Origin of the sequence: Pseudomonas sp. Irchel s3a12, assembly GCF_900187485.1 — a bacterium.
Lineage (GTDB): Bacteria > Pseudomonadota > Gammaproteobacteria > Pseudomonadales > Pseudomonadaceae > Aquipseudomonas > Aquipseudomonas neuropathica.
The window spans coordinates 345,397-403,067 of sequence record NZ_FYDN01000002.1 but is presented as its reverse complement, the minus strand read 5'-3'; the positions used below and the strand labels follow the sequence as shown (position 1 = coordinate 403,067).

At 60.1% G+C, this 57,671-nt stretch carries 44 protein-coding genes and 1 other RNA gene (2 of these 45 only partly in view); 18 read left to right on the top strand and 27 right to left on the bottom strand.

Annotated elements, in window-relative coordinates; all coding sequences use genetic code 11:
- From CKW14_RS05265 to CKW14_RS05230, 7 genes are all read right to left on the bottom strand, one after another.
- Positions 1–2,201 carry the 5' portion of a nitrate reductase gene (locus CKW14_RS05265; protein ID WP_095124899.1) on the bottom strand. Its footprint begins 514 nt before the window's first position, so the window shows 2,201 of its 2,715 coding nt (coding positions 1–2,201); its start codon is at positions 2,199–2,201; its stop codon lies off the left edge, out of view.
- On the bottom strand, positions 2,201–2,518 hold the full coding sequence (gene nirD, locus CKW14_RS05260) for a nitrite reductase small subunit NirD (RefSeq protein ID WP_016985592.1): 318 nt from the start codon (positions 2,516–2,518) through the stop codon (positions 2,201–2,203). The genes CKW14_RS05265 and nirD overlap by 1 nt, the downstream gene beginning before the upstream one ends.
- Entirely contained in the window at positions 2,515–4,968 is a 2,454-nt protein-coding gene (gene nirB / locus CKW14_RS05255; protein WP_095124897.1) for a nitrite reductase large subunit NirB, read from the bottom strand. The genes nirD and nirB overlap by 4 nt, the downstream gene beginning before the upstream one ends.
- A 412-nt stretch (positions 4,969–5,380) precedes the next feature.
- The gene (locus tag CKW14_RS05250; RefSeq protein ID WP_095124895.1) at positions 5,381–7,051 is read right to left on the bottom strand and encodes a bifunctional protein-serine/threonine kinase/phosphatase; all 1,671 of its coding nucleotides are present in this window, start codon (positions 7,049–7,051) and stop codon (positions 5,381–5,383) included.
- Positions 7,052–7,058: 7 nt separating this feature from the next.
- Entirely contained in the window at positions 7,059–8,270 is a 1,212-nt protein-coding gene (locus CKW14_RS05245; RefSeq protein ID WP_095047741.1) for a NarK/NasA family nitrate transporter, read from the bottom strand.
- A 448-nt stretch (positions 8,271–8,718) separates the two neighbouring features.
- Positions 8,719–9,294 carry an ANTAR domain-containing response regulator gene (locus CKW14_RS05235; RefSeq protein WP_095124894.1) on the bottom strand — a complete coding sequence of 192 codons (576 nt, stop codon included), beginning with the start codon at positions 9,292–9,294 and terminating at the stop codon, positions 8,719–8,721.
- A gap of 15 nt (positions 9,295–9,309) precedes the next feature.
- Complete coding sequence (locus tag CKW14_RS05230) at positions 9,310–10,521, bottom strand: CmpA/NrtA family ABC transporter substrate-binding protein (RefSeq protein ID WP_095124892.1); 1,212 nt, start codon at positions 10,519–10,521, stop codon at positions 9,310–9,312.
- Between the two features lie 223 nt (positions 10,522–10,744).
- Between CKW14_RS05230 and CKW14_RS05225 the strand changes: the two genes are divergently transcribed.
- Entirely contained in the window at positions 10,745–11,767 is a 1,023-nt protein-coding gene (locus CKW14_RS05225) for a quinone-dependent dihydroorotate dehydrogenase (protein ID WP_095124891.1), read from the top strand.
- 254 nt (positions 11,768–12,021) lie between these two features.
- Here CKW14_RS05225 and rmf read toward each other — a convergent pair whose 3' ends face one another.
- Positions 12,022–12,237 carry a ribosome modulation factor gene (rmf, locus tag CKW14_RS05220; RefSeq protein ID WP_003223300.1) on the bottom strand — a complete coding sequence of 72 codons (216 nt, stop codon included), beginning with the start codon at positions 12,235–12,237 and terminating at the stop codon, positions 12,022–12,024.
- 532 nt (positions 12,238–12,769) lie between these two features.
- On the opposite strand from rmf, the gene rlmKL reads away from it, so the two are divergent.
- Both rlmKL and CKW14_RS05210 read left to right on the top strand, forming a co-directional pair.
- Entirely contained in the window at positions 12,770–15,040 is a 2,271-nt protein-coding gene (gene rlmKL, locus CKW14_RS05215) for a bifunctional 23S rRNA (guanine(2069)-N(7))-methyltransferase RlmK/23S rRNA (guanine(2445)-N(2))-methyltransferase RlmL (RefSeq protein WP_095047738.1), read from the top strand.
- Between the two features lie 147 nt (positions 15,041–15,187).
- Complete coding sequence (locus tag CKW14_RS05210) at positions 15,188–17,569, top strand: diguanylate cyclase (RefSeq protein WP_095047737.1); 2,382 nt, start codon at positions 15,188–15,190, stop codon at positions 17,567–17,569.
- Positions 17,570–17,706: 137 nt separating this feature from the next.
- Here the strand turns inward: CKW14_RS05210 and dacB are convergent, their stop codons facing one another.
- On the bottom strand, positions 17,707–19,167 hold the full coding sequence (gene dacB, locus CKW14_RS05205) for a D-alanyl-D-alanine carboxypeptidase/D-alanyl-D-alanine-endopeptidase (protein WP_095124889.1): 1,461 nt from the start codon (positions 19,165–19,167) through the stop codon (positions 17,707–17,709).
- A gap of 233 nt (positions 19,168–19,400) precedes the next feature.
- Here dacB and CKW14_RS05200 point away from each other — a divergent pair, with 233 nt between their 5' ends.
- A complete protein-coding gene (locus CKW14_RS05200) occupies positions 19,401–19,745 on the top strand; it encodes a YggL family protein (RefSeq protein ID WP_095047735.1) in 345 nt (114 codons plus the stop codon).
- Between the two features lie 242 nt (positions 19,746–19,987).
- Here the strand turns inward: CKW14_RS05200 and CKW14_RS05195 are convergent, their stop codons facing one another.
- Positions 19,988–21,178: a benzoate/H(+) symporter BenE family transporter gene (locus CKW14_RS05195; protein ID WP_095047734.1), complete on the bottom strand. Its 1,191-nt coding sequence runs from the start codon at positions 21,176–21,178 to the stop codon at positions 19,988–19,990.
- 354 nt (positions 21,179–21,532) lie between these two features.
- On the opposite strand from CKW14_RS05195, the gene CKW14_RS05190 reads away from it, so the two are divergent.
- Positions 21,533–22,297, top strand: a complete 765-nt coding sequence (locus CKW14_RS05190) for a GntR family transcriptional regulator (RefSeq protein ID WP_007918375.1) — start codon at positions 21,533–21,535, stop codon at positions 22,295–22,297.
- Positions 22,298–22,474: 177 nt separating this feature from the next.
- Here CKW14_RS05190 and guaD read toward each other — a convergent pair whose 3' ends face one another.
- The 4 genes from guaD to xdhA form a co-directional block, all read right to left on the bottom strand.
- Positions 22,475–23,779: a guanine deaminase gene (guaD, locus tag CKW14_RS05185; protein WP_095124888.1), complete on the bottom strand. Its 1,305-nt coding sequence runs from the start codon at positions 23,777–23,779 to the stop codon at positions 22,475–22,477.
- A gap of 13 nt (positions 23,780–23,792) precedes the next feature.
- Positions 23,793–24,650, bottom strand: coding sequence for a xanthine dehydrogenase accessory protein XdhC (gene xdhC, locus CKW14_RS05180; protein WP_095124887.1), 858 nt, complete (start codon positions 24,648–24,650; stop codon positions 23,793–23,795).
- A 126-nt stretch (positions 24,651–24,776) separates the two neighbouring features.
- The gene (gene xdhB, locus CKW14_RS05170) at positions 24,777–27,170 is read right to left on the bottom strand and encodes a xanthine dehydrogenase molybdopterin binding subunit (RefSeq protein ID WP_095124885.1); all 2,394 of its coding nucleotides are present in this window, start codon (positions 27,168–27,170) and stop codon (positions 24,777–24,779) included.
- Positions 27,163–28,617 (bottom strand): xanthine dehydrogenase small subunit, encoded by a 1,455-nt coding sequence (xdhA, locus tag CKW14_RS05165; protein WP_095124883.1) that lies wholly within the window; start codon positions 28,615–28,617, stop codon positions 27,163–27,165. The genes xdhB and xdhA overlap by 8 nt, the downstream gene beginning before the upstream one ends.
- A 268-nt stretch (positions 28,618–28,885) precedes the next feature.
- On the opposite strand from xdhA, the gene CKW14_RS05160 reads away from it, so the two are divergent.
- The 6 genes from CKW14_RS05160 (at position 28,886) to ffs (ending at position 38,245) form a co-directional block, all read left to right on the top strand.
- Positions 28,886–29,545 carry a GntR family transcriptional regulator gene (locus CKW14_RS05160; protein ID WP_034152853.1) on the top strand — a complete coding sequence of 220 codons (660 nt, stop codon included), beginning with the start codon at positions 28,886–28,888 and terminating at the stop codon, positions 29,543–29,545.
- 2 nt (positions 29,546–29,547) lie between these two features.
- Positions 29,548–33,036 (top strand): chromosome segregation protein SMC, encoded by a 3,489-nt coding sequence (gene smc / locus CKW14_RS05155; protein ID WP_095047729.1) that lies wholly within the window; start codon positions 29,548–29,550, stop codon positions 33,034–33,036.
- A 261-nt stretch (positions 33,037–33,297) separates the two neighbouring features.
- Positions 33,298–34,161: a cell division protein ZipA gene (gene zipA, locus CKW14_RS05150; RefSeq protein WP_095124881.1), complete on the top strand. Its 864-nt coding sequence runs from the start codon at positions 33,298–33,300 to the stop codon at positions 34,159–34,161.
- 160 nt (positions 34,162–34,321) lie between these two features.
- Entirely contained in the window at positions 34,322–36,679 is a 2,358-nt protein-coding gene (gene ligA, locus CKW14_RS05145) for an NAD-dependent DNA ligase LigA (protein WP_095124879.1), read from the top strand.
- A gap of 171 nt (positions 36,680–36,850) precedes the next feature.
- Entirely contained in the window at positions 36,851–38,014 is a 1,164-nt protein-coding gene (locus CKW14_RS05140) for a putative zinc-binding metallopeptidase (RefSeq protein ID WP_095124877.1), read from the top strand.
- Positions 38,015–38,148: 134 nt separating this feature from the next.
- Positions 38,149–38,245, top strand: an RNA gene (ffs, locus tag CKW14_RS05135) — signal recognition particle sRNA small type.
- A 211-nt stretch (positions 38,246–38,456) separates the two neighbouring features.
- Here the strand turns inward: ffs and CKW14_RS05130 are convergent.
- Positions 38,457–39,206, bottom strand: coding sequence for an ABC transporter substrate-binding protein (locus CKW14_RS05130; protein ID WP_095047726.1), 750 nt, complete (start codon positions 39,204–39,206; stop codon positions 38,457–38,459).
- 145 nt (positions 39,207–39,351) lie between these two features.
- Between CKW14_RS05130 and dnaX the strand changes: the two genes are divergently transcribed.
- The 5 genes from dnaX (at position 39,352) to CKW14_RS05100 (ending at position 45,152) form a co-directional block, all read left to right on the top strand.
- Positions 39,352–41,460, top strand: a complete 2,109-nt coding sequence (gene dnaX / locus CKW14_RS05125; RefSeq protein ID WP_095124876.1) for a DNA polymerase III subunit gamma/tau — start codon at positions 39,352–39,354, stop codon at positions 41,458–41,460.
- A 67-nt stretch (positions 41,461–41,527) separates the two neighbouring features.
- A complete protein-coding gene (locus CKW14_RS05120; protein WP_016984747.1) occupies positions 41,528–41,866 on the top strand; it encodes a YbaB/EbfC family nucleoid-associated protein in 339 nt (112 codons plus the stop codon).
- Between the two features lie 276 nt (positions 41,867–42,142).
- A complete protein-coding gene (locus CKW14_RS05110; protein ID WP_095047723.1) occupies positions 42,143–43,177 on the top strand; it encodes an NADP-dependent oxidoreductase in 1,035 nt (344 codons plus the stop codon).
- 66 nt (positions 43,178–43,243) lie between these two features.
- The gene (gene recR, locus CKW14_RS05105) at positions 43,244–43,846 is read left to right on the top strand and encodes a recombination mediator RecR (RefSeq protein WP_007918335.1); all 603 of its coding nucleotides are present in this window, start codon (positions 43,244–43,246) and stop codon (positions 43,844–43,846) included.
- A 157-nt stretch (positions 43,847–44,003) separates the two neighbouring features.
- The gene (locus CKW14_RS05100) at positions 44,004–45,152 is read left to right on the top strand and encodes an acyl-CoA dehydrogenase family protein (RefSeq protein WP_095124874.1); all 1,149 of its coding nucleotides are present in this window, start codon (positions 44,004–44,006) and stop codon (positions 45,150–45,152) included.
- 90 nt (positions 45,153–45,242) lie between these two features.
- Here the strand turns inward: CKW14_RS05100 and CKW14_RS05095 are convergent, their stop codons facing one another.
- Together CKW14_RS05095 and fnr are read right to left on the bottom strand one after the other, a co-directional pair.
- Positions 45,243–45,791 (bottom strand): adenine phosphoribosyltransferase, encoded by a 549-nt coding sequence (locus CKW14_RS05095; RefSeq protein WP_007918333.1) that lies wholly within the window; start codon positions 45,789–45,791, stop codon positions 45,243–45,245.
- Between the two features lie 78 nt (positions 45,792–45,869).
- Positions 45,870–46,604, bottom strand: a complete 735-nt coding sequence (gene fnr / locus CKW14_RS05090) for a fumarate/nitrate reduction transcriptional regulator Fnr (RefSeq protein ID WP_007918332.1) — start codon at positions 46,602–46,604, stop codon at positions 45,870–45,872.
- A gap of 154 nt (positions 46,605–46,758) precedes the next feature.
- Between fnr and CKW14_RS05085 the strand changes: the two genes are divergently transcribed.
- A complete protein-coding gene (locus CKW14_RS05085) occupies positions 46,759–47,241 on the top strand; it encodes a hypothetical protein (protein WP_095047721.1) in 483 nt (160 codons plus the stop codon).
- On the opposite strand, the gene hemN is transcribed toward CKW14_RS05085, so the two are convergent.
- The 7 genes from hemN to CKW14_RS29300 all read right to left on the bottom strand — a co-directional run bounded on the left by hemN (position 47,238) and on the right by CKW14_RS29300 (position 54,793).
- Complete coding sequence (hemN, locus tag CKW14_RS05080; RefSeq protein ID WP_095047720.1) at positions 47,238–48,620, bottom strand: oxygen-independent coproporphyrinogen III oxidase; 1,383 nt, start codon at positions 48,618–48,620, stop codon at positions 47,238–47,240. The two genes, CKW14_RS05085 and hemN, sit on opposite strands and share 4 nt — an antisense overlap.
- A gap of 200 nt (positions 48,621–48,820) precedes the next feature.
- Positions 48,821–49,504 carry a sulfite exporter TauE/SafE family protein gene (locus CKW14_RS05075; RefSeq protein WP_016984739.1) on the bottom strand — a complete coding sequence of 228 codons (684 nt, stop codon included), beginning with the start codon at positions 49,502–49,504 and terminating at the stop codon, positions 48,821–48,823.
- Complete coding sequence (gene ccoS, locus CKW14_RS05070) at positions 49,497–49,709, bottom strand: cbb3-type cytochrome oxidase assembly protein CcoS (RefSeq protein WP_093431851.1); 213 nt, start codon at positions 49,707–49,709, stop codon at positions 49,497–49,499. Before ccoS ends, CKW14_RS05075 begins: the two co-directional genes overlap by 8 nt.
- Positions 49,710–49,733: 24 nt before the next feature.
- Positions 49,734–52,184: a heavy metal translocating P-type ATPase gene (locus CKW14_RS05065; protein WP_095047719.1), complete on the bottom strand. Its 2,451-nt coding sequence runs from the start codon at positions 52,182–52,184 to the stop codon at positions 49,734–49,736.
- A gap of 325 nt (positions 52,185–52,509) precedes the next feature.
- The gene (locus CKW14_RS05060; RefSeq protein WP_095124872.1) at positions 52,510–53,049 is read right to left on the bottom strand and encodes a FixH family protein; all 540 of its coding nucleotides are present in this window, start codon (positions 53,047–53,049) and stop codon (positions 52,510–52,512) included.
- An 11-nt stretch (positions 53,050–53,060) separates the two neighbouring features.
- Positions 53,061–54,476, bottom strand: coding sequence for a cytochrome c oxidase accessory protein CcoG (gene ccoG, locus CKW14_RS05055; protein WP_095047717.1), 1,416 nt, complete (start codon positions 54,474–54,476; stop codon positions 53,061–53,063).
- Positions 54,476–54,793: a hypothetical protein gene (locus CKW14_RS29300; RefSeq protein ID WP_141231782.1), complete on the bottom strand. Its 318-nt coding sequence runs from the start codon at positions 54,791–54,793 to the stop codon at positions 54,476–54,478. Before CKW14_RS29300 ends, ccoG begins: the two co-directional genes overlap by 1 nt.
- A gap of 270 nt (positions 54,794–55,063) precedes the next feature.
- On the opposite strand from CKW14_RS29300, the gene CKW14_RS05050 reads away from it, so the two are divergent.
- Positions 55,064–56,068, top strand: a complete 1,005-nt coding sequence (locus CKW14_RS05050; RefSeq protein ID WP_095047716.1) for a metallophosphoesterase — start codon at positions 55,064–55,066, stop codon at positions 56,066–56,068.
- A gap of 38 nt (positions 56,069–56,106) precedes the next feature.
- Here the strand turns inward: CKW14_RS05050 and CKW14_RS05045 are convergent, their stop codons facing one another.
- From CKW14_RS05045 to ccoP, 3 genes are all read right to left on the bottom strand, one after another.
- Positions 56,107–56,526 (bottom strand): type II toxin-antitoxin system VapC family toxin, encoded by a 420-nt coding sequence (locus CKW14_RS05045; protein ID WP_095124870.1) that lies wholly within the window; start codon positions 56,524–56,526, stop codon positions 56,107–56,109.
- The gene (locus CKW14_RS05040; protein WP_095124867.1) at positions 56,526–56,780 is read right to left on the bottom strand and encodes a type II toxin-antitoxin system Phd/YefM family antitoxin; all 255 of its coding nucleotides are present in this window, start codon (positions 56,778–56,780) and stop codon (positions 56,526–56,528) included. The genes CKW14_RS05045 and CKW14_RS05040 overlap by 1 nt, the downstream gene beginning before the upstream one ends.
- Positions 56,781–57,310: 530 nt before the next feature.
- Positions 57,311–57,671, bottom strand: partial view of a cytochrome-c oxidase, cbb3-type subunit III gene (gene ccoP, locus CKW14_RS05035; RefSeq protein ID WP_093431872.1) — the 3' end only. It continues 623 nt past the right edge of the window; only the last 361 of its 984 coding nucleotides appear in the window; its start codon lies off the right edge, out of view — the gene reads right to left on this strand; the stop codon is at positions 57,311–57,313.

Sequence of the window (57,671 nt, the reverse complement as noted above, 5' to 3'; positions counted from 1 at the left end):
ACGTAGGAAAATGCCTCACAGAGCGGTCGTAGCGTCTCGAAATGCCGTTGAACATCACCCTCGATCAGTGCGAAAAGTTGCCACGGCAGATTGACCGGCTCGAGGCGCACACCGCTGTGTTTGAGTTCCGGTTGCTTCGACAGCGGATCAAAGTCCGGCAGGGTCAGGCTGTTCACACCGCCCTTGAGAAAACGGTCGCCCCAGTGCATCGGCAGAAACGCTTGCCCCGGACGTACGCTGTCATCGCTGCCAACCGCGACGATTACCGCGCCGCGACGACTTTTAAGGTTGACCAGATCGCCCGGCTGCAAACGATGCCGGCGCATTTCGTCCGGGTGCAGGCTCAACACCGCTTCGCTGACATGCCCGAACAATTGCGCTGCCGTGCCAGTGCGGCTCATACCGTGCCATTGATCGCGCAAGCGGCCAGTGATCAACGTCAGTGGAAAGCGAGCATCGCGCTGCTCTTTGGCGGCGCGATACGGATCGGAAATAAACTGAGCCCGACCGTTGGCCGTAGGAAAAATACCGTCCTCGTACAGTCGTGGCGTTCCTTGCCGCGCTCCGACAGGGAAGGGCCATTGCTGCGGTCCGATCTCGTCGATCAGCGTGTGGCTGATCCCGGACATATCCAGATCCCGTCCACGCGTCAGCCCTTTGAATTCATCGAACAACTGCGCAGGTTGGTTAAACGTAAACAGGCTCGACTCAGCGGGACGCAGACGTTTCTCCAGACGTTGTGCGAAATCTACCGTGATCTCCCAGTCCGGCCGCGCCTCACCCGGTGGGAGGATGGCGTTACGCACGTGGGAAATGCGTCGCTCGGAATTGGTCACCGAGCCTTCTTTCTCGCCCCAACTGGCGGCGGGTAGCAGGAGATCGGCGAATGCAGCGGTTTCGGTGGTGCGAAAGGCTTCTTGCAGAACCACAAACGGGCAGGTCTCAAGCGCTGTTCGCACAGCATGTTGGTCCGGCATCGATTGGGCAGGGTTGGTGCAGGCAATCCACAACGCCTTGATCTTGCCGTTGCGCACTTGCTCGAACAGTTCGATGGCACTGAGACCGGTACTTTCCGGCAACCGATCAACGCCCCAATATGCCGCTACTTCGGCGCGATGTTCAGGGTTGGCCGCGTCTCGATGGCCCGGCAACAGATTCGACAAACTGCCCGTTTCGCGCCCGCCCATGGCATTCGGCTGACCGGTGAGGGAGAAAGGTCCTGCACCCGGACGGCCGATTTGCCCGGTGGCTAAATGCAGATTGATCAGCGCGCTGTTCTTCGCGCTGCCAGCGGTGGACTGGTTCAGGCCCATGCACCATAGCGACAGAAAACTCGGCGAGGTGCCCACCCATTCCGCGCATTGCTGCAATTGCTCGACACTGATCCCGCACAGTTGCGAAACCATCTGCGGGGTGTAATCACGGACTAGATTTTTCAAGTCGGCGAGGCCATCGGTGTGCGCCTTGATGAAGTCACGGTCGATCCAGTCTTCCCACAGCAACAGATGCAGAATTCCATGAAACAACGCGACGTCGGTGCCCGGCAGAATCGCCAAGTGCAGATCCGCGAGGTCGCAGGTGTCGGTGCGTCGTGGGTCAATGACGATGACTTTCATCTGTGGGCGGCGGGATTTTGCCTCTTCCAGCCGACGGAAAAGTACCGGATGGGCGTAGGCCATATTACTGCCGACGATCATCACGCAATCGCTGAGTTCCAGATCCTTATAGCTGCACGGCGGGGCGTCGGCGCCGAGGCTGCGCTTGTAGCCGACCACCGCTGAAGACATGCACAGGCGCGAATTGCTGTCGATGTTGTTGGTCCCGACCAACGCCCGCGCCAGTTTGTTGAAGGCGTAATAGTCCTCGGTCAGCAACTGCCCGGAGATATAGAACGCCACGCTGTCCGGGCCGTGCTCGGCAATGGTCTCGGCGAACACGTTGGCAGCGTGTTCCAGTGCCGTATCCCAATCCGTTCGGCTGCGCGCCAGGCCTTTGCCCAGACGCAGTTCCGGGTACAGCGCGCGGGCTGCCAGGTCGCCGGTCAGGTGCAGGGTCGAGCCTTTGCTGCACAGTTTGCCGAAGTTGGCCGGGTGCGCCGGATCGCCGCTGACGCCGAGGATGCGCTCGCCGTCATGCTCGATCAGCACGCCGCAGCCGACCCCGCAATAACAGCAGGTCGAGGCGGTCGTCTGGCGGCTCATCAGATGGCGTCCCGCAGGGCCAGTTGCACACGACCGTTTTCGACCCGTGCCGGGTGATGGTGCGCGCAACCGATATCCGGCGCCTGAGCTTCGCCAGATTCGAGGTCGATTTGCCAGTTGTGCAGCGGGCAGGCCACACGTTTGCCGTAGATCAAACCTTGCGACAATGGCCCGCCCTTGTGCGGGCAGCGGTCGTCGAGGGCGAAAACCTCATCGTCGCTTGTACGAAAAATCGCGATGTCACCTTTCGGCCCGGCAATGATTCGCGAACCGAGGGCATTGATCTCGTCGAGAGCGCAGATATCTAGCCAGTTCATGCCGGCACCTCCAGGTTTTTCACAGGGATCACATCGAATTCTTTCTTCAGTTGCGGCTGCGCCAGACGCTCTTTCCAAGGGTCTTGCTCGAACGACAGAGAGAATTGCAGGCGCTCGTTCAGGGCCTTGCGACGCTCGGGGTCTTCGAGCACGGCTTTCTTGATGTGCTCCATGCCGACCCGTTGCAGGTAGTGCACGGTGCGTTCGAGGTAGAAGGCTTCTTCGCGGTAGAGCTGCAGGAACGCGCCGTTGTATTCGCGGACTTCCTCGGCGGTTTTCAGCTTGACGAAAAACTCAGCGACCTCGGTTTTGATTCCGCCGTTACCGCCGATGTACATCTCCCAACCGGAGTCGACACCGATAATTCCTACGTCTTTGATCCCCGCTTCCGAGCAGTTGCGTGGGCAACCGGAGACGGCGAGTTTCACTTTGTGCGGCGACCACATGTTGAACAGATCGTGCTCGAGCTCAATGCCCAGTTGTGTCGAGTTTTGCGTGCCGAAGCGGCAGAACTCGCTGCCGACGCAGGTCTTCACGGTACGGATGGATTTGCCGTAGGCATGCCCGGACGGCATGTCGAGGTCTTTCCAGACGCCGGGCAAGTCCTGCTTCTTGATGCCGAGCAAATCGATGCGCTGACCGCCGGTGACCTTGACCATCGGCACGTTGTACTTGTCGGCCACGTCGGCAATCCGCCGCAGTTCCGAAGGATTGGTCACGCCGCCCCACATCCGTGGTACCACCGAATACGTGCCGTCCTTCTGGATGTTGGCGTGTGCACGCTCGTTGATCAGGCGCGATTGCGGATCGTCCTTGGCTTCGCCGGGCCAAGTGGAAATCAGGTAATAGTTGAGGGCCGGGCGGCAGGTTGCGCAGCCGTTCGGCGTGCGCCAATTGAGGTAGCTCATGGTCCCGGCGATGGTCAGCAGATGCTGTTCGCGAATAGCCTGGCGGATCTGGCCGTGGTTGAGATCGCTGCAACCGCAGATGGCTTTTTCGCTTTTCGGTTTGACGTCCGCCGCGCCGCCGACGGTGTTGATCAGGATCTGTTCGACTAGCCCGGCGCACGAGCCGCAGGAGCTGGCCGCTTTGGTATGTTTCTTCACCTCGTCGACGCTGAACAGGCCGTGTTCCTGAATGGCTTTGACGATGGTGCCTTTGCACACGCCGTTGCAACCGCAGACTTCGGCGCTGTCGGCCATGACCATGGCTTTGTCCTGGCCCTGATGTCCTACGTCGCCCAAAGCGTTTTCGCCAAACATCAGGTGATCACGGATCTCGCCGATGGCGTGATTCTCACGAATCTGCCGGAAATACCAACCGCCATCTGCCGTATCGCCGTACAGACAGGCGCCGACCAGCACGTCATCCTTGATCACCAGTTTTTTGTACACGCCGCCAATCGGGTCGGAGAGGGTGATGGTTTCCGTGCCTTCGCCGCCCATGAAATCGCCGGCAGAAAACAGATCGATGCCGGTGACTTTCAATTTGGTCGAGGTCACCGAACCCTGATAACGGGCGAAACCCAGTTGTGCGAGGTGGTTGGCGCAGACCTTGGCCTGTTCGAACAACGGCGCGACCAGACCGTAGGCAATGCCGCGGTGGCTGGCGCACTCGCCGATGGCGTAAATGCGCGGGTCGTAGGTTTGCAGCGTGTCGTTGACCAGAATCCCGCGATTGCACGGGATGCCGGCCTTTTCCGCCAATTCTGTGTTGGGACGAATACCGGCAGCCATTACCACCAGATCGGCGGGGATGATGTCGCCGTTCTTGAACTGCACCGAGCCGACCCGGCCATTGCCTGCGTCGTGCAGCGCCTGAGTCTGTTCGCACAGACGGAAGTGCAGGCCACGGGATTCAAGGGCGTTTTGCAGCAGTTGGCCGCTGGTTTTGTCGAGTTGACGTTCCAGTAACCACTCACCGATGTGCACCACGGTGACGTGCATGCCGCGCAGCATCAGGCCATTGGCGGCTTCGAGACCGAGCAGACCGCCACCGATGACCACCGCGTGTTTGTGGGTTTTGGCGGTGTCGATCATGGCTTGGGTGTCGGCGATGTCGCGGTAACCGATCACCCCGTGCAAGGTGTTGCCGGGGATCGGCAGGATGAACGGCGTCGAGCCGGTGGCGATCAGCAGGCGATCGTATTCGGCTTCGGTGCCGTCCTCGGCGATCACCCGGCGTTTGACCCGGTCGATCTCCACCACTTTGCGGTTGAGCAGCAACTTGATGTTGTTTTCCAGGTACCAGTCGAGGTCGTTGAGGACGATCTCTTCGAAGGTCTGCTCACCGGCCAGCACCGGCGACAACAGGATGCGGTTGTAGTTGGTGTGCGGTTCGGCGCCGAAGACCGTGATGTCGTACAGCTCGTTGCTCAGCTTGAGCAGTTCTTCCAGGGTGCGGACCCCGGCCATGCCATTGCCGATCATCACTAGTTTGAGTTTTTTCATCAGGTTCTCCGGGAGCTGCGGCTGGCCTCTTGTGGGCAGTCAGGCCTTGCTCGACAAATTTTGCGCAAACAAAAAAAGGCGTCCCGCTAGTTGCCTAGCGAGGACGCCTTTGTCCTGGTCCCGTTCTCTCGGGAAGCGCAGCCTTCGTCGTTGAAGGTTGGGCTTTATGTGTGTGTTGGTTGGGTTAATGCAGTGGTTGTGCCAAGTGGGGGAATGGCGTGTTTATTGGGCGGGAGCGGTAATTGACGGGGATTTTTTGCACCGAATCGACGCGGGTTGCTCGTTCGTGGGGCATTCAGGCAGACAGAATTGTTGTGATTGGGCTGACGTCATCGCGAGCAGGCTCACTCCTACAGGGGAACGCATTTCAAATTGTAGGAGTGAGCCTGCTCGCGATGGACGCGATGCGGTGTCAGCCGTGAAACAACAAAACCAGCAGCACCAGATTCCCCAGCAGAGCCACGATCGCCATCGTCCGCCACACCTTCAACGGCTCACGCTCCAATAATGGTCTGGGCCGCACACTCAAACTGCGCCGCTCGCCCTGCTCCAGCACCAGCAACCACTCTTCAGCCGTTTCAAACCGTTGTTGCGGATCAGCCGCCACCCCGCGCTCCAGACTCTGCGCCAGCCATTCCGGCAGATCCGGCCGAAATCGACTGGCACTCACTGCCACACCAAATCGCGGCCGCTGAAACGCTTCGATCTCGCCATAGGGAAAATGCCCGGTGAGCAAGAAATACAGGGTCACACCGACCGCATACAAATCCTGCTGCACATTCGGCGGAGCCCTACGAAACGCTTCCGGGGCGATATAGCTGGGCGTTCCCGGCAACGTTGACGGCGCGTCTTCGGACAAGCCTGGGCAGTACGCTAGGCCAAAATCCAGCAGACGCAATTCGCCGTCGTCGCCCACGTGCAGATTTTCCGGTTTGATGTCCCGGTGCAGGATCTGCCGCCGATGCAGCAGCCCGACCGCACGCAACAGGCGCTCGGCGATGTCCTGCCACTGTGCCAACGACAACGGGCCTGACTGTTGAAACAGCTGCGCCAGCGTCGCCCCGGAATATTCCCGCATCACGTAGTACAAATGCTGACGCTGCTGGCAGGCATGGACTTCAGGAAAGTGGCGACCGGCTACGCGTTTCAGAAACCATTCCTCGGACAACAGTGCTTGCCCGGCGTAGGAATCATCGGCGGAACGCGTGGGTAGGGTTTTCAGAAGCCACGTCTGACCTTGTCCATCAATCACCCGATACAGCAGCGATTGCTGGCTCTGAGCGACAACGTCCAGCACTTGCCAGCCTTCGAACGACTGACCGGGTTTCAACGGTGGCGGCAGGGGCCATTGCTGCAGATGAATCAGCGCATCGCCGATACTGGCCTCACCCAAAGCATCCACCCGCACCAGCAAAGCACTGGCATTGTCCTGGCTCCCCGCAAGATGCGCGGCGTTGACCAGCGTCTGCGCGGCACTGTGCAGATCCGGTTGATCACGCAGAATCGCCGCAATAGCGGTATCGCCGAGTGTCGACCAGACACCGTCACTGAGCAAAACAAAGCACTCGCCGTCGCGCAGTTCGCCATCAAGGAAGTCCAGCACCAGATGCTGATCCAGCCCTAGCGCACGCTTGAGCACATGCTGCATGCCCGGCTGATCCCAGACGTGGTCTTCGCTGATTCGCTGCAAGCTGTCGGCGTGCCAGCGATACACCCGGCAATCGCCGACGTGGGCGAGGGTGAAACGCCGACCACGCATGACCAAGGCGCTGACCGTGGTGAGCAACGGTTGCCCACCTCCGTTGGCCTGCAACCAGCGGTTTTGCGCGAGCAGCAGGCGATCCAGTGCCTGGGCCACGCTCCAGGTTTCCGGTGTGGCGTAGTAGTCCAGCGCCAAGGCTTGCAAGGTTGAACGCGCGGCCAGTCCGCCATCGGCACACTGGCTGACGCCATCGGCGATAGCGAACAGATAACCCTTGCTCGCCGCCAGCGCCGGCGCGGGCGTGACCAGACGCAAAGCGTCCTGATTCTCCGCGCGCGGGCCGGTGGCGCTGGCTTCGGCAAAGCTCAGTTGCAGGGCCATCGAAGGTTCAGACCCGCGCCGCCGTCACTGCCGCCGAACCCCAGGTGGTTCTCCAGCGACGCTTGACGCCGTGCAGGCCAAACCACGCCAGCACGCCAAGGCTGGCGAACAACCACAACGCCAACTGATAGCTGCCGGTGCTCTGCTTGATCGCGCCCATACCGGCGGCCAAGGCAAAACCGCCGATGCCGCCGGCCATGCCGATCAGCCCGGTCATCACGCCGATCTCCAGACGAAAACGCTGCGGTACCAGTTGGAAAACGGCGCCGTTGCCGGCGCCCAGACCGAGCATGGTGCAGACGAAAAGTGCCAGCGCGGCGTAGGAACTTGGCAGGTTGAAACCGACGGCCGCGATGCAGACGGCAGCGACGGTGTACATCGCCAGCAAGGTGCGGATGCCACCGAAACGGTCAGCCAGGGCGCCACCCAATGGCCGCATCAAACTGCCGCCGAACACGCAGGCTGCGGTGTAGTAGCCAGCGGTCACCGGGCTCAAACCGTACTGATCGTTGAAGTAGCCGGGCAGGGCGCTGGCCAGGCCGATAAAGCCGCCGAAGGTCACGCTGTAAAAAAACATGAACCACCAACTGTCACGGTCGCCCAGGGCTTTGAAGTAGTCAGCCATGGCTTTGGCTTTCGGCCGCTCAGGGGCGTTTTTTGCCAGCCAGGCGAACAGCACCAGGGTCAGAATCAGCGGGATCAGAGCGAAACCGAAGACATTGCTCCAGCCGAACGCGGCGGCGAGCACCGGCGCGAGCAGCGCGGCGAACACCGTGCCGGAGTTGCCCGCACCGGCAATGCCCATGGCTTTGCCCTGATGCTGCGGCGGGTACCACTGCGACGCCAGCGGCAGTGCAACAGCAAACGACGCGCCGGCCATGCCGAGAAACAGGCCGAGTATCAGCGCCTGTTCATAACTGTGGATGCCGAGTTTCCAGGCGCCGAACAGCGCACAGATGACGATGACCTGGCCAATCAGGCCGGCGGTTTTCGGCGACAGCCGATCGGCGAGCATGCCCATCACAAAACGCAGCACCGCGCCGGCGAGGATCGGCGTGGCGACGACGAGACCGCGTTGTTGCGTGGTTAGCTGCAGGTCGGCGGCAATCTGCACCGCCAGCGGGCCGAGCAGGTACCAGACCATGAAGCTCAGGTCGAAATACAGGAAGGCTGCGAACAATGTCGGGGTGTGGCCGGATTTCCAGAAGCTTGAATTCATCGCGCACCTCAGCTGAAAAGAGTCTCGAAAGGAGTCATGCAACAGCAGGTGGGGCGCCGCCACGGCCGCACCACCGGCCCCGGGCTGTGGGGCCAAAACGCAAAAACGCCGCTACCTGATGCGCCGGTTGGGCGAACGGGTGAGCGACGTCTTTGTCGTGGGTGGGGCAACCGCCGTTGGTTACCTGTGCGTTTTACTTAGCGAGATTTGTGCCAACAGCCGGAAAATCAAAAGCCCCTTACCCTAGCCCTCCCGAAACGTCGGACCGCCCAGAGGGAGAGGGGACTGACCGAGGTGTCGGACCTCAAACATTGACCTGAAACACCGAGTCGATTATGGATTCACAGAAGGAATTGCAGGTCGGCGTATTTCCCGAGCATCCCCCAATCGGTTCCCTCTCCCTCTGGGAGAGGGCTAGGGTGAGGGGCTCTTAAGCGGTCAGAACACCTCAGCCCAGCAACTCACTCATGGCAATAATCTGCTCCGCCACCTGAATCAGCTTCTGCTGCCGGCTCATCGCCTGGCGCCGCATCAGGGTGTACGCCTCTTCCTCATTGCACTCCTTCATCCTCATCAACAACCCCTTGGCCAGCTCAATACGCTTACGTTCAGCCAGTTGCTGATCACGCGCCTGCAGCTGCGCACGCAACGCCTGATCACTCTCGAATCGTGCCATCGCCACATCGAGAATCGGCTGCAAGCGCTGGGCGTGAATGCCTTCGACGATGTACGCACTGACCCCTGACTTGATCGCCTGGCGCATCACCCCCGGATCATGCTCGTCGGTAAACATCACGATCGGCCGTGGTTGGTCGCGGCTGACCAGCACCACTTGCTCCATGACATCGCGGCTCGGTGACTCGGTATCGATCAGGATCACGTCAGGGCGCACCGTTTCGACGCGCGCGGGCAGGTCGATGGTCAGGCCGGACTCGTCGATCACCTCGAAACCGGCCTCGGTCAACGCAGCTTTCAGGCGACCGACTTTTTTCGCTGTGTCGTTGATCAACAGAATGCGCAACATGTTCGCGGTCTCCTGTCAGCGGCGGGCGAGAAGGGGGGCGTCGTCGTTCAACGCGTGCAACTTGAAACTGCGCGCGTAAGCGGCCGGGTCACTGCCGTCCCAGACCTTGCCGTCGAGCAACTGACTGCTGCGCATGTCGGTGCCCCATGCGGTGACGCTGACAGCGGTGGCGGCGTCGCGGTAGACGTCCAGCCGCTGAACCTGGCGGGCGACGGCGAGGTAATCCGGATCCTCACGCAGCAAGCCCCAGCGGCGGAACTGGGTCATGAACCACATGCCGTCCGACAGATACGGCAGATTCACTTCGCCGTTACCGTGAAAGCGCAGCGCGTGCGGATCCTGCCAGCGATTGCCGAGGCCATCGGCATAGTCACCGAGAAAACGCGGTTCGATGCACGCCACTGGCGCATCGAGATATTCCGGCGCGCTAAGCAACTGCGCGGTGCTGCGGCGGTTTTCCGGGCTTTCTTCGATGAAGCGGCTGGCTTCAAGGATCGCCATCACCAGCGCTCGTGCGGTGTTCGGGTATTGCTCGACAAATTCGCGAGTGCAGCCAAGGACTTTTTCCGGGTGATCGGGCCAGATGGTCTGGCTGGTGGCCAGGGTGAAACCAAGATCCTGCTGCACCGCGCTGGCCGCCCAAGGCTCGCCGACACAAAAACCGTCGATACGCCCGGCTTGCAGGTGCGCGACCATTTGTGGCGGCGGCACCACCACGCTGTCGACATCCTGAAGTGGATGAATGCCCTGACTCGCCAGCCAGTAATACAGCCACATCGCGTGCGTGCCCGTGGGGAAGGTCTGCGCGAAAGTCAGTTTTGCGCGGCTTTGGTGCACGTGGCGGTCCAGCGCTTCAGGACTGCTCACGCCAAGGTTTTGCAGACCGTGGGAGAGGTTGAGGCTCTGGCCGTTCTGATTCAGGCCCATCAACACGGCCATATCGGTCGGGGCGATACCGCCGATGCCCAGGTGCACTGCGTAGATCAGCCCATACAGACTGTGCGCGGCGTCCAGTTCACCGCTGACCAGTTTGTCGCGCAAATTGGCCCAGGATGTCTGGCGCTTGAGGTTCAGCGTCAATCCGTAAGGCTGGGCGAAGCCCTGTGTGGCTGCGACCACCACCGACGCGCAATCGCTCAGGGCCATGAAGCCGAGGTTGATCGCGCTTTTTTCCGGGGCATCGCTGCCATTGACCCAGGCCAGTGGCCCTACCGAAGGTTCATTCATCCAACGTACCTCGAAAAAAAAGCGCCGCCGCGGACTTTGCGCAGGCAAACCCCGAAGACGACGCCATTGTCCGTGCCCGCCTGCCGTCATTGACCGGCGCGCTGATAGCCAGGAGGGTGCAAGGCATATGCCAGTGCCAGTGATTTGCGCGTGCGCCTCGCGCCGCAGGTCGATGCCCGGCTATAATCGCCGCCTCTTTTCGCCGCCCGAGTCATCGCCGCCCATGTACACCCTGGCCCGTCAGCTGTTGTTCAAACTTTCCCCGGAAACCTCCCACGATCTGTCGCTGGATCTGATCGGCGCGGGTGGGCGTTTGGGCTTAAACGGCTTGCTGTGCAAGGCGCCGGCGAAGAAGCCGGTGACGGTCATGGGCCTCGAATTCCCAAACCCGGTGGGGCTGGCGGCCGGTCTGGACAAGAACGGCGCGGCCATCGATGGCTTCGCGCAACTGGGTTTCGGTTTTGTTGAAATCGGCACGGTGACCCCGCGTCCGCAGCCGGGCAACCCGAAACCACGGATCTTCCGATTGCCGGAAGCCGAGGCGATCATCAACCGCATGGGTTTCAACAACCTCGGTGTCGATAACCTGTTGGCGCGTGTGGCGGCGGCTAAGTACAAAGGCGTGCTGGGCATCAATATCGGCAAGAACTTCGATACCCCGGTCGAGCGTGCGGTCGATGATTATCTGATCTGCCTGGACAAGGTTTACGCCCACGCCAGCTACGTGACGGTCAACGTCAGTTCGCCAAACACCCCTGGCCTGCGCAGCTTGCAGTTCGGCGATTCGCTCAAGCAATTGCTCGCCGATCTGGCCACGCGTCGCGCTGAACTGGCCCTGCGTCATGGCAAGCATGTGCCGCTGGCGATCAAGATCGCGCCGGACATGACCGATGAAGAAACCGCGCAGGTTGCTCAAGCGCTGATCGAAACCGGCATGGACGCAGTGATCGCGACCAACACCACCCTGAGCCGTGTTGGCGTTGAAGGCATGGAGCATGGCGACGAGGCGGGCGGTCTATCGGGCGCACCGGTGCGGGAGAAGAGCACGAATACTGTGAAGGTGCTGGCCGGTGAGCTGGCTGGGCGTTTGCCGATCATTGCGGCGGGCGGGATTACTGAAGGCAAGCATGCGGCGGAGAAGATTCTGGCCGGTGCGAGCCTGGTGCAGATCTACTCCGGCTTCATCTATAAAGGCCCGGCGCTGATTCGCGAATCGGTAGACGCGATCGCCGCCCTGCGCACATAACCCAGGCTGACCCGGTCAATGTAGGAGCTGCCGCAGGCTGCGATCTCTTGATCCTGTTTTTAAGATCAAGATCAAAAGATCGTCCGAACGCGGCCCGAGCCTTCGGCAGCTCCTACACGAGATGTGTGTCAGCCAGACAGGCATAAAAAAGGGCTCCTCGAAGGAGCCCCTGGGCCGCAGCCCGCCGTCCGGGAAGGACGTGCATGGTAAGTCGTTACAAATTCAGATTGTCGTGTCGGAATAAATGCCCTGTGTCAGCCGACGGCGTGAAGTTCGTTGAGTCTGTGGATTCCCGCAGTGCCGGTCATACCGTCCCAGTTGTCGCCGCGTCCTTCTCGCCAGCCGTTAATCCAGGCTTGGCGTACCGACGGTAGAGTAAATGGGCAAAGCTCACGGGATTTGCCACCAACGCCATATTGATATCCGCGCAAAAATGCTCTTTCCAACGGATCACGCTTAAGTCTTCTCATAGGGTGTTTCCCTCACTTGTTGACTGTTTTGTATCGCGTTGACCTCAACCGAGGTCTGGCAGAAAAAACCTGCCATGGTGCGGCTCGCTGCCGGCGTGGCGAGCCAAGGTGTTGACGCCGTTGCGACGTCAACCTGTGTTCAGTTCTAACCAATGAGTCACACCGAGGGAATGATCGTTTTGTCATAAGGACGTAACGAAATTGGTGCTACAGCCATAAGTAACGACGGGTTTCATGCACGGTTTTTCAGCAAACCCCGGTATGATCGGCCCCGCGCTGCATGATGGGGTTAATTCTTTAGTGAGAATGACCCACGTTTGCGCTGGGGTATAAAGCGACGAAGGGTCGCTTTAAGACTTTTTGTTTCATCAACTTTTTTATCTGTCCCGGCATCTAAGCTCTTTTAACCCGAGCAGCGGGGATGGAACGGCACACCTTCGTGCCACGCGGGCGTTCTTTTAGAAAAGCGCCTGATTGAAAACCGGATCGGCAATGCGTTGCCGATTCACTAGCCAAAGGCTCTGGAAATACCATGTCCGACCGTTTCGAACTCTTCCTCACTTGCCCTAAAGGTCTTGAAGGCCTGCTCATCGAGGAAGCCGTCGGGCTTGGCCTTGAAGAAGCGCGCGAGCACACTTCCGCCGTGCGTGGCATGGCGACCATGGAAACCGCTTATCGCCTGTGCCTCTGGTCGCGTCTGGCCAACCGCGTGTTGCTGGTACTCAAGCGTTTCCCGATGAAAGACGCTGAAGACCTCTACCACGGTGTGCTCGACATCGAGTGGCAGGATCACATGCTCAGCGACGGCACCCTGGCCGTTGAATTCAGCGGCCACGGCTCAGGCATCGACAACACCCACTTCGGTGCCCTGAAAGTCAAAGACGCCATCGTCGACAAACTGCGCACGCCGCAGGGCGACCGTCCGTCGATCGACAAGCTCAACCCGGACCTGCGCATTCACCTGCGTCTGGATCGCGGCGAAGCGATTCTCTCCCTCGACCTGTCCGGCCACAGCCTGCACCAGCGCGGCTATCGCTTGCAGCAGGGCGCTGCACCGCTGAAGGAAAACCTCGCGGCGGCGATCCTGATCCGTTCCGGCTGGCCGCGCATTGCCGCTGAAGGCGGCGCGCTGGCTGACCCGATGTGCGGTGTCGGTACGTTCCTCGTCGAAGCCGGCATGATCGCCGCTGATATGGCGCCGAACCTGCGCCGTGAGCAGTGGGGCTTCACCGCATGGCTCGGTCATGTGCCGGCGCTGTGGAAAAAACTCCATGAAGAAGCCGTTGAGCGTGCCGCTGCCGGTCTGGCCAAGCCACCGCTGTGGATTCGTGGTTATGAAGCTGACCCACGTCTGATTCAGCCAGGCCGCAACAACGTTGAGCGTGCTGGCCTGAGCGAGTGGATCAAGATCTACCAGGGCGAAGTCGCGACCTTCGAGCCGCGTCCGGATCAGAACCAGAAAGGTCTGGTCATCTGCAACCCACCGTACGGCGAGCGTCTCGGCGACGAAGCCAGCCTGCTGTATCTCTACCAGAACCTCGGCGAGCGCCTGCGTCAGGCTTGCCTGAACTGGGAAGCGGCGGTGTTCACCGGCGCGCCGGATCTGGGCAAGCGCATGGGTATTCGCAGCCACAAACAGTATTCGTTCTGGAACGGCGCGCTGCCGTGCAAACTGCTGTTGATCAAAGTGCTGCCGGATCAGTTCGTCACCGGCGAGCGTCGTACCCCGGAACAGCGTCAGGCCGAGCGTGAGCAAGCGGCTTACGATCAGACCCCGGACGAGCCGCAAGAACGCAAGTTCAACAAGAACGGTAACCCGATCAAGCCAACGCCAGCTCCGGCACCGGTGATCGAGCAACCGCGCTTGAGCGAAGGCGGGCAGATGTTTGCGAACCGCCTGCAAAAGAACCTCAAGGCCATGGGCAAGTGGGTCAAGCGCGAAGGCATCGATTGCTACCGCGTCTACGATGCCGACATGCCTGAGTACGCGATGGCCATCGACCTGTACCACGATTGGGTGCACGTCCAGGAATACGCCGCACCGAAGTCCATCGATCCGGAAAAAGCCTCGGCGCGCATGTTCGACGCCTTGGCCGCCATTCCGCAGGCGCTGAACGTCGACAAGAGCCGCGTGGTGGTCAAACGCCGCGAACGCCAGAGCGGCACCAAGCAGTACGAGCGTCAGGCTGCACAGGGCAAGTTCAATGAAGTCAGCGAGGGCGGCGTGAAGTTGCTGGTCAACCTCACCGACTACCTCGACACGGGTCTGTTCCTCGACCACCGCCCGATGCGCATGCGCATTCAGAAAGAGGCCGCCGGCAAGCGCTTCCTCAATCTGTTCTGCTACACCGCGACCGCCAGCGTGCACGCGGCCAAGGGCGGCGCGCGCAGCACCACCAGCGTCGACCTGTCGAAAACCTACCTCGACTGGGCACGCCGTAACCTGTCGCTGAACGGTTACTCCGACAAGAACCGTCTGGAGCAGGGCGATGTGATGGCGTGGCTGGAAAGCAGCCGTGACGAGTACGACCTGATCTTCATCGATCCGCCGACCTTCTCCAACTCCAAGCGCATGGAAGGCATCTTCGATGTGCAGCGTGACCAGGTACAGTTGATCGACCTGGCCATGGCCCGTCTGGCAACCGGTGGCGTGCTGTATTTCTCCAACAACTTCCGCAAGTTCCAGTTGGAAGAAAACCTCGCCGAGCGTTACGCGGTCGAGGAAATCAGCGCGCAGACCATTGATCCGGATTTCGCCCGTAACACCAAGATCCACCGCGCCTGGAAAATCACGGCTCGTTGACGCTTTGCGCAATTGGATCCACAGAGCCTTGATTTTTAAAGGCTCCGTGGATCTGCCCGCGCTAGCTAAATTAGTGGCTAATAGCTATAACTCACACACGGTCAATGGGGTTTTCCCGTAAATGCTGGCGTAGTGTGAGTTGTCTTTATGTCGTTGCACCCCGTGCGCCCAAAGATTCTGGGTTTCATCAGTGAAGACGTCTCGGCCTGGCTGGTCGCGCTGCTGGTATTGCTCGCCGGCGGGATTCTCACGGGGCTGCTCGCCTGGGCCACTCTCAATCAGTTCCAGCAACAAACCCGTCAGCGTTTCCAATTGCTGGCCAACGAACGTTACACCCGCATCGAAGAACGCTTTCAGGATCAGGAACAACGCCTAGACGGCCTGCGCCGCTTCTTCGCCAACTCTGAATCGGTGTCTCGCGCCGAATTCGACGGTTACACCCAACCCTTATTGATGCGTACCCAGGCCTATTCGTTTGCCCTCAAGGTCAATGGAGCCGAGCGCGCCGCATTCGAGCAGCGGGTGCGTGATGAAGGTCTGACCAACTTTTCCCTCCGAGAATTGAGTGCTCAGGGCGAGCTGCAACTGGCTGGCGTGCGCGATGAATACGTGCCGGTGCTCTATAGCCAGACGCAAAGTCGGCTCGGCTCACCGTTAGGCTATGACCTGCTGGCGCAACCCTTGCGCCGGGACACCCTGCAACGTGCCGACAAACGCGGCGGGCTGGCGGTGTCGCAACCGATGCACCTAGTCAGTATCGAGCCGTCCTATGCGCGCGGTGTGCTGCTGGTGGCGCCAGTGAGCCACAGTGGCGAGCGCCAATCCTTTGGCTACGTGATGGCGGTAATCAGCATGCGCCAGTTGCTGGCCGACGGTCTGCCTGATGCCTTCCATGACTATCTGTCGGTGCGCATTCTCGACATGTCGACCCATGATCAGCACGAAGTGTTGTTCGAGTCGACCAACGAGCCGGCGCCGAGCGACCTGTCGGCCACGCGGTTACTGCGCATGGCCGATCACGACTATCAGGTCGATATTCTGCCGAGCGACGCCTTCGCGCAGGCCAATCATTCGTCGGTCGGTAGCGTGATCATTCTGGGCAGCTTGCTCAGTTTGCTGCTCAGCGCCTTGCTCTACGTGTTGGTCAGTCAGCGTCAGCGCGCCTTGCGCATGGTCGAACTGCGCACGCAGGAGCTGCACGCCAGCGAACAGGAATTGCGCGGCACCCACGGTCAGTTGCGCGGCGTGCTCAATGCGGCGACGCAGGTGGCAATCATCGCCACCGACTTGCGCGGCGTGATCAACACCTTCAACCCCGGTGCCGAACAAATGCTCGGCTACAGCAGCGCCGATGTCGTCGGTCACATGACCCTGGAAAACCTGCACCTGCCCCGTGAGCTGATGGCCCGCGCTGCCGAGTTGAGTGCGCGCTACGGGAAAAGCATCCCGACCTGCCACGCGATGCTGGTCGAGGGCGGTGAGGTCGGCGGACACGAGGCCCGCGAGTGGACGCTGGTGCGCAGCGATGGCAGCCATATTCCGGTGAACATGCTCGCCACGCCGGTGCTGGATGAGCAGGGGTTGTGGGTCGGACACCTAGCGATCTGCATCGACATCACCGAGCGCAAGCGCGTGCACGAGGTGCTGGCGGCGCGGGATGTGTTGCTGAAGAAACTCAGCGCGCACGTGCCCGGAGGCATTTATCAATTCAAGATGGAATTCGATGGGCGCTTCAGCGTGATCTACGCCAGCGACGGCATCCGCGAGATCTACGAACTGGAGCCGGACGTGCTGCTGTTCAACGCCGAGGCGATCTTCACGCGCATTCATCCACAGGACGTTACTCGTGTGCGCTCTTCCATTCGCGCCTCGGCCGACAGCCTCAGCCCGTGGCGCGAGGAATATCGCGTGCAACTGCCCGAGCGCGGCCTGCGCTGGGTGCGCGGTGAGGCGACGCCGGAAGAACTGCCGGGCGGCGGCGTACTCTGGCACGGCTATATCTCGGATATTTCCGACCTGAAACGCGTGGAAGAAGAATTGCGCGCATTGTCGGTGACCGACTCGTTGACCGGCATCCACAACCGTCGCTACTTCCAGGAACGCCTGACCACGGAAATGGCCCGGGTCGAGCGCGGCGGCGGCGAGCTGTCGGTGATCATGCTCGATATCGACCATTTCAAACGTATCAACGATCAATACGGCCATGCCGTGGGCGACCGGGTGCTGCAAGCGGTGTGCGAACGCATCGGCCATCGTCTGCGGCGTACCGATGTGTTTTGTCGGTTGGGCGGCGAAGAGTTCATGGTGCTGTGCCCGGACATCGACGGCGAGCATGCGCACACGCTGGCGATCGAGTTATGGCAGGGTTTGCGCAGTGCGCCGGTGGATGTGGTTGGCGTGGTGACCGCGAGTTTTGGTATCGCCAGTTGGCGACCGGGGGAGGGCGCGGATGCGCTGTTGCTGAGGGCGGATTCGGGCGTGTATATGGCAAAGCAGCGCGGGCGTGATCGCGTCGAGCAGATGAGCTGACTTCAATACGCCGCAACCCCTGTGGGAGCTGGCTTGCCAGCGATAGCGTCATTTCAGTCAGCATATTCAGTGGCTGACATTCCGCAATCGCTGGCAAGCCAGCTCCCACAGGGTTTTGTGGTGTTGCTTGAACGGCGTTACAGGACCGAAGCGGTCTGCGCCAGTTTCGGCTGTTTGTACAGATCCAGCAGTACCTGATCGAGCACCGACGATGCACCAAACGGCGCCTTGTCGTTGAGGATCGCCACCACTGCCCAGGTGTTGCCATTCACATCACGGCTGAAGCCGGCGATCGCGCGCACGGTGTTCAGAGTGCCGGTCTTGACGTGAGCCTCACCGCGCATCGCAGTGGTTTTCAGGCGTTTACGCATGGTGCCGTCGGTACCGGCGATCGGCAGCGAGCTGATGTATTCCGCGGCATACGGGCTGTGCCACGCCGCCTGCAGCATGCTCGCCATCTCACGGGCGCTGACACGTTCGGCGCGAGACAAACCGGAGCCGTTCTCCATCACCAGATGTGGCGCAGTGATGCCTTTCTTCGCCATCCACTGACGCACTACGCGCTGCGCTGCCTTGGCGTCATCCCCGTCGGCGTCGTTGCGGAAGCGCTGGCCGAGGCTGAGGAACAGCTGCTGGGCCATGGTGTTGTTACTGTATTTGTTGATGTCGCGGATGATTTCCGCCAGGTCCGGCGAGTAGGCACGAGCGAGAAGTTTGGCGTTGCCCGGCGTCGAGGCCAGACGATCCTTGCCCTGAATGCTGCCACCCAGCTCTTTCCAGATCGCGCGGACGGCGCCGGCGGTGTAGGTCGCGTGATCGAGCAGCGACAGATAAGTCTGTGAACTGCAACCTTCGCCCAATTGGCCGGCCACGGTCACGGTCACGCTGCCATCGGCCTGCGGCACCGGGTTGTAGCGCACGCCACCGGTGCATTGTTTGGAAGGCAGCGCTTTGACAGTGTTTTCGATACGCACGCTGGCAATCGGCGGCTCAACCGAAATCAGTACCCGGCCGTTATCGTTACGGGCAACAAAGCGCAGGGCCTTGAGGTTGACCAGCAAGGAGTCGGGTTTGACCAGGAACGGCTTGTTCTCGTCATTACCGTCATCGTTGAATTCCGGCAGCACTGGCTGCACGAAGAAGTTACGGTCGAGGATCAGATCACCGGTGATTTGCGTCACACCGTTGGCGCGCAGGTCGCGCATCAGCAGCCAGAGCTTTTCCATGTTCAGCTTTGGATCGCCGCCGCCCTTGAGGTAAAGGTTGCCGTTGAGGATGCCTCCGTTCAGGTCGCCATCGGTGTAGAACTCGGTCTTCCACTGATGGTTGGGGCCGAGCATTTCCAGCGCCGCGTAAGTGGTCACCAGTTTCATGGTCGAGGCCGGGTTGACCGACACGTCGGCGTTGAACACGGTCGGCGTGCCCGGGCCGTCGAGCGGCACCATCACCAGCGACAGGGCGCTGGGCTGCAATTTGCTCGCCTTGAGGGCTTTTTCAACGTTGGGAGTCAGGGAAGTATTGATGGTGGCAGCAGAAACAGGCAGCGCCAGGGGCAGAAGAAGGCCGGCGAGAAACAGTGGACGCAACGATTTGATCATATGAAATAAAACCCTACAGCCGAGGGGAAAAAGACGAGGACATGGATGAAAAGGTCCTCAGTGGTCACGAAAGTGTCGGCATTATGCCCCAACCTGTAACAGGTTGTGCCTTGTCCGGGCAGGCCAATACGTTATTTTTTTACAGGCGGGCGGTCGCTGTGTCCAGAGAGTCGGGCAATCGATTGCTTAAACTGGTAAAGTGCCCGCCGTATTTACTTAAGAGGATTGTTCCAATGGCGACTAACCGTTCCCAGCGTCTGCGCAAAAAACTGTGCGTTGATGAATTTCAAGAGCTGGGTTTCGAGCTGAACCTGGACTTCAAAGAAGACTTGTCCGAAGAAGCCATTGACGCTTTCCTCGAAGCCTTCATCAAAGAAGCCATGGAAGCCAATGGTCTGGGTTATGTTGGCGGCGACGACTTCGGTCTGGTTTGCCTGCAGAAGCGTGGCTCGGTCAACGAAGAGCAGCGCGCTGCCGTTGAAGCCTGGCTGAAAACCCGCTCCGAGCTGACCAAGTATGAAGTCAGCCCGCTGCTGGACGTTTGGTATCCGGAAAAGCCGATCAATCCGGTAGCTTGATGTCATGGGAAACGGCGACCTAAGGGTCGCCGTTTTTTTTCGTCTGGTGTTTGGGTGTTCGGCTCGAGTTGTACGCTGGGCCTGCCCCTCACCCCAGCCCTCTCCCCCTGGAGAGGGGGCCGATTTATGGGCTTTTCAAAATTTGAGTTCGACTCGGTATCCCACGTCGGCGTATGTCTTCCAAACACCTCGGTCAGTCCCCTCTCCCCCGGGGAGAGGGCTAGGGTGAGGGGCTTTTGACCTTAAGCTTTACGCCAATTCAGAATCACCAGCGTCAAAACCCCCGCGACAATCCCCCAAAACGCCGAACCAATGGAAAACAACGTCAACCCCGACGCCGTGACCATAAAGGTAATCAGCGCCGCTTCGCGTTCCTTCACCTCGGTCATGGCAATGCTCAAACCATTGATGATCGAACCAAACAGCGCCAGCGCGGCAATCGACAGCACCAGTTCCTTCGGCAGCGCCGCAAACAATGCCGCCAATGTGGCGCCGAACACCCCGGCAATCCCGTAGAAAATCCCGCACCAGACCGCAGCGGTGTAGCGCTTGTTGCGATCTTCATGGGCGTGCGGCCCGGTGCAGATCGCCGCGCTGATCGCTGCGAGGTTGATGCCGTGGGAGCCGAATGGCGCCAGCAGCAGCGAGGCAATACCGGTGGTGGTGATCAGCGGTGAGGCCGGCACGTTGTAACCATCGGCGCGCAGCACGGCGATCCCGGGCATGTTCTGCGAGGTCATCGCGACCACGAACAGCGGAATGCCGATGCTGATGGTCGCCGCCAGCGAGAAGTGCGGGGTGGTCCACACTGGTGTCGCCACTTCCAGATGAAAACCGCTGAAGTCGAGCAGACCCATAAAGCCTGACAGCGCGGTGCCGATCAGCAGCGCGGCGAGCACGGCATAACGCGGCGACAGGCGTTTGATCAGCAGATAAGTGAAGAACATCCCCAGCACCAGCCCGGTGCGGTGCTGTGCGGCGACGAAGATTTCACTGCCGATCTTGAACAGAATTCCTGCCAACAATGCCGCCGCCAGTGAAGCGGGGATCTTTTTCACCAGGCGTTCGAAGCTGCCGGTCAGGCCGCAGATCGTCACCAGCACGGCGCAGGTGATGTAGGCGCCGATGGCCTCGCCATAGCTCACGCCGCCGAGGCTGGTGATCAGCAACGCTGCGCCGGGGGTCGACCAGGCGATGGTGATGGGCGTGCGATAACGCAGCGACAAACCAATCGAGCACACCGCCATGCCGATCGAGATCGCCCAGATCCACGAGGAAATCTGCCCGCTGCTCAGCCCGGCCGCTTGCCCGGCCTGGAACATCAGCACCAGCGAGCTGGTGTAGCCGGTCATCATCGCGATGAATCCCGCGACGATCGCCGACGGTGATGTGTCGGCCAGTGGGCGCAGTTGAGTGTGCGTGGCGTCGTTCATGACGGCGGTGTTCCTTATACCAATGAAGATGTCCGCCATGACGCAAACCCTTGTAGGAGCTGCCGAAGGCTGCGATCTGTTGATCTTGCTTCTTAAAATCAAAGTCAAAAGATCGCAGCCTTCGGCAGCTCCTACAGGGGAGGCGGTGTTCTGGCGGCGGATTCTGTGATCAAGCCTAAACTCAAACGTAACGGATCGTTGCAATACAGCGGAAGTCACAAACAGCCGTACAGTCGTGTTGCCACCTTCCATTGTGTACAATCGCGCTGTTTTTTACGCGATACTTGCCAGCGACCTACTGTGCCGTATTACAGTCACGGTCTATTCGCCGCAGTTCTCCCGACTCGAGTGCCCATGAACGAACAGTTGCAACCCCTCAAGAAACAACCGCGAGCAGGCAAAGCCGGCCGCAGCGGAACCCAGGACGATATTGTCTACGCGCATATCTTCGAGGCCATCCTCGAACAGCGTCTGGCGCCCGGCACCAAATTGAGCGAAGAAGCGCTGGGGGAAATCTTCGGGGTCAGCCGCACCATCATTCGCCGCGCGCTCTCGCGTCTGGCCCATGAAGGCGTGGTGCTGTTGCGGCCGAACCGTGGCGCCGTAGTTGCCAGCCCGAGTGTTGAAGAAGCCCGTCAGGTGTTTCTTGCCCGTCGCCTGGTCGAACGCGCGATCACTGAGCTGGCGGTGCAACACGCCACCGCCGAGCAGATCGCCGAGCTGCGGCAGATGGTCAACGATGAGCGCGACAGCTTCTCCCGTGGCGATCGCGGCGCCGGTATTCGTCTGTCGGGCGAATTCCACCTGAAGCTGGCGGAAGCGGCGATGAACGCCCCGTTGATCAGCTTCCAGCGCAGCCTTGTTTCGCAGACGTCGCTGATCATTGCCCAGTACGAAAGCGGCAACCGCTCGCATTGCTCGTACGACGAACACACCCAGTTGATCGACGCGATCGAGAAGCGCGACGGTGAGCTGGCGGTGAATCTGATGATGCATCACATGGATCACATCGACAGCAAGCTCAACCTCGACGAGGAAGGCGCGTCGGATGATCTGCATGCGGTGTTCTCGCATTTGTTGCAGACCAAGAAGCCGGGGCGCCCTGCGGCCAAGCTCTGACTGACCAATAGAAAAATCCCCCGCAGCTGAAAAGTTGCGGGGGATTTTTTGTGCCTGTCTGATCGTTCCCACGCTCTGCGTGGGAATGCCTCTGGGGACGCTCCGCGTCCAGTGACGCGGAGCGTCACGGGCTGCATTCCCACGCAGAGCGTGGGAATGATCATGGGGCGGGGGAAATTAGCGCTGATGCACCAGCGCACCCGCCGCATACGTCTGCTGCACCGTGCGGTCATCACCCAGCGTCATCAACACAAACAACGTCTCGGCAATGTTGTTGGCCTGCTTCAAGCGGTAGCTCAGCAGCGGCGTGGCGTTGTAATCGAGCACCAGGAAGTCAGCGTCGGAACCCGGTTGCAGGGTGCCGATCTTGTCTTCCAGACGCAGCGCCCGCGCGCCACCCAGGGTCGCCAGGTACAGCGACTTGAACGGGCTCAGGCGCGCACCTTGCAGTTGCATCACTTTGTACGCTTCGTTCAGCGTCTGCAGCAGCGAGAAACTGGTGCCGCCGCCAACGTCAGTGCCCAGACCGACATTGAGCTTGTGCTTCTCGGCCATCGGCAGGTTGAACAGGCCACTACCCAAGAAGAAGTTCGAGGTCGGGCAGAACGAGATCGCCGAGCCGGTTTCCGCCAGTCGCGCGCATTCGTCGTCGCACAGGTGCACGCCGTGGGCGAACACCGAGCGCTCGCCGAGCAGTTTGTAGTGATCGTAAACGTCGAGGTAGCCCTTGCGCTCCGGGAACAGCTCCTTGACCCACTCGATTTCCTTGAGGTTTTCGCTGATGTGGGTCTGCATGTACAGATCCGGATACTCGGTCAGCAGTTGGCCGGCGAGTGTCAGCTGTTCCGGGGTGCTGGTCGGTGCGAAGCGCGGGGTGACCGCATAGTGCAGACGACCCTTGCCATGCCAGCGCTCGATCAGCGCTTTGCTGTCGACATAGCTCGATTCGGCGGTGTCGGTCAGGTAGTCCGGGGCGTTGCGGTCCATCATCACCTTACCGGCGATCATCCGCAGGTCGAGCTTCTCGGCCGCTTCGAATAACGAGTTCACCGATTGCGGGTGCACGCTGCCAAACACCAGTGCGGTGGTGGTGCCGTTGCGCAGCAGCTCCTTGACGAAAATGTCAGCGACTTCGTCGGCGTGGACCTTGTCGCCGAACTGGCTTTCGCACGGGAAGGTGTAGGTGTTCAGCCAGTCGAGCAGTTGCTCGCCGTAGGCACCGACCATGCCGGTTTGCGGAAAGTGAATGTGGGTGTCGATGAAGCCCGGGGTGATCAACGCGTCTTGGTAATGCTCAATTTCGATGTCCGACGGCAGGGTCGGCAGCAAATCACTGGCATGGCCAAGGGCGCTGATCTTGCCGCCATCGACCACCAGCAGGCCGTCCTCGAAATATTCGTAGGAGGCTTCGATCCCGACTTCGGCGGGGTCGGCGATGCTGTGCAGGATGGCGGCGCGGTAGGCTTTGCGAGTCAGAGGCATGAGGGTTCTCTAATCAGTTTGAGGCTTTGAGTTTGGTGGCTTGACTGCGCCGCGACACCGGCAGCAGTTTGGCAATCGGTTCGGCGCTGGCAGTCTGCTGGCCGAAGTTGGCGTTGTAGGTGGCGATGATTTCGCCGGCGATGGAGATGGCGATTTCCACAGGCAGTTTGCCTTTGACTTCGCCGATGCCCATCGGGCAGCGCATGCGTTGCACGACGCCGCTGTCGAAACCACGATCGCGCAAACGATGTTCGAACTTCGCCCGTTTGGTTTTCGAGCCGATCAGGCCGAAGTAAGCGAAGTCGTTGCGCTTGAGAATCGCGGCGGTGAGTTCCAGGTCGAGTTGATGGTTGTGGGTCATGACGATGCAATAACTGCCGGCGGGCAGCTCATCGATTTCATCCACAGGCTCTTCGGCGACGATTTTACGCACGCCGTGGGGGATCTGTTCGGGGAATTCGGCCTCGCGCGAATCGATCCAGCGCACCCGGCAGGGCAGGCTGGCGAGCAGCGGCACGAGGGCGCGGCCAACGTGGCCGGCACCGAACACAGCGATCTGCGCCTGCACCTGGCCCATCGGTTCGAACAGCAACACGGTGGCGCCGCCGCAGCACTGGCCCAGGCTGGCGCCGAGACTGAAGCGCTCCAAGTGGGTGTCCTGCTTACCGCTGGCGAGCATATCGCGGGCGATCTGCATGGCTTTATATTCCAGATGCCCGCCACCGATGGTGTCGAAACTCTGATTGGCACTGATGACCATTTTCGAGCCGGCGTTGCGTGGCGTCGAGCCGAGTTCTTCGATGATCGTCACCAGAACGCAGGGTTCGCCCTGGTTCTGCAGGTCGGCGAGGGCGTCGATCCAGTTGTACATACACACCTCTCAGATCGTTCCCACGCTCTGCGTGGGAATGCATCACTGGACGCTCCGCGTCCGCTGTTCAGGATGCGACGCAGAGCGTCGCGGGCTGCATTCCCACGCAGAGCGTGGGAACGATCATCAAACAACCGCGGTTTCAGCTTCGACGGCTTTCACCGCTTTCAACTGACGCATCTGCTCACACCCCCACAACACCCGCTCCGGGGTCGCCGGCGCATCGATCTGCGGCTGATGTTTGTAATCACCGAGGCTCGCCACTGCATCCTTGATCGCACACCACGACGCAATCCCGAGCATGAACGGCGGCTCACCGACAGCTTTGGAATGGAACACCGTGTCTTCCGGGTTCTTGCGGTTTTCCACCAGCTTCACCCGCAGGTCCAGCGGCATGTCCGCCACGGCCGGGATCTTGTAGCTGGCCGGGCCGTTGGTCATCAGCTTGCCTTTGTTGTTCCAGACCAGCTCTTCCATGGTCAGCCAGCCCATGCCCTGGATGAAGCCACCTTCGACCTGACCGATGTCGATGGACGGGTTCAGCGAGGCGCCTACGTCGTGAAGGATGTCGGTGCGCAGCATCTTGTACTCGCCGGTCAGGGTGTCGACGATCACTTCGCAGCACGCCGCGCCGAAGGCGAAGTAGTAGAACGGACGACCACGCGCTTGGCTGCGGTCGTAGTAGATTTTCGGGGTCTTGTAGAAGCCAGTGCTCGACAGCGAGACCTGATTGAAATACGCCTGCTGGATCAGCGCTTCAAAGGTCAGGATATGGTCACGAACACGCACGTGGCCGTTGTGGAATTCAACGTCTTCTTCAGTGACTTTGTAGTGACGTGCAGCGAATTCGATCAGGCGTTTCTTGATGATTTCCGCCGCGTTCTGCGCCGCTTTACCGTTCAAGTCGGCGCCGCTGGACGCTGCCGTCGGCGAGGTGTTTGGCACCTTGTCGGTGTTGGTCGCAGTGATCTGCACACGATCGATTTCGACCTGGAACACTTCGGCCACGACCTGCGCGACTTTGGTGTTCAGGCCCTGACCCATTTCGGTGCCGCCATGGTTCAGGTGGATGCTGCCATCGGTGTAGATGTGGATTAGCGCACCGGCCTGGTTCAAGAAACTGGCGGTGAAGGAAATGCCGAATTTCACCGGGGTCAGCGCCAGGCCTTTTTTCAGGATCGGGCTGTTGGCGTTGTAGCGACGAATCGCTTCACGGCGCTCGTGGTACTGGCTGCTTTCTTCCAGTTCGGCGGTCATCTCTTCGAGCATGTTGTGCTCGACGGTCTGGTAGTAGTGGGTGACGTTGCGCTCGGTCTTGCCGTAGTAGTTGGCCTTGCGCACCGCAAGTGGGTCGAGGTGCAGGTGACGGGCAATCGCGTCCATCACTTCTTCAATCGCAACCATGCCTTGCGGGCCACCGAAACCACGGTAAGCGGTGTTCGACGCGGTGTTGGTCTTGCAGCGGTGACCATTGATGGTCGCATCGCCGAGGTAGTACGAGTTGTCCGAGTGGAACATCGCCCGGTCAACGATCGACGCGGACAGGTCCGGCGAGCAGCCGCAGTTGCCGGCTAGGTCCATGTTGATCCCGTGCAGGCGCCCGGTGCTGTCGAAGCCGACGTCGTACTCGACGTAGAACGGGTGACGCTTGCCGGTCATCAGCATGTCTTCGACGCGCGGCAGGCGCATCTTCGTCGGCTGGCCGGTGAGGTGCGCAACCACCGCGCACAGGCACGCCGGGCTTGCGGCTTGAGTTTCCTTGCCACCGAAACCACCGCCCATGCGGCGCATGTCGACGACGATTTTGTTCATCGATACGTCGAGCACTTCGGCAACCAGTTTCTGTACTTCGGTCGGGTTCTGCGTCGAACAGTAAACGATCATGCCGCCATCTTCAGTCGGCATCACCGAGGAGATTTGCGTCTCCAGATAGAAGTGTTCCTGGCCACCGATGTGCAGCGTGCCCTGAATGCGGTGTTCAGCGGTCGCCAGCGCGGAAACCGAATCGCCGCGCTGGTGGGTGTGACTGTCGAGGACGAAGTGGCGTTTGCGCAGGGCTTCGACTACGTCGAGCACGGGTTCGAGATCTTCGTATTCGATGATCGCGGCCATCGCGGCTTTGCGCGCGGTTTCCAGATCCTTTGCGGCGACGGCAAGCACCGGTTGACCGACGAACTGCACGTCATCGATGGCCAGCAACGGGTCGCCCGGCATCAGCGGGCCGATGTCTTTCAGGCCCGGCACGTCTTCGTGGGTGATGGCGATGCGCACGCCTTCGAAGGCGTAGCACGGCGAGGTGTCGATGCTGATGATCTTCGCGTGGGCGCGGTCCGACATGCGTGCATACAGGTGCAACTGGTTGGGAAATTCCAGGCGATCATCGATGTACTGCGCTTCACCGGACACGTGCTTGGCGGCGCTGTCGTGCTTGACGCTGCGGCCGACACCGGAGGTCAGGTCCTTGGCGAACAATTCAGCCAGTTCAGCCTGGGTTTTTTCTACGCCGTGATGGTTAGACATAAGCGGTCACCCGAGTCTCGATGTGCGGTGTTTGCAGTTCGATGAAGTATTTGCGCAGCAGGTTCTGCGCGCTGAGCAGGCGATATTCCTTGCTGGCGCGGAAGTCCGAGAGCGGCGTGAAATCTTCCGCCAGTGCGGCGCAGGCGCGTTCGACCACCGTGTTGGTGAACGGCGCACCGATCAGCGCGGCTTCACAGTGGGCAGCGCGTTTCGGGATCGCGGCCATACCGCCGAAAGCCATGCGTGCATCGGTGATCACGCCGTTTTCGACGCGCAGGTTGAACGCGGCGCAGACGGCGGAGATGTCATCGTCCAGACGCTTGGAGACTTTGTAGGCACGGAACAATTGCTCGGCGCTGGCGCGCGGGACGATGATCTTCTCGATGAATTCACTTTCCTGACGGGCCGTGACTTTGTAATCGATGAAGTAATCTTCCAGGTTCAGGGTGCGGCGGGTTTCGCCTTTACACAGCACGACCTGCGCGCCGAGGGCGATCAGCAGCGGTGGCGAGTCACCGATCGGCGAGGCGTTGCCGATGTTGCCGCCGAGGGTGCCCTGGTTGCGGATTTGCAGCGAGGCGAAGCGGTGCAGCAGTTCGCCGAAGTCCGGGTACTCGGCGTTCAACGCTTCGTAGCAGTCGGAGAGGGCGGTGGCCGCGCCGATTTCGATGCGGTCTTCGAAGGTGTCGATGCGCTTCATTTCCGCGACGTTGCCGACGTAGATCATCACCGGCAGGGTGCGGTGGAATTGGGTGACTTCCAGCGCCAGATCGGTACCGCCAGCGAGCAGACGCGCTTGTGGGTACGCGTCGTAGAGATCGGCAAGGTCGGCGACAGTCAGCGGCACCAGGCAGCGCTTGTCGCCGCTGTTGAGTTCGCCGATATCGGTCGGGGCGATGGCTTTGAGGCGCGCGATGGTCTCCGTTTCGCGGGCATCGAACTGATCTGGTTGCTTGCCGCAGCAGGATTGCTCGGCAGCGGCCAGAATAGGGCGGTAGCCGGTGCAGCGGCAGAGGTTGCCGGCCAGCGCTTCGTGGGCCTTGGCGTGATCCGGTGCATCGCTGTTCTTTTGCAGGGCGAACAGCGACATGACAAAGCCGGGGGTGCAGAAACCGCACTGCGAGCCGTGGCACTCGACCATGGCTTTCTGCACGCTGTGCAGTTCGCCTTTGTGCTTGAGGTCTTCGACGCTGATCAGTTGTTTGCCGTGCAGCGACGACACGAACGTCAGGCACGAGTTGAGGCTGCGATAGCGAATGTGTTCGCGGCCAGCGTCATCCGTTTGCAATTCGCCGACCACCACGGTGCAAGCGCCGCAGTCACCGCTGGCGCAACCTTCTTTGGTGCCGGATTTGCCGACGTGTTCACGCAGGTAATTGAGCACAGTCAGATTCGGGTCCAGGGCGTGCTCGCTACGGAGTTCCTGGTTAAGTAAAAACTGGATCACGGAAGGCCTCGCAGACTCATTATTGTTGTTAACCGACGTGAACCGAATTTAGCAGGTCTGACTTTTCGGTCAATGGTTTTCTGACTTAAAGGTCAGGAAAAGGCATTTCGTCGATCAACAACGTGTCTATTCAGTATTGACCCTCATCGGATCCCCTGCTTTTTTGCGGGAATCGTGCCAAAAACCGCTGAGTGGGCACTCCGCCATGACCGTGCATTTGCGCTACACTGCGCCGCTTGTGCAGATCGATAGAGTTTGAAGGACAACCATGACGTTCAAGGCGCCGGACAGCCTCGCCGAGCAAATCGCTCACCACCTCGCCGAACGCATCATTCGTGGCGAAATGAAGCCGGGAGAGCGCATCCAGGAACAGAAGGTCACGCTGGCACTGAATGTCAGCCGCGGTTCGGTCCGTGAAGCCTTGCTGATCCTTGAGCGCCGTCACCTGATTGCGATCCTGCCGCGCCGTGGTGCGCACGTCACCGAGCTGACCCCGCACAAGGTGCAGAGCCTATGCACGTTGATGAGCGAGCTGTACATCCTGCTCGGCAACGCGGTGGCCAATGGCTGGCAAGTGCAATCGGACATGGCGCCGTTCGTGCAGATCCAGCAGCGCCTGACCGCCAGCTACGAGCGTCAGGATATCCGCAGCTTCGTCGACGACAGCTTCGCCGTAATGCGCGCTGCCTATCCGTTCGCCAACAACCCGTACCTGCAAGAGACCGTCGAGAACCTGCAACCGGCGATGAGCCGTGCGTACTTCCTCGCCCTCGAACAGCGCAAGGCTTCAATGAGCGAGTTCCTCGAACTGTTCGAACGCCTGCTCGCCGCCGTGCTCGCCCGTGATTTGCCGCAGATCCGCATCGTGCTGACGGCTTACGCCCAGCGCAGCTGCGATCTGGTGGTTTCCGCCCTGACGGTTGCCTAAGCGTGCGGCTCAAGTGCATCAAACTGGCGGGATTCAAATCCTTCGTCGACCCGACCACGGTGAACTTCCCCAGTAACATGGCGGCGGTCGTCGGGCCGAACGGTTGCGGCAAGTCGAACATCATCGACGCCGTACGCTGGGTGATGGGCGAGAGTTCGGCGAAGAACCTCCGTGGCGAGTCGATGACCGACGTCATCTTCAACGGCTCGACCAGCCGCAAACCGGTGAGTCAGGCCAGTATCGAACTGGTTTTCGACAACTCCGACGGCACGCTCCTGGGCGAGTACGCCGCCTACGCCGAGATTTCGATTCGCCGAAAAGTCACCCGCGACAGCCAGACCACCTATTACCTCAACGGCACCAAATGCCGTCGTCGCGACATCACCGATATTTTCCTCGGCACCGGCCTCGGCCCGCGCAGCTATTCGATCATCGAGCAGGGGATGATCTCCAAGCTGATCGAATCCAAGCCGGAAGACTTGCGCAACTTCATCGAAGAAGCGGCCGGCATCTCGAAATATAAAGAGCGCCGCCGCGAGACCGAAAACCGCATCCGCCGCACCCACGAAAACCTCGCGCGTCTGACTGACCTGCGCGATGAGCTGGAGCGTCAGCTCGAGCGCCTGCACCGCCAGGCCGAAGCGGCGAAGAAGTATCAGGAATTTAAAGCCGAGGAGCGTCAGCTCAAGGCACAACTGTCGGCCCTGCGCTGGCAGGATCTCAACGAACAGGTTGGCCAGCGCGAGTCGATCATCGGCACCCAGGAAATCAGTTTCGAAGCGCTGGTCGCTGAGCAGCGCAATGCCGATGCGGCCATCGAACGTCTGCGCGACGGTCACCATGACCTGTCCGAACGCTTCAATCTGGTGCAGGGGCGCTTCTATTCGGTCGGCGGCGACATCGCCCGCGTCGAGCAGAGCATCCAGCACGGCCAGCAACGCTTGCGGCAGTTGCAGGACGACTTGAAAGAAGCCGAGCGCGCACGCCTCGAAACCGAATCGCACCTGGGCCACGACCGCACGTTGCTGCTGACCCTCGGCGAAGAGCTGGACATGCTCACCCCTGAGCAGGAAGTCACCAGCGCTGCCGCCGAAGAAGCCGCCGCTGCGCTGGAAGATTCCGAATCGGTCATGCACGGCTGGCAGGAGCAGTGGGACGCCTTCAACCTGACCGCCGCCGAACCGCGCCGTCAGGCTGAAGTGCAGCAGTCGCGCATCCAGCAGCTGGAAACCAGCATGGAGCGTCTCGCTGATCGGCAAAAGCGTCTCGGTGAAGAGCGCGCGCTGCTCTCGGCTGACCCGGAAGACGCGGCGATCATGGAACTCAACGAGCAGCTCGCCGAGTCCGAAGCGACCCTCGAAGATTTGCAGACCAGCGAAGAAGCGCAGGTCGAAAAGCTTGAACAACTGCGTCAGGAGTTGCAGCAAGCGCTGACCGCGCAGCAACAGGCGCAGGGTGATTTGCAGCGCCTCAACGGTCGTCTGGCTTCCCTTGAAGCCTTGCAGCAAGCTGCGCTCGATCCGGGCACCGGCACTGCCGAATGGCTGAAAGAACACAACCTCGCCGAGCGTCCGCGTCTGGCCGAAGGCCTGAAGGTTGAGGCCGGTTGGGAACTGGCGGTGGAAACCGTACTCGGCGCCGACCTGCAAGCGGTGCTGGTCGACGACTTCAGCGGCTTCGATTTATCCGGTTTCACTCAGGGCGATCTGCGCCTGCTCAGCCCGGCCAGCGATGGCGTGCGCGTCGCCGGCAGCTTGCTCGATAAGGTCGAAGCGCAGATCGATCTGTCGCCGTGGCTCGGTCAGGTCAAACCGGTCGACAGCCTCGAGCAGGCCTTGGCCTTGCGCGGGCAATTGAGCGCCGGCGAGAGCTTGATCAGCCGCGACGGTTACTGGGTCGGTCGGCATTTTTTACGCGTGCGTCGGGCCAGCGAAGCGGAAAGCGGCATGCTCGCCCGGGGCCAGGAAATCGAAGCGCTGCATCTCGAACGCGAAGAGAAAGAAGCCACGGTCGAGGCTATGGAAACCCGTCTGCAAACCCTGCGCGCGCAACAGCGTCAGCAGGAAAACGGCCGCGAACATTTGCGCCGTTTGCTGCAAGACGAAGCGCGCCAGCAAGGTGAATTGAAAGCGCAGCTGTCCGCTGGCAAAGCCAAGGCTGAACAGCTGACGCTGCGCCGCACGCGTCTCGATGAAGAGCTGGTCGAGCTCGGCGAACAACGCGAACTCGAGCACGAACAGATCGGCGAAGCGCGCATGCAATTGCAGGAAGCGCTGGATGCCATGGCGCTGGACACCGAGCAGCGCGAGTTGCTGCTGGCCCAGCGCGACAGCCTGCGCGAACGCCTTGACCGGGTGCGTCAGGAAGCGCGCCAGCACAAGGATCACGCGCATCAATTGGCCGTGCGTCTTGGCTCGTTGCGCGCGCAGCATGACTCCACGCGTCAGGCGCTGGAGCGTCTGGAAATGCAGGCCGAGCGCCTGACTGAAAAGCGCGAACAGTTGAGTCTGAATCTGGAGGAGGGCGAGGCACCGCTGGAAGAGCTGCGCCTGAAACTCGAAGAACTGCTCGACAAGCGCATGACCGTCGATGAAGAACTGAAGACCGCGCAGATCGCTTTGGAAGATGCCGATCGCGAATTGCGCGACGCGGAAAAGCGCCGGACTCAGGCCGAGCAGCAATCGCAGTTGATTCGCGGCCAGCTCGAACAGCAACGCATGGAATGGCAAGCCCTGACCGTGCGCCGCAAGGCTTTGCAGGATCAGTTGCTCGAGGACGGCTACGATCTTAACGGCGTGCTCGCGACATTAACCGCGCAAGCCAGTGAACGCGAAGCCGAAGAAGAACTCGAACGCATCAACGCGCGGATTCAGCGCCTGGGTGCGATCAACCTCGCGGCCATCGATGAATACACGCAACAGTCCGAGCGTAAACGTTATCTGGATGCCCAGGACGCCGATCTGGTCGAAGCGCTGGAGACCCTGGAAAACGTCATTCGCAAGATCGACAAGGAAACCCGTAACCGCTTCAAAGATACCTTTGATCAGATCAATGGTGGTTTACAGGCGCTTTTCCCGAAAGTTTTCGGTGGCGGGCGCGCGTATTTGGAACTGACGGGCGAAGATCTACTCGATACAGGGGTAACGATCATGGCGCAGCCGCCAGGGAAGAAGAACAGCACCATCCATTTGCTCTCCGGCGGGGAGAAAGCCCTGACCGCACTGGCACTGGTTTTTGCCATCTTCAAATTGAACCCGGCGCCGTTCTGCATGCTTGATGAGGTTGACGCGCCACTGGATGACGCTAACGTTGGACGCTACGCACGCTTGGTCAAAGAGATGTCGCAGACCGTGCAGTTCATCTATATCACCCACAACAAGATCGCCATGGAAATGGCCGAGCAGTTGATGGGCGTAACGATGCATGAACCGGGTTGTTCGCGACTGGTAGCCGTGGATGTCGAGGAGGCGATGGCGATGGTGGACGCCTGAGTCAGCGTGGTGTCGGAAAAGGTAATTCAGGTCTGTAGGACTTTTTTACCAACTGCGACTTGCTGGCCAATCGACATATTCGCGCAAGCCAAATGAGACAGACGGTGTAAAGTTGTCTTTGGTCGTGCTAGTTTAATGTCAATTTTTCGTATACGTGGGCAAAACGCCTGTCAGAACATAGAGTTGGCGCCACGTTTTAAAGCGGTTTGCACAATGTAAACCCCTTATTTTTCAGCATTTTTTATAGAGGCACGGGATTACATGGAAATCGGTCTGCGCGAGTGGCTGATCGTCATCGGCATCATTGTGATAGCCGGTATTCTTTTCGATGGCTGGCGCCGTATGCGCGGCGGCAAGGGAAAACTGAAATTCCGTCTTGACCGAAGTCTGTCCAACCTGCCGGACGAGGACACCAGCGCTGAGCTGTTGGGCCCGGCTCGCGTGCTGGACACTCACAAAGAGCCGCAACTGGACGAACACGACCTGCCGTCGGTGAGCATGCCGGCCCGCGAAGCACGCGAGCCTCGCGAATCCGGTTCGAAACGTGGCAAGCGTGGCAGCAACGGTCCGGCGCAGGGTGACCTGAACCTCGATCTGGATCTGGACGGCGGCCCGAGCTTCAGCAGCCGTGACAACGATTTCGTTGAAGACAGCAAGCCTGCGCAGGCGATTGCCGACAAGGATCAGCCGCAAGCTGAAGAAGTATTGGTCATCAGCGTGATCTGCCGTGATGCCGCTGGCTTCAAAGGCCCGGCGCTGTTGCAGAACATTCTCGAAAGCGGTCTGCGTTTCGGCGAGATGGATATTTTTCACCGTCACGAAAGCATGGCTGGCAACGGTGAAGTGCTGTTCTCCATGGCTAACGCGGTCAAGCCGGGCATCTTTGATCTGGACGACATCGACCATTTCAGCACCCCGGCGGTAAGCTTCTTCCTCGGCCTGCCAGGCCCGCGTCATCCGAAGCAAGCCTTCGACGTGATGGTGGCTGCAGCCCGCAAGCTGTCGCAGGAATTGAACGGCGAACTGAAAGATGACCAGCGCAGCGTCCTGACCGCGCAGACCATCGAGCACTACCGTCAGCGCATCGTCGAATTCGAACGTCGCGCCTTGACCCAGAAGCGCTAAGGCCAAGATCAAAAGATCGCAGCCTCGTTTCACTCGACAGCTCCTACAGGATTGCGATGTCTGTAGGAGCTGCCGAAGGCTGCGATCTTTTGCTTCTGCTGCCAGAGATAGATGAATTAGAGCAGCTTCGGCTGCTCTTTTGCTTTTTGAGAGAACACCCATGACCGCCGCCAAAAACCGCATTCTTGAACTGCGAGCTGAACTCGATCAGCACAACTACCGTTACCACGTCCTCGACGAGCCGAGCATTCCGGACGCCGAGTACGACCGGTTGTTCCACGAGCTCAAAGCGCTGGAAGCGGCCAACCCGGAATTGATCACCAGCGACTCGCCGACCCAGCGCGTCGGCAGCGTGGCGCTGACCGCGTTCACCCAGGTGCGTCACGAAGTGCCGATGCTCAGCCTCGGCAACGCCTTCGAAGAAACCGATATGCGCGAATTTGATCGCCGGGTGACCGAAGGTCTGGACCTGCCGGCCGGCGATCTGTTCGGTGGCGGGGCGGCGGTGGAGTACAGCTGCGAGCCGAAACTTGATGGCCTGGCGGTCAGTCTGCTTTATCAGGACGGCGTGCTGGTACGCGGCGCCACGCGCGGCGACGGCACTACTGGCGAAGACATCAGCGTCAACGTGCGCACCGTGCGCAACATCCCGCTGAAGCTGCATGGCGAAGGCTGGCCGGCGACCCTGGAAGTGCGCGGTGAAGTGTTCATGTCCAAGGCCGGTTTCGAGCGTCTCAATGCCTCGCAACTGGAAGTCGGCGGCAAGACCTTCGCCAACCCGCGAAACGCCGCCGCCGGCAGCTTGCGTCAGCTCGATTCGAAGATCACCGCCAACCGTCCGCTGGAATTCTGCTGCTACGGCATCGGTCAGGTTTCCCACGATATTTCCGACACGCACATCGGCAACCTCAAGCAGTTGCAGAAGTGGGGCATGCCGATCAGTCACGAGCTGAAACTGGCCAAGGGCATCGGCGAATGCCTGGACTACTACCGCGACATCGGCGAGCGCCGTAACTCGCTGGCCTATGAAATCGATGGCGTGGTGTTCAAGGTCAACAGCATTGCCGATCAGCGCGAACTGGGCTTCCGCGCCCGCGAGCCGCGCTGGGCGATCGCGCACAAATTCCCGGCGATGGAAGAGCTAACCGAGTTGCTCGATGTGGAATTCCAGGTTGGCCGCACCGGCGCCGTGACGCCCGTGGCGCGCCTGAAACCGGTCAAGGTTGCCGGCGTCACCGTGGCCAACGCCACGCTGCACAACATGGACGAAGTCGCCCGTCTGGGTCTGATGATCGGCGACACCGTCATCATCCGTCGCGCCGGTGATGTGATTCCGCAAGTGGTGCAAGTGGTCATGGATCGCCGTCCCGAAAATGCGCGCGCGGTGCAGATTCCAGAGAACTGCCCGGTGTGCGGCTCGCACGTCGAGCGCACGCAACTGATCAAGCGCAGTAAAGGCAAGGAAACCGTCAGCGAAGGCGCGGTGTATCGCTGCGTGGGCCGACTGGCCTGTGGCGCGCAACTGAAGCAGGCGATCATTCACTTTGTCTCGCGTCGGGCGATGGATATTGAAGGCTTGGGCGACAAGAGCGTGGAGCAATTGGTCGACGAAGGTCTGGTCAGTTCACCGGCCGATCTGTATGCGCTGAAGTTCGACGACATCGTCGATCTGGAAGGCTTTGCCGAGGTGTCGAGCAACAAACTGCTGGCGGCCATTGAAGACAGCAAGAAGCCGGGGCTGGCGCGTTTTATCTATGCGCTGGGTATCCCTGATGTCGGCGAGGAGACGGCCAAGGTGCTGGCGCGCTCGCTGGGTTCGCTGGAACGCGTGCAGCAGGCATTGCCGCAAGTGCTGACCTATCTGCCGGATGTGGGGCTGGAAGTGGCGCACGAGATTCACAGCTTCTTTGAAGATGCGCATAACCAGCAGGTCATCGCTGAGTTGCTGGGCCATGGTCTGCAGATTCAGGATCAGGGTGAGCTGGGTGCCGAGTTTGCCGCCAGCGCCACGCTGGGTGGCTTCCTCGACAAGCTGCACATTCCTTCGGTCGGCCCGGGCGGCGCGCAGAAGTTGGCGGACAAGTTCGGTTCGCTGGAAGCGGTGCTGAATGCTGACTGGCTGGACATGCGTCAGGCCTTGCCGGAGAAGCAGGCCAATTCGGTTCGCGAGTTTTTTGCACTGCCTGAGAACCGGCAACTGGCTGAGAAATCCGAAAAGCAACTGCGTGATTTCGGCATGCACTGGCAGAGCGAGAAGAAAGTCGTCGAAGGTTTGCCGCTGTCCGGCGAGACTTGGGTGCTGACTGGCAAAGTTGAGTTGATGAGCCGTGATGTCGCCAAGGAGCATCTGGAAAGCCTGGGCGCCAAAGTCGCGGGTTCGGTGTCTGCGAAGACTCATTGCGTCGTGGCAGGCCCCGGTGCCGGTTCCAAATTGACCAAGGCCAATGAGCTGGGCGTAAAAGTGATGGACGAAGAAACCTTCATCGCCTTCCTCAAAACCCATGGCCTGAACGTTTGATCGTTCCCACGCTCCCGCGTGGGAATGCCACCCCGGACGCTCCGCGTCCGCTGTGACGCAGAGCGTCACTGGATGCATTCCCACGCAGAGCGTTGGAACGATCAGCAAAGTGCGGGAACGATGTTGTCACGGGAATGATCTAGTCTTGGCAAGCCCCAGGGAGAGATCGCCATGCACCGTTTTTTCGAGCAGCTCAGTTCCCGCATCATCGCGCCGTTCATGGGCGAATCCTCACGCAACAGCAAACTCTGGCCGTGCCGCTGCGGCCAGTCGCTGTTCTTTCGTAACAGCCAGTGTCTGGCCTGCAACGCATTGCTTGGTTATCAAGCCGAAGAAAGTCGCCTGACTTCGCTGCAACCGGGGCCGTATGAGGGCACCTGGACGCTCGATGCCGACCCCGAGGCCGGACTGTTTCGCCGCTGCGCCAACCTCGACACAGCCGCCGCGTGCAACTGGCTGCTGCCGGCCAACGAACACGACAGCCTATGCATCGCCTGCAGCCTCAATCGCACCATCCCCGACCTATCCGCCCCGGACAACCCTGAGCGTTGGCGCAAAGTCGAAATCGCCAAGCGTCGCCTCGTTGCGCAACTGATCACCCTCGGCCTGCAAGTCATCCCGAAAACCGTTGATGAAGACACTGGGCTGGCCTTCGACTTCATCGGCGTCGACCTCGAAGGCAACGCGCCGATGACCGGCCACGCCAATGGCCTGATCACCCTCGACATCAAAGAAGCCGACGACGCCCACCGCGAGCAGGTGAGGGCGGCGATGCATGAACCCTATCGCACACTGCTTGGGCATTTTCGTCATGAGGTTGGCCATTACTACTGGGATCGGCTGATCGCCAACGGCCCCTGGCTCGATTCATTCCGCAGCCTGTTCGGTGACGAACGCGCCAGTTACGCCGAAGCGCTTGATCGTCACTATCAACAGGGCGCACCGCTGGACTGGCCGCAGTACTACGTCAGCGCCTACGCGACCATGCACCCGTGGGAAGACTGGGCGGAAACCTGGGCGCATTACCTGCACATGATGGATGCGGTGGACACGGCGTTGGGCTTTGGCATGAGCGCACGGGAAATGGATTTCGACTATCAACCGTTTCCGCCCAGCACGCTGTACGACCCGGAGCATCCCGGCGGCGAGGCGTTCCTCTCATTCGTCAATGCGTGGATCGAATTGGCCGGCATGCTCAATGAACTGTCACGGAGCATGGGCCAGCCGGATTTCTACCCGTTCGTGCTGCCGGCACCGGCGATTGCCAAGCTGCACTTCATTCATCTGGTGATCCAGCAGGCGGGCGGCAGGGCGGATGAGGTTCTGACCCTGTAGGCGCTGCCGCTGGCTGCGATCTTTATGTCCTTGAGCCCGTTCATATTTTTTATCTGCAACCAACGGTTGTAACTTCGCTTCAGATAGGTACAATGGCGCGGCTCGCCGACAGGCAAGCGTCGTTATGGTGACCCCATCGGTCCCCCCGCAACGATTACCCGTGAACCTGGTCAGAGCCGGAAGGCAGCAGCCACAGCGGGAACATTGTGTGCCGGGGTGTGGCTGGTGGGGTTACCACCTTAACGAACAATCGAACGCTTCAAACAGAACTGCATGGGTTTCGCCCACTGCGGTTTTTTTGTGTCTGCGATTTGCCAAATCGACACATATTCCCCCTGTTGAAGATGACCCTGTGGGAGCTAGCTTGCCAGCGATAGCGGTGTGTCAGGTTCATCTATTTGACTGAAAATCCGCAATCGCTGGCAAGCCAGCTCCCACAAGGTTATGGGGTGTTGTCGGAGTGGCCGGTGTAGAGCCGGATAATCTCATCAATCTCCCCCGATATCTTCATCCGCAACAACGTGCGCAAGACCAGTTGCACCGGCACCTTCGGGTCATTGCGCACATAGCAACCCACCTTCTGCTCCTGCAACACGGCGACACCTTGCAGTTGCTGCTCAGGCATCAACCGCTGATTAAACCAGTCCAGCGTCCACTGGTTACTCACCGCATAGCGATAACGCCCGGCCAGTAGTTTCTCCAGCACCTGCTCCTGATTACGCGCATCTTCCCGTTGCAGCCGATCAGCGTCGAACAACGGTTGCAGAGTCGGGTAGGTGTAGCCCAGAACGGTGCCGATGGATTGGCGGGGCAAATGCGCGGGGACGACACTGGCAGGTTGATCCTTGCGGCTGATCAACAGATCGCGCTGGAAGAACAACGGCAGACTCCAGATGTAGTCCCCCGACTGATTCGGCAGCCACGACTGTGCGGCATAGCAGCGCACGTCGATCTCGCCGTGTTCCATCGCGCTCTGCACGCGGGCGCGGGGCAGGACGTGAAACTCGGCCGGTACGCCGACTTGCGTGGCCAGGCTGAGCATCAGATCGTAAAGAATGCCTTGCGTGGGTCGCCCGCGTTCGTATTGCACCATCGGCATCGCCCAGCTGTCGGGCATGGCGAAGCGCAACGGGGTTTCCGCTGCCGTCACATTCAGGCTGATTCCCAGCAACGCCCCCACGGCCCACCGCATAAACGCTCCGGTAATTCCCGATCCCGAGCCGATAAAAGCCTCTGCTCATGCAGCTTAGCCATATTAGACGAGGACACCGGATGCAATTTTGCCCTTGCTCCGCTAGCATTAGCCGCTTCAGCTTCCTTCGTTGCGACGGTTTTCGATGAGTTATCAGGTTCTTGCACGTAAATGGCGTCCGCGCTCGTTCCGCGAAATGGTCGGCCAGACCCATGTGCTCAAGGCTCTGATCAATGCCTTGGACAGCCAGCGGCTGCACCACGCGTACCTGTTTACCGGTACGCGTGGGGTGGGTAAAACCACGATTGCGCGGATCATTGCCAAATGCCTGAACTGTGAGACAGGTATCACTTCCAGCCCGTGCGGCGAGTGTTCGGTGTGCCGGGAAATCGATGAGGGGCGCTTCGTCGACCTGATCGAGATCGATGCCGCGAGCCGCACCAAGGTCGAAGACACCCGCGAACTGCTCGACAACGTGCAGTACGCGCCAAGCCGTGGGCGCTTCAAGGTCTACCTGATCGACGAAGTGCACATGCTCTCCAGCCATTCCTTCAATGCGCTGCTGAAAACCCTCGAAGAGCCGCCGCCGTACGTCAAGTTCATCCTGGCGACCACTGACCCGCAGAAACTTCCGGCAACGATTTTGTCGCGCTGCCTGCAGTTCTCGCTGAAGAACATGACGCCGGAGCGTGTGGTCGAGCATTTGACCCACGTTCTCACTGCCGAAAACGTGCCGTTTGAAGACGATGCACTGTGGCTGCTCGGTCGCGCCGCTGACGGTTCGATGCGTGACGCCATGAGCCTCACCGACCAGGCGATTGCCTTCGGTGAGGGCAAGGTTCTCGCTACCGACGTGCGGGCGATGCTCGGCACCCTGGATCACGGTCAGGTCTATGACGTCCTGCATTCGTTGATCGAAGGCGACGCCAAGGCGTTGCTCGAAGCCGTGCGTCACTTGGCCGAACAAGGTCCGGACTGGAACGGCGTGCTCTCGGAAATTCTCAACGTGCTGCACCGCGTGGCCATCGCTCAGGCGTTGCCGGAAGGCGTCGACAATGGCCATGGCGACCGTGATCGCGTGTTGGCATTGGCGCAGGCCTTGCCGGCCGAAGACGTGCAGTTCTATTACCAGATGGGCCTTATCGGCCGCCGCGATTTACCGCTGGCGCCGGATCCGCGTGGTGGCTTCGAAATGGTGTTGCTGCGGATGCTCGCCTTCCGGCCGGCAGATACCGCGGACGCGCCGAGGCAACCGCTAAAGCCAGTGGGGATCAGCCAGGCCACAGTTGATTCCGCAAACTCCGTGGCTGCCGCGCCTAAACCTGCGCCGGTAGTCGCTGCGGCGGTTGGGCCGACGCCTGCTCCTGCGCCGGTGGCTGCAACTGCACCGGCTCCCGAGCCTGCGCCGGTTGCTCAAGTTGCTCAAGTTGCTCCCGTTGCCGAGCCAGAACCTGCGCCAGCGGCTGTCGTCGCCGAAGCAGTCGTCGATTTACCGTGGAATGATCCGGTAGAGCCAGAGCCAGAGCCCGAGCCTGCGCAGCAGCCAGCCGTAGAGCCCGTACTGGAAACCACCGCCGAGCAACCCGAGTTGCCGCCGATGCCGCTGCCGACCCCGGACAGCGTCGTTCCGGAGGCGCCTGAGTGGGCCGCCGCGCCGATTCCCGAGCCGTCGGTCGCCGACGTCGATGCCGCCACCCCGGGCATGGACCTGGACGACGAGCCGCCGCTGGATGAGGATTACATCGAGCCGGACATCGATTCGGCCTACAGCTACCTCGACGAACTGGCCAGCGAACACGCTGCCGAGCCTGCCCCGGAACCAGAGCCAGAGCCGGCAGCGGCGCCAGCCACAGGTTTAGCGTTGCAGTGGCTGGAGCTGTTCCCGAAACTGCCGATCTCCGGCATGACGGGCAGCATCGCCGCCAATTGCACATTGATCGCCGTCGATGGCGACCATTGGCTGATGCACCTCGACCCGGCGCACAGCGCACTGTTCAACGCCACGCAGCAGCGTCGTCTCAACGATGCCTTGAACCAGTTCCACGGTCGCACGCTGAGCCTGACCATCGAGCTGATCAAACCCGAACAGGAAACCCCGGCGCAGGCCGCCTCCCGTCGGCGCGCCAACCGTCAGCGCGAGGCGGAGGAGTCGATCCACGGCGATCCGTTCATCCAGCAAATGGTTCAGCAGTTCGGCGCAGTGGTGCGACACGATACTATTGAACCTGTCGATGCCTTGGTCGCCCAAGGCTAATAACTGAAGGTGCCCGGCCTCGCTGGCCGGGCGCTGTTTTGATCCAAGTACTTTTGAGGTGATTCCCATGATGAAAGGTGGCATGGCCGGCCTGATGAAGCAGGCACAGCAGATGCAGGAAAAAATGGCCAAGATGCAGGAAGAACTGGCCAACGCCGAAGTCACCGGTAAGGCCGGCGGCGATATGGTCACCGTGGTGATGACCGGTCGTCACGACGTCAAAAGCGTGAGCATCGACCCAAGCCTGGTTGAAGGCATGAGCGAAGATGACAAAGAAATGTTGGAAGCGGTCATCGCCTCCGCCGTCAACGACGCAGTGCGCAAGATCGAAAAGAACAGTCAGGACAAAATGGGCAACATGACCGCTGGCATGAACCTGCCGGCCGGTATGAAACTGCCATTCTGATTCGCCAACCGGCGGCAGATGAGCTACACAAAATGCCAGGCATCGCGCCTGGCATTTTTATTTCTGACTGATCGTTCCCACGCTCTGCGTGGGAATGCAGCCCGGGACGCTCCGCGTTCCAAGTCCAGAGCCGAACGCGGAGCGTCCGTTGCGGCATTCCCACGCGGAGCATGGGAACGATCAATCCCGGCCAACTGAATAAACATCGAACGCGCAAAAGCCTCAACGGTCTGCTCCCTATACCCGCTGAATTAACCCTTCACAGGAGACGCTGACATGTCCGACCCTCTCACCCTCAACCAGCGCTTTGTCCTCGCCTCACGTCCGGTCGGTGCGCCGACCCCGGAAAACTTCCGCCTCGAACGCGAAGCCTTGCCGGATCTGCAGGACGGCCAGGTATTGTTGAAAACCCTGTACCTGTCCCTCGATCCCTACATGCGCGGGCGAATGAGCGACGCACCGTCCTACGCCGCGCCGGTACAAATCGGTGAAGTGATGACCGGCGGCGCGGTCAGCCGTGTCGAGGATTCACGTCATCCGAAATTCCATAAAGGCGATCTGGTGGTCGGCGCGACCGGTTGGCAGAGCCACAGCATCAGCGATGGCCGTGACATCATGCCGATCCCGGCCGGGTTGCCGAGCCCGTCGATGGCGCTGGGTGTGTTGGGCATGCCCGGCATGACCGCGTACATGGGGCTGATGGACATCGGCCAGCCAAAAGAGGGCGAAACATTGGTCGTGGCTGCTGCGTCCGGCGCGGTCGGTTCGGTGGTCGGGCAAGTGGCCAAGATCAAAGGGCTGCGCGCAGTCGGCGTGGCCGGCGGTGCCGATAAGTGCAAGTACGTGGTCGAAGAGTTGGGTTTTGATGCCTGCATCGATCACAAGGCGCCCGATTTTGCCGAGCAATTGGCCAAGGCCTGCCCCGATGGCATCGACATCTATTACGAGAACGTCGGTGGTCATGTGTTCGATGCCGTGGTGCCGTTGCTCAACCCCAAGGCGCGCATTCCGCTGTGCGGTCTGATCGCCGGTTACAACGCCTCCGAAACGCCAAAAGGCCCGGATCGCCTGCCGATGCTGCAACGCACGCTGCTGACCAAGCGCGTGCGCATTCAGGGCTTCATCGTGTTCGACGACTACGGTGATCGTCAGCCGGAGTTCATCAGCCACATGGTGCCGTGGGTACGCGATGGCAAGGTGAAATTCCGCGAGGACGTGGTCGAAGGCCTGGAGCAGGCGCCCGAGGCGTTTATCGGTCTGCTCGAGGGGCGCAACTTCGGCAAACTGGTGGTGAAGGTCGCCCAGGACTGAGTATTTGACGCTGGCCAGAGGCGCGGGTATAAACCGCGTCTCGTTGTTTTGTCGGACTTTTTACCCATGAGCTTCAGCCCTTTGATTCGCCAACTGATCGACGCCTTGCGCACTTTGCCAGGCGTGGGTCAGAAGACCGCCCAGCGCATGGCGTTGCAGATGCTCGAGCGTGACCGCAGCGGCGGCTTGCGCCTGGCCCAGGCCCTCAGCCAGGCCATGGAAGGGGTCGGTCACTGCCGTCAGTGCCGCACGCTGACCGAAGACGATCTGTGCCCGCAATGCGCCGATACCCGCCGTGACGACACGTTGCTGTGCGTGGTGGAAGGGCCGATGGATGTGTATGCGGTCGAGCAGACCGGTTTCCGTGGCCGCTACTTTGTGCTCAAGGGGCATTTGTCGCCGCTCGATGGCCTGGGGCCTGAGGCGATCGGCATTCCGCAGTTGATGACGCGGATCGAAGAGGCGGGCACGTTTACCGAAGTCATTCTCGCGACCAACCCGACCGTGGAAGGTGAAGCGACGGCGCATTACATCGCGCAGTTGCTGAGCAACAAAGGCCTGATCGCTTCGCGGATCGCTCACGGCGTGCCGTTGGGGGGTGAGCTGGAACTGGTCGATGGCGGCACGCTGGCGCATTCGTTTGCCGGGCGTAAACCTATCTCTCTCTGATAAAAATCAAAAGATCGCAGCCTTCGGCAGCTCCTACATGGAAACGCGTATTTCCAATGTAGGAGCTGCCGAAGGCTGCGATCTTTTGATCTTCTGCATCTTGTAAACCAAGCAAGCGCTCGGTTAAGTTCGGCGAACCCTTCCGTGGAGCTCGCCCATGCCTGCCTTTCAGGAATACTTCGACCCCAGCCACCAATTGGTCCGCGACAGCGTCAGACGTTTCGTCGAACGCGAGATCCTGCCGGACATCGATCAGTGGGAAGAAGCCGAAAGCTTCCCCCGTGAGCTGTACCGGAAGGCTGGCGCGGCAGGCATCCTCGGCATCGGTTATCCGGAAACGCTTGGAGGCAGCCATGAAGGCGATCTGTTCGCCAAGGTTGCCGCCAGTGAGGAGTTGATGCGCTGCGGCTCTGGCGGCCTGGTAGCGGGGCTGGGATCGCTGGATATCGGTCTGCCACCGATCGTCAAATGGGCGCGCCCGGAGGTACGTGACCGGGTCGTGCCACAGGTGCTCAGCGGTGAAAGGATCAGCGCGCTGGCGGTTACCGAACCGGGCGGTGGCTCCGACGTCGCCAACCTGCAAACCCGCGCCGTGCGTGACGGCGATGTCTATCGCGTCAGCGGCAGCAAAACCTTTATCACCAGTGGCGTGCGCGCCGATTTCTACACCGTCGCGGTGCGCACCGGTGCGCCGGGGTTTGGCGGCATCAGTCTGCTGCTGATCGAGAAGGGTACGCCGGGCTTCACCGTTGGCCGTCAGTTGAAAAAAATGGGCTGGTGGGCGTCGGACACGGCTGAGTTGTTCTTCGACGACTGCCATGTACCTGTGGGCAATCTGATCGGCGCGGAGAACATGGGCTTCGCCTGCATCATGGGTAACTTTCAAAGCGAACGTCTGGCGCTGGCATTGATGGCCAACATGACTTCACAGCTAGCGCTGGAAGAGAGTCTGAAATGGGCGCGCGAGCGTGAAGCGTTTGGCAAGCCGATCGGCAAGTTTCAGGTGATCAAGCATCGCCTCGCCGAGATGGCGACTGCGCTGGAAGTCTCACGCGAATTTACTTACCGGCAAGCGGCGAAGATGGCGGCGGGGCAGAGTGTGATCAAGGAAATCTCCATGGCGAAGAATTTTGCCACGGACACCTCGGACCGGATCACCACCGAGGCAGTGCAGATTCTTGGTGGGCTGGGTTATATGCGCGAAAGTCTGGTGGAACGGCTGTATCGGGATAACCGCATTCTGTCGATTGGCGGCGGGACGCGGGAGGTGATGAACGAGATCATCAGCAAGCAGATGGGGCTTTAAAGGCAAAAGATCGCAGCCTTCGGCAGCTCCTACAGGGAAACGCACATTCCAATGTAGGAGCTGCCGAAGGCTGCGATCTTTTGATCTTGATTATTTATCGGTCAACGCAAACTGCGTCAGGCAGAAGGTCGGGATGCCCATGTCCTCAAGACGCTGCGAACCTTGCAGTTCCGGCAAATCAATAATCGCCGCCGCTTCATGCACCCGCGCGCCCATGCGGCGAATCAGGTTGGCTGCTGCGATCAATGTCCCGCCCGTGGCAATCAAATCATCGAACATCACCACCGAATCGCCTTCACACAGGCTGTCGGCGTGCACTTCCAGGAACGCTTCGCCGTACTCGGTTGCGTAACCTTCGGCCAGCACGTCCGCCGGCAGTTTGCCTTGCTTGCGGAACAGCACCAGCGGCTTGTTCAACTGATAGGCCAACACCGAGCCGATCAGGAAGCCACGGGCATCCATCGCGCCAATGTGGGTGAAATCAGCTTCCACGTAGCGGTGGGCGAAACTGTCCATCACCAGGCGCAGAGCCGTTGGCGACTGAAACAGCGGGGTGATGTCGCGAAAGATCACGCCCGGTTTCGGGAAGTCGATCACAGGGCGGATAAGCGATTTGATGTCGAAGGAGTCGAAGACCATCGTCGAGGTGTCCTGGCAGGGCTGCAAACGGCGCAGTATACCCGCGGCTGAAACGCTTCGCTCAACCGCGGATCGAGATCAGCCTTCGATCGAGCCACCGGCCAGCGCGCAGAGCTGGATCGGGTCGAGGATGTGAATCTCTTTGCCCTCGGCGGCGATCAGTTCGTTCTGCTGGAAACGGGTGAAGACCCGGGACACGGTTTCCACCGCCAGACCGAGGTAGTTACCGATTTCATTGCGCGACATGCTCAGGCGGAACTGGTTGGCGGAGAAGCCGCGAGCGCGGAAGCGTGCCGAGAGGTTGACCAGGAAGGTAGCGATGCGCTCGTCGGCGGTTTTTTTCGACAGCAGCAACATCATTTGCTGGTCGTCACGGATTTCCCGGCTCATGACGCGCATCAACTGGCGGCGCAGCTGCGGCAGTTGCAGGGCCAGCTCATCGAGACGTTCAAAAGGGATTTCGCAGACCGATGTGGTTTCCAATGCTTGGGCGGAGACCGGGTGTTTCTCGGTGTCCATGCCGGACAGGCCGACCAGTTCGCTTGGCAGGTGGAAGCCCGTCAGTTGCTCTTCGCCGCTGTCGCTGAGGCTGAAGGTCTTCAGGGCGCCGGAGCGTACTGCATAAACGGAATCGAACGTGTCGCCCTGGCGGAACAGGAACTCGCCCTTTTTCAGCGGGCGGCCGCGTTTAACGATTTCGTCCAGCGCATCCATGTCTTCCAGATTCAAAGAAAGTGGCAGGCAGAGAGGGGCCAGGCTGCAATCCTTGCAATGGGCCTGGTTGTGAGCGCGCAGTTTAACTGGCTCGGACATTTCTTAGATCCTTGTGGGAAAACACACATAAGCCGTAAGGGTAACTCACGGGAGGACATTCAGGCCAGTCTGGGGCGACTTTGCCCTACAGCCATAAAGCCACAGGGCCAGCAGCCGATAAACAGGTATCAAAGTGCATACAAGGAACGATTCGATGGCCGCCATTGGTACGCTGGGCCCCGCTAGCAGCGACGTTGCGGCAACGCCGGAAGCGTTTAAAGTTGCGTCCGGCAATGCACACAACCCAGGTTCGTCCGATGAGGCAACCCCGACCTTGGTCGAGGGCGTCAAAGTGTCGCTCTCCGGTGCATCGATTGCAAAATCCGCCAGTGCCGGTGGCGAAAACAGCGACATCGAGACCAGTGGCCTGCCCGAGAACATCCAGCAATTGCTGAAGATGATCCGCAAACTGCAAAAACAGATTGCCGAGAAAAAGGCACTCATCGAAGCGGTCATGGCCGACAAGCGCCTTTCCAACGAAGAAAAGATCATCAAGGCTGCTGCGCTGCGAGGCGCAATCGCCGCGTTGAATACCGGTCTGATCACGGCCAATCTGGCTTTGTCCAAAGTGGTCGGGCAGTCCGGGTTGACCGCGGATCAGAACCTGAGCGTCGGTTCGTTGTTGACGAAAAACTAAATCACCCGCGAAAAACGCTGGCGGTTCTGCTGTTCCAGGTAGGCATCGAACACCATGCACACCGAGCGCACCAGCAGACGACCCGCCGGCAACACGGCGATCCGCTCGCGATCCAGCGCGATCAGGCCATCACTGGCCATGCCTTGCAACTGCGGCCACAGCGCGCCGAAATAGCCCTGAAAATCGATGTTGAACTGCTGCTCGATCGCGGCGAACTCCAGGCTGAAATTGCAGATCAGCTGCTGGATCACCGCTCGGCGCAAGCGATCATCGGCGTTGCACACCAAGCCCCGGCTGGTCGCCAGTTGTGCGGCGGCGAGGGTGTTCTGGTACTCGTTGAGGTCGCTGCTGTTCTGGCAATACAGGTCGCCGATCTGGCTGATGGCCGAAACGCCCAACCCGATCAGGTCGCAATGGCCGTGAGTGGTGTAACCCTGGAAGTTACGTTGCAGGGTTTCTTCTTCCTGAGCAATCGCCAGCTCGTCATCGGGCAGGGCGAAGTGATCCATGCCGATGTAGCGATAGCCGGCGGCGGTGAGTTGCTCAATGGTGCGCTCAAGCATTTCCAGCTTCTGCGCGGGCGCCGGCAACTCATTGTCATTGATCCGTCGCTGCGGCATGAAACGCTCGGGCAGGTGCGCATAGTTGAACACCGAGAGCCGGTCCGGTTGCAGGCTGATGACTTCTTCAACGGTGCGGGCGAAATTTTCCGGGATCTGCTTGGGCAACCCGTAGATCAAGTCGATATTGATCGAGCGGAACTGCAGGGTGCGCGCCGCATCGATCACCGCGCGGGTTTCCTCCAGACTTTGCAGGCGATTGACCGCGCGCTGCACCGCCGGATCAAGGTCTTGCAGGCCGATGCTGACCCGGTTGAAACCCAGTTCGCGCAGCAGGCCCATGGTCGACCAGTCGGCTTCACGCGGGTCGATCTCGATGCCGTAATCACCGGAGTCGTCATCCAGCAAATTGAAATGCTTGCGCAGGTGCGCCATCAACTGACGGAGCTCGTCATGGCTGAGAAAGGTCGGCGTGCCGCCGCCAAAGTGCAGTTGCTCGACTTTCTGGGCCGGGTCGAGGTGGCAGGCGATCAACTGGATTTCTTGCTCCAGCCGCTGCAGGTAGGGCAGGGCGCGACCACGATCCTTGGTGATGACCTTGTTGCAGGCGCAGTAGTAGCAAATGTTCGCGCAGAACGGCACATGCACGTAGAGAGACAACGGGCGCAGGGCCTTGCGGCTGTCGCGCAGGGCATGAAACAGGTCGAAGGTGCCGACCTGACTGTGAAATTGCACGGCCGTCGGATACGAGGTGTAGCGCGGCCCCGCCAGGTCGTAGCGGCGGATCAGATCAGAGTCCCAACGAATGGCGTCGAGCATGCGGGCATTCCCCCGGATAGGCTGGCAGTGTGAGCGAGTCTATCGGGGGGCGGTGGTGGCGCTGTTGATTTGCATCAACGGGGAGAGGTGTGGTGTTAGTGCGGGCCTCTTCGCGAGCAGGCTCGCTCCCACATTGGATCGGTGGTGCAACACAAATCCCCTGTGGGAGCGAGCCTGCTCGCGAAGGCCGCGCCGCCGATCTAATGGCCCATGAGCCAATGCTGATGTGGGCCGGGTAATGTCCAGATCCCGAACAGGATCACCAGCAATCCACCCGCCATGCGCACGCTGCGTTTGCGCAAAATGGCAGTCACGCGTTCCGCCGCAAGCCCCGTCGCCAGCAATACCGGCCAGGTGCCGAGGCCAAACGCGAGCATCAACAACGCACTGTCCAGCGCATTGCCCTGACTCGCCGACCACAGCAACGTGCTGTAAACCAGTCCGCAGGGCAGCCAGCCCCACAACGCGCCAAGCAATAGAGCCCTAGGCAGGCTCGACACCGGCAGCAAGCGGTTGGCCACCGGTTGAATGTAACGCCACAAACCGCGTCCAAGACTTTCAATGCGCGTCAGCCCGCTCCACCATCCGGCCAGATACAAACCCATGGCGATCAGTAGCAATCCAGCCAGCACGCGCATGAACAGCGCGGCCGGACTGTTGGCGACAGCCCATCCGGCCAGACCGATCAACAAACCAGCCGTGGCATAACTGAGAATCCGCCCAAGGTTATACGCCAGCAACAAGCGGAAACGCCGGCTGCGCTGTTCCTTGGGAATCGCCAGGGTCAGCGCGCCCATCAAACCGCCGCACATGCCCAGGCAATGACCGCCACCGAGCAGGCCGAGGATCAATGCCGATACCAGCAAGGGCGCCAGTTCAAGCATGAGGTGGGGCCTTGTCGTCCGGTTTGTCGGGGTTGGCTTCGTCCACGGCGGCGGTGTGGTTCGGGTCCTGATCATCGAACAGGATGCTGTGCGCCGGGCCGTCGAGGTCGTCGTACTGACCGCTGTCCACCGCCCAGAAAAAGATGTAAACGGCGATGGCCACGATCAGCAGGGCGGCCGGGATCATCACGTAGAGAGCTGGCATCTGTACTCCAGGAGCCCGCGCGGCTCAGGCCGGCAGCGGGCGGGTTTGCGATCGGGTGCTGGCGGGCGGCGGACTCGGCAGGCGAGTCAGACGCAAGGCATTGAGCACCACGGTCAACGAACTGATCGACATGCCGACGGCGGCCCACACCGGCGTGATCCAGCCGAGGGCGGCGAACGGCAACATGAGGCCATTGTACAGCGCCGCCCACAGCAGGTTCTCGATGATGACCCGACGGGTGCGGCGCGCCAGCGTGAAAGCCTGGACCAGCGCGTCGAGTCGGTTGGACAGCAGCACCGCATCAGCACTGGTTTTCGCCAGATCGGTGGCCGAACCCATGGCGACACTGATGTCGGCCGCGGCGAGTACCGGCACGTCATTGACGCCATCGCCGAGCATCAGCACTTTGCGACCTTCCTTGTGCAACTGTTGCAGGACTTGCAGCTTGTCGTCCGGGCGCAGACCACCGCGAGCCTCGTCGATGCCGAGTTCTGCCGCCACACTGGCGACCATCGGCGAGCTGTCGCCCGACAACAGCAATGTGCGCCAGCCGCGCGCCTTGCACGCGGCGAGCAGGGCGGGGGCGTCGTCACGCAAGCGATCGTCGAGGACGAACCACGCCAGCGGCCCCTGAGCGTCGCCGAGCAGCAGCCATTGGCCGGCCTCGTTCGGCATGCCGGGCACGTTCGCACCGCTGAGGGCGCAGACAAATTCTGCCTGGCCGATGCGCAAACGCTGTCCGCCCACCAAGCCTTCGAGGCCAAGCCCCGGCGTGCTGTGGACTTCTTCAGCGGCCAGCGGCGCACGGCCGAAGGCGCGGGCAATCGGATGTTCCGAACGGTTTTCCAGTGCGGCGGCAAGGCTCAGGCATTCATCGCTGTCGCGCGCGCCGAGCGGGCGAATCGAGCGCAGCACCAGTCGGCCTTCGGTGAGGGTGCCGGTCTTGTCGAAGATCACCGTGTCGATTTGATTCAAGCCTTCCAGCACGTGACCACGGGTCAGCAGCAAACCGAGTTTGTGCAATGTCCCGGTGGCTGCGGTGAGCGCGGTCGGTGTTGCCAGCGACAGCGCGCACGGGCAGGTCGCAACGAGCATGGCGAGGACGATCCAGAATGCGCGCGATGAATCCAGCTCCCACCAGAGCAGGCCGATGGCCGCGGCGGCAATCAGTGATAACAGCAAAAACCATTGCGCGGCGCGGTCGGCGATTTCCGCCAGTCGCGGTTTTTCCGCTTGGGCGCGGTCGAGCAGACGGACGATGGCCGACAGGCGCGTGTCTTGGCCCAGCGCCTGAACTTCCACGGTCAACGCGCCTTCGACATTGAGCGTGCCGGCAGTGACCGTGTCGCCGAGGGTACGCGGTTGCGGCAGGTATTCGCCGGTGAGCAGTGATTCGTCGATGCTCGATTGGCCGTCGATGATCTTGCCGTCCGCCGGCAGAATCGACCCGGCCTGCACCAGAATCCGCTCGCCGAGGCGCAGTTCGCTGAGCAGGATGCGTTCGCTCTGGCCGGCTGCATCAAGGCGCAGGCAAGAGGCAGGCAATAGATTGACCAATTGCGCGGTGGCGGCAGCGGTGCGTTCGCGGGCACGGCGTTCGAGATAGCGGCCGGCAAGCAGGAACAACGCAAACATCCCCACCGCGTCGAAATACAACTCGCCGACCCCGGTGATCGAGGTCCAGATCCCGGCAATGTAAGCACTGCCGATCGCCAGCGACACCGAGACATCCATGGTCAGGTGGCGTGTGCGCAGATCGCGCATCGCGCCTTTGAAGAACGGCGCGCAGCTGTAGAACACGATCGGTGTGGTCAGGAACAGCGCGACCCAGCGCAGGATCGTGTGCAGTTCGGGGCTGAGGTCGATGTTGAATTCCGGCCAGGTGGCCATGGTCGCCATCATCGCCTGGAACCACAGCAGACCGGCGACACCGAGTTGGCGCAGGGCCAGACGGTTTTCGCTGGCCAGTTGTTCGCTGGCGCGATCGGCCTGATACGGGTGGGCGGCGTAGCCGATGTGGCGCAGTTCGGCGAGCACTTGGCTCAGCGGCAATTGCGCGTCGGCCCAGCGCACATGCAGGCGATGGTTGGACAGGTTCAGCCGCGCCTCGGCCACGGCGGGCAGCGTGCGCAGGTGTTTTTCGATCAGCCAGCCGCAGGCGGCACAACTGATGCCTTCCATCAACAGGGTGGTTTCGGCCAGATCGCCTTCGTGGCGGACGAAGGGTTGCTGCACATCGGCGCGGTCGTACAGGGCCAGTTCATCGACCAATTGCACCGGCAATGCTTCGGGGTTGGCCGAGGCTTCGCTGCGGTGTTGGTAATAGCTTTCCAGACCGCCGGCGACGATGGCTTCGGCCACCGCCTGACAGCCCGGGCAGCAGAATTCGCGGGATTGCCCGAGTACGACGGCAGTGAAGCGGCTGCCGGACGGGACCGGCAGGGCGCAGTGATAGCAGGGGAGTGGGGTGGTCATGGCATCGTTGAGGGGGTAAGCCCTTGCATTGGGGTTGTCCGCTTGCCCTCACCCCAGCCCTCTCCCGGAGGGAGAGGGAGAGGGAGCCGATCGGTGTGAGCCGAAAAAACTGGTTCAGTCGGCTGGATCTTTACTGTCATACACAAAACGTGCAAACGCTCTAGATCAGTCCCCTCTCCCGGAGGGAGAAGGAGCCGATCGGTGTGAGCCTGAAAACAGGCTCAGTCGCCTGGATTTTCACTGTCATACACAAAACGTGCAAACGCTCGAGATCAGTTCCCTCTCCAGGGGGAGAGGGCTAGGGTGAGGGGGCTTTTGAAGTTGTTTACTTCTTCAAGTCTTCGGCACCTTGCAGCGGTTCATCACCCAGCAGCAGATCCTTGTCATGGTTAACCAATTCTTCCTCGAACATCCGCCAGATGTGATCATCCTGAGTGCCCAGCAACTCGACAAACCGGCGACCTTCAACTTTGTCACCCAATTGGCCGATGTAACGCCCGGTTTCGGTCTCGCTGCGGGTCAGGACAATCTTGCGATCCTTCTCCGGCTGCGTCGGTGAAATCAGGTTCAGCTCCAGAGTCTTTGGCTGACTGTCACCGCTCAAACGCAGATCAACTTCACCGGTCACGTCATCCAGATGCACAGCGGCGCGCATCTTCAGAGTCTGTGCCAACAGCTCACGGTCCAGCGAACGGTTGATGCCTTTGCCGGCCTCGTAGTAGTTGTCGTTGACGAGGTTGTCCGGGTTGTTCACCGCAATGGTCACCATGGACAGAGTCAGGGTCACCGAACAGGCCAGAATTCCGATGATGATCCATGGCCAAAGGTGCTTGTACCAGGGACTTGCGGCGTTTGCTGCGGGCATGTTCAGTTCTCTCAACGGATTTGTGGGCCGATGAATCGGCTCTTGGCTTCAACGTGGACGCTGTCGTCATCGGCATCCTTGAGGAGGAATTTCACCTCATTGGTGCTCGATGGCAGTTGCTCCGGTGCGCTCGACAACTCGACCGGCATGCTGACGATGTCGCCGGCCGCGACTTTGATCTCGCGTTTGCCTTGCAGGCGCAGGTCGGGCAGGCCGGCGGCTTCCAGCACGTAAGTGTGGTCGCGCTGATCCTTGTTCATGATCTTCAGGCTGTAGACGTTTTCGATCCGGCCTTCGGCGTTTTCGCGGTATAGCACGCGGTCCTTGCTGACGTCGAAGCCAACCAGCGAGCGCATCACGAATGCAGTGACCAACAGGCTGATCATCGCCAGCAACACTACGGCATAGCCGATCAGGCGTGGCCGCAGTTTATGGGTTTTCTGCCCGGACAGGTTGTGTTCGGTGGTGTAGCTGATCAGCCCGCGCGGGTAATCCATCTTGTCCATGATGCTGTCGCAGGCGTCGATGCAGGCCGCGCAGCCAATGCACTCGATCTGCAGACCGTCGCGGATGTCGATGCCGGTCGGGCACACCTGAACGCACATGGTGCAATCGATGCAATCGCCCAGGCCCTGGGCCTTGTAATCGACGCCTTTCTTACGCGGGCCACGGCTTTCGCCGCGACGCGGGTCGTAGGAGACGATCAGCGTGTCCTTGTCGAACATCACGCTCTGGAAGCGTGCGTACGGGCACATGTAAATGCACACCTGCTCACGCAGCCAACCGGCGTTGCCGTAAGTGGCGAGGGTGAAGAAGCCGACCCAGAAATACGACCAGCCATCGGCCTGGCCGGTGAAGAATTCGAAGACCAGTTCACGGATCGGCGAGAAGTAGCCAACGAAGGTCATGCCGGTGACAAAACCGATCAACAGCCACAGCGCGTGTTTGGCGAGTTTGCGCGCGAATTTGTTGGCGCTCATCGGCGCCTTGTCGAGCTTGATGCGCTGATTACGGTCGCCTTCGGTGACCTTCTCGCACCACATGAAAATCCACGTCCACACACTTTGCGGACAGGTGTAGCCGCACCAGACCCGGCCGGCGTACACGGTAATGAAGAACAGGCCGAACGCGGCAATGATCAACAGGCCCGAGAGCAGAATGAAATCCTGTGGCCAGAAAGTGGCGCCGAAGATGAAGAACTTGCGCTCCGGCAGGTTCCACCACACGGCCTGATGACCGCCCCAGTTCAGCCACACCGTACCGAAATACAGCAGAAACAATGCCGCACCGCCCATCATCCGCAGATTGCGGAACAGGCCAGTGAAAGCACGGGTGTAGATTTTTTCTCGAGAGGCGTAAAGGTCAACGCTGTTGTTCGCGTTTTTGCTCGGTGGTGTGACGTCGTGTACCGGAATCTGGTTGCTCATCATTGCATCCCACGGCAGTGGAAAAATGCCTCGGTCGATACGTGCCAACCCAGGTCAGAAAGGGGTGTTGCAGTGGCGCAATGATACGCCGGTCGCTCTGGCTCAAGGGTGCGACCTTTGGTCGCGTTGGGTAAAAAACCTGAATGGTGTAGCGAATGCAGCAAAGCATGATGCAGGTCAATTGACTTGTTGAGTATGGACGGTTTTGGCTTGAGGGCTAATTCATTGTTTCCACGGGAGAACAGTCCGCCGCTGCGGTCATTGCGAGTTTCATAAAAAAGCCTGGTCAGATTGGACGCACGCACGAATGGCGTCACGTTCAGGGTTTCCTTTGCACAACTCGACGCGTGTCTGTCCTGAAAGAAAACTTTGAATGTGGTTTTGCGTGGACCACGCCAGGTTGAATGGAACTTGTCATGTTTGTTTTCAGTGCTCTGCAGGTTATTCAAGTTGTGCGGTTAGTGCCTCTGAAATAAATCCAATTGATTGTTCTTTATGAGTGCTTTGAAGTTTTCTGTTTTTTCGAATAAGTTCTGTTTGCGCGAAAAGTTTGCGTCTGATTGATTAATCTAAACGGAATTTAATGTATGGCTTTTAACAAGTTTGCAAGCGTTGTGCTGGGTGTTTGTTTGTGGGCGACGGTTGTATCGGCGCAGGCTATAAGCGGAACACCGAAACACATGGTTTTTGCCTCGGATACTCAATATCCCTGGACCGACAAGACTGATGACCGGGAGCCGGAATCCGACGCCGAATTCGATGTTCGTTCGAAATGGCTGGTTGATACTCAGCTTGGGAGTATTGCCGAGTTCAGAAATCAGCACGGCTCTCAAGCCCAGGTGCCTTTGATGATCAATGGCGATATAACCGCTTTTGGTCATGGCTGGCAGCGTTCGTTCATGAAGGATTTACTGACCAAGCACTTCAAAGGTGAGTATTTATACGGCTTGGGTAATCACGATTATGAAAACAATGTTGATGATTGTTTTAGTAATAGCTGTGCAGCGGGAAGTATCGTCGAGTTCAAAGAGCACCATGAGGGTAAAGTCGACAGCTTTGATCTGAAAATCACCAGTGGGTTTCTCAGTAAAAAGTACTCTGGCAGTCTCGCCTATTCAAAAAACATCGGCGAAGTTCATATGGTTCAACTCAATAACGAACCGACGTATACCACCCGGATTGCTCATCCATTGAACCCGACGACATTTGAAATCAACGATGCGCTCGACTGGCTCGAGACGGACCTCAGACTGGCGCGAGCCTCGGGGTACGCCATCATCATCAATATGCATAAACCGTTGCGCCACCAGGGGACCCAGGCGCAACAGAAACGCTTCACCGATATGGTCAATAAATATCAAGTGACGGCGATCTTTGCCGGCCATTTGCATAAGGATGGAGGTGATGCTTATTGGGAGGGTAGCGTACCCATCTACCTGAGCGGCAGTACGTCTCAGCAAACCTATCTGATTGCCAGTTTCACCGAGGACCGCAAGCAGTTGCAGGTCTATCTGGTGAAGAACAATCAGTGGCGCAATCGAACGCTGATCGATACGACGCCGGTGCATTCAATCTTCGCCAAGCGCCCATAAAAAAAGCCCCGCCAGTGATTAGGCGGGGCTTTGTACGATCAGTGATTGGCAGCGTTCCATGGATTGATCAGATGAACGCCGCTGAGTTGGAAGTCGGCAACATTACGGGTGACCAGCGTCAGCCCATGAACAAGCGCGGTGGCGGCGATCAAAGCGTCGCATTCATTGCTGCGATCAGGCACGTGCAGCTGTGCGCATCGGCTAGCGACGGCGCTATCGACCGAGAGGATTCTTCCCGAGAATGCGGGTTTGACATGACGCTCGAGCCAGTTGCGCAGCATCCCTCCTTGTGGCGGGTCGCGGCGTTCGATACGCAGAATGCCGGTTTCCAGCTCCAGCACAGTGATGGCCGATAAATACAGGCTGGCCGGGGCGACGCTGTTTGCCCATGTCACCACTTGCCGGTCGGCTTGGGGTTTTCGCAGCTCGGAAACGACATTGGTATCCAGTAGAAACATCAGGACAGGTCCACGCTGCGAGGGGTGATGACGGAGCGCTCGGATTCGAATTCGATGTCAGGCGCATTCGGCATGACCAGCAGGTCGACGATGCTGGTCTGGCTACCGGTCAGTTTCTGGTACTCCTCGATGCTCAGCAGTACATGGGCAGGCTTGCCACGATCGGTAATGATGACCGGACCCCGATGCGCGGCTTTTTTGGCTGCACTGGTGTCCTGGTTGAATTCGCGGCTGGAAATAGTCGTGATGGCCATCAAGTTCGGCCTCCGGTGATTCTGGTGTAGAAACGTTACTACGTTGAGGTTTTTCCGGCAATCGGAAAGGTGGGTTGCGGACGATCGGTTTATCACTGTCATAACGGCACCAGCCAGAGCGCCCCGGCCAAAGGGCAGGGGCGCAGGATATTGGACGTAAATTCGCTGTGTTTTGCTGCCCCCTGTCAGGGCAATCTGCCGCCGCCAAGACCGTCCAGACCGCCGCTGTTACCTGGGCAACCTACGGGGTTTGGTGAGGGTGAGCGTGCGGGTGCCACAGGCCTATTCACCAGCGTTGCTTCATGATCATGGAGGGACTGCAAACGTTTTGGCAGTGTGGTTTCGTCATTCTTTGACATGTAGGCTTCATCCTTGAAGGTTGACCCGATGCTGTTCATCGGGGTGGGAAAAACCTACAGGGCAGTGCTGCTCAGGTCTATTGAGCAAACGTTTCAAGGCATGAATGCCAGCATGAAAAAAGGCCCCGCCAATCAACATTGGCGGGGCCTTTTGTACTTCAAGCGCTGGCCTTACTCGGCGTTCGCTTCCGGTGCTTTTTCACCGTGGGACAGGCTGTAAACATATGCCGCCAGCAGGTGCACCTTGTCGTTGCCTTGCAGTTGTTCCTGCGCAGGCATCTGGCCCTGACGGCCGTAACGGATGGTCTGCTGCAGTTGCGCGAAGCTCGAACCGTAGATGAATGCACCCGGGTGGGTCAGGTCAGGCGCGCCCATGGCGGGGGTGCCTTTGCCGGCCGGACCGTGGCAGGCCACGCAATTGGCGGCAAACAGTTTACCGCCGTTAGCCGGGTCAGCCTTGGTGCCTTCCGGCAGTTTGCGGCCATCCAGGTTGGTCACGACAAACGCTGCCACGTCGGCAACGCCTTGCTCA

Coding starts and splice junctions, on each gene's coding strand:
- CKW14_RS05190 (WP_007918375.1), top strand. CDS start 21,533: ATGAACGAACAGTTGCAACCCCTCAAGAAACAACCGCGAGCAGGCAAA.
- fnr (WP_007918332.1), bottom strand. CDS start 46,604: ATGTCCGAGCCAGTTAAACTGCGCGCTCACAACCAGGCCCATTGCAAG.
- dacB (WP_095124889.1), bottom strand. CDS start 19,167: ATGATCAAATCGTTGCGTCCACTGTTTCTCGCCGGCCTTCTTCTGCCC.
- hemN (WP_095047720.1), bottom strand. CDS start 48,620: ATGCTCGACGCCATTCGTTGGGACTCTGATCTGATCCGCCGCTACGAC.
- CKW14_RS05225 (WP_095124891.1), top strand. CDS start 10,745: ATGTACACCCTGGCCCGTCAGCTGTTGTTCAAACTTTCCCCGGAAACC.
- CKW14_RS05130 (WP_095047726.1), bottom strand. CDS start 39,206: ATGCGGTGGGCCGTGGGGGCGTTGCTGGGAATCAGCCTGAATGTGACG.
- CKW14_RS05075 (WP_016984739.1), bottom strand. CDS start 49,504: ATGCTTGAACTGGCGCCCTTGCTGGTATCGGCATTGATCCTCGGCCTG.
- nirD (WP_016985592.1), bottom strand. CDS start 2,518: ATGAACTGGCTAGATATCTGCGCTCTCGACGAGATCAATGCCCTCGGT.
- zipA (WP_095124881.1), top strand. CDS start 33,298: ATGGAAATCGGTCTGCGCGAGTGGCTGATCGTCATCGGCATCATTGTG.
- CKW14_RS05160 (WP_034152853.1), top strand. CDS start 28,886: ATGACGTTCAAGGCGCCGGACAGCCTCGCCGAGCAAATCGCTCACCAC.
- CKW14_RS05195 (WP_095047734.1), bottom strand. CDS start 21,178: ATGAACGACGCCACGCACACTCAACTGCGCCCACTGGCCGACACATCA.
- ligA (WP_095124879.1), top strand. CDS start 34,322: ATGACCGCCGCCAAAAACCGCATTCTTGAACTGCGAGCTGAACTCGAT.
- CKW14_RS05040 (WP_095124867.1), bottom strand. CDS start 56,780: ATGGCCATCACGACTATTTCCAGCCGCGAATTCAACCAGGACACCAGT.
- CKW14_RS05245 (WP_095047741.1), bottom strand. CDS start 8,270: ATGAATTCAAGCTTCTGGAAATCCGGCCACACCCCGACATTGTTCGCA.
- xdhC (WP_095124887.1), bottom strand. CDS start 24,650: ATGTACAACTGGATCGACGCCCTCGCCGACCTGCAGAACCAGGGCGAA.
- xdhB (WP_095124885.1), bottom strand. CDS start 27,170: ATGTCTAACCATCACGGCGTAGAAAAAACCCAGGCTGAACTGGCTGAA.
- ccoS (WP_093431851.1), bottom strand. CDS start 49,709: ATGCCAGCTCTCTACGTGATGATCCCGGCCGCCCTGCTGATCGTGGCC.
- rmf (WP_003223300.1), bottom strand. CDS start 12,237: ATGAGAAGACTTAAGCGTGATCCGTTGGAAAGAGCATTTTTGCGCGGA.
- CKW14_RS05210 (WP_095047737.1), top strand. CDS start 15,188: ATGTCGTTGCACCCCGTGCGCCCAAAGATTCTGGGTTTCATCAGTGAA.
- CKW14_RS05095 (WP_007918333.1), bottom strand. CDS start 45,791: ATGGTCTTCGACTCCTTCGACATCAAATCGCTTATCCGCCCTGTGATC.
- CKW14_RS05085 (WP_095047721.1), top strand. CDS start 46,759: ATGGCCGCCATTGGTACGCTGGGCCCCGCTAGCAGCGACGTTGCGGCA.
- CKW14_RS05045 (WP_095124870.1), bottom strand. CDS start 56,526: ATGTTTCTACTGGATACCAATGTCGTTTCCGAGCTGCGAAAACCCCAA.
- CKW14_RS05250 (WP_095124895.1), bottom strand. CDS start 7,051: ATGGCCCTGCAACTGAGCTTTGCCGAAGCCAGCGCCACCGGCCCGCGC.
- dnaX (WP_095124876.1), top strand. CDS start 39,352: ATGAGTTATCAGGTTCTTGCACGTAAATGGCGTCCGCGCTCGTTCCGC.
- CKW14_RS05110 (WP_095047723.1), top strand. CDS start 42,143: ATGTCCGACCCTCTCACCCTCAACCAGCGCTTTGTCCTCGCCTCACGT.
- guaD (WP_095124888.1), bottom strand. CDS start 23,779: ATGCCTCTGACTCGCAAAGCCTACCGCGCCGCCATCCTGCACAGCATC.
- CKW14_RS05065 (WP_095047719.1), bottom strand. CDS start 52,184: ATGACCACCCCACTCCCCTGCTATCACTGCGCCCTGCCGGTCCCGTCC.
- rlmKL (WP_095047738.1), top strand. CDS start 12,770: ATGTCCGACCGTTTCGAACTCTTCCTCACTTGCCCTAAAGGTCTTGAA.
- CKW14_RS05140 (WP_095124877.1), top strand. CDS start 36,851: ATGCACCGTTTTTTCGAGCAGCTCAGTTCCCGCATCATCGCGCCGTTC.
- nirB (WP_095124897.1), bottom strand. CDS start 4,968: ATGAAAAAACTCAAACTAGTGATGATCGGCAATGGCATGGCCGGGGTC.
- CKW14_RS05060 (WP_095124872.1), bottom strand. CDS start 53,049: ATGCCCGCAGCAAACGCCGCAAGTCCCTGGTACAAGCACCTTTGGCCA.
- CKW14_RS05200 (WP_095047735.1), top strand. CDS start 19,401: ATGGCGACTAACCGTTCCCAGCGTCTGCGCAAAAAACTGTGCGTTGAT.
- CKW14_RS05120 (WP_016984747.1), top strand. CDS start 41,528: ATGATGAAAGGTGGCATGGCCGGCCTGATGAAGCAGGCACAGCAGATG.
- recR (WP_007918335.1), top strand. CDS start 43,244: ATGAGCTTCAGCCCTTTGATTCGCCAACTGATCGACGCCTTGCGCACT.
- ccoG (WP_095047717.1), bottom strand. CDS start 54,476: ATGAGCAACCAGATTCCGGTACACGACGTCACACCACCGAGCAAAAAC.
- CKW14_RS05100 (WP_095124874.1), top strand. CDS start 44,004: ATGCCTGCCTTTCAGGAATACTTCGACCCCAGCCACCAATTGGTCCGC.
- CKW14_RS05050 (WP_095047716.1), top strand. CDS start 55,064: ATGGCTTTTAACAAGTTTGCAAGCGTTGTGCTGGGTGTTTGTTTGTGG.
- CKW14_RS05235 (WP_095124894.1), bottom strand. CDS start 9,294: ATGTTGCGCATTCTGTTGATCAACGACACAGCGAAAAAAGTCGGTCGC.
- CKW14_RS05230 (WP_095124892.1), bottom strand. CDS start 10,521: ATGAATGAACCTTCGGTAGGGCCACTGGCCTGGGTCAATGGCAGCGAT.